Annotated in this window: 59 protein-coding genes (2 of these 59 running past the window's edge); 30 read left to right on the top strand and 29 right to left on the bottom strand. The window is 60.3% G+C overall.

The features are described from left to right. The 8 genes from F550_RS0113255 to F550_RS0113220 form a co-directional block, all read right to left on the bottom strand. Window positions 1-321, bottom strand: the 5' portion of a protein-coding gene (locus F550_RS0113255) for a YceI family protein (protein WP_018149056.1). It extends 312 nt beyond the left edge of the window; only the first 321 of its 633 coding nucleotides appear in the window; it begins with the start codon at window positions 319-321; its stop codon lies off the left edge, out of view. Between the two features lie 119 nt (window positions 322-440). Further along, window positions 441-959: a hypothetical protein gene (locus F550_RS0113250; protein ID WP_018149055.1), complete on the bottom strand. Its 519-nt coding sequence runs from the start codon at window positions 957-959 to the stop codon at window positions 441-443. Between the two features lie 76 nt (window positions 960-1,035). Beyond that, complete coding sequence (locus F550_RS0113245; RefSeq protein ID WP_018149054.1) at window positions 1,036-1,599, bottom strand: hypothetical protein; 564 nt, start codon at window positions 1,597-1,599, stop codon at window positions 1,036-1,038. A gap of 63 nt (window positions 1,600-1,662) precedes the next feature. Next, entirely contained in the window at window positions 1,663-1,896 is a 234-nt protein-coding gene (locus tag F550_RS0113240; protein ID WP_156807937.1) for a hypothetical protein, read from the bottom strand. 124 nt (window positions 1,897-2,020) lie between these two features. Beyond that, window positions 2,021-2,935, bottom strand: a complete 915-nt coding sequence (locus tag F550_RS0113235) for a tyrosine recombinase (RefSeq protein WP_018149052.1) — start codon at window positions 2,933-2,935, stop codon at window positions 2,021-2,023. 144 nt (window positions 2,936-3,079) lie between these two features. After that, on the bottom strand, window positions 3,080-4,831 hold the full coding sequence (locus F550_RS17880; RefSeq protein WP_018149051.1) for an alanine/glycine:cation symporter family protein: 1,752 nt from the start codon (window positions 4,829-4,831) through the stop codon (window positions 3,080-3,082). Between the two features lie 132 nt (window positions 4,832-4,963). Further along, a complete protein-coding gene (locus tag F550_RS0113225; protein ID WP_018149050.1) occupies window positions 4,964-5,422 on the bottom strand; it encodes a hypothetical protein in 459 nt (152 codons plus the stop codon). A gap of 119 nt (window positions 5,423-5,541) precedes the next feature. Continuing rightward, the gene (locus F550_RS0113220) at window positions 5,542-6,273 is read right to left on the bottom strand and encodes a glycosyltransferase family 2 protein (protein WP_018149049.1); all 732 of its coding nucleotides are present in this window, start codon (window positions 6,271-6,273) and stop codon (window positions 5,542-5,544) included. Window positions 6,274-6,404: 131 nt separating this feature from the next. Here F550_RS0113220 and hrpB point away from each other — a divergent pair, with 131 nt between their 5' ends. Continuing rightward, entirely contained in the window at window positions 6,405-8,852 is a 2,448-nt protein-coding gene (gene hrpB / locus F550_RS0113215) for an ATP-dependent helicase HrpB (protein ID WP_018149048.1), read from the top strand. Between the two features lie 104 nt (window positions 8,853-8,956). Here hrpB and F550_RS0113210 read toward each other — a convergent pair whose 3' ends face one another. The 4 genes from F550_RS0113210 to folE all read right to left on the bottom strand — a co-directional run bounded on the left by F550_RS0113210 (window position 8,957) and on the right by folE (window position 11,677). Further along, window positions 8,957-9,382 carry a hypothetical protein gene (locus F550_RS0113210; protein WP_018149047.1) on the bottom strand — a complete coding sequence of 142 codons (426 nt, stop codon included), beginning with the start codon at window positions 9,380-9,382 and terminating at the stop codon, window positions 8,957-8,959. Window positions 9,383-9,489: 107 nt separating this feature from the next. Then, on the bottom strand, window positions 9,490-10,581 hold the full coding sequence (locus tag F550_RS0113205) for a hypothetical protein (protein WP_018149046.1): 1,092 nt from the start codon (window positions 10,579-10,581) through the stop codon (window positions 9,490-9,492). 66 nt (window positions 10,582-10,647) lie between these two features. After that, the gene (locus F550_RS0113200) at window positions 10,648-11,001 is read right to left on the bottom strand and encodes a hypothetical protein (RefSeq protein ID WP_018149045.1); all 354 of its coding nucleotides are present in this window, start codon (window positions 10,999-11,001) and stop codon (window positions 10,648-10,650) included. Between the two features lie 61 nt (window positions 11,002-11,062). After that, entirely contained in the window at window positions 11,063-11,677 is a 615-nt protein-coding gene (gene folE / locus F550_RS0113195) for a GTP cyclohydrolase I FolE (RefSeq protein WP_018149044.1), read from the bottom strand. Window positions 11,678-12,074: 397 nt separating this feature from the next. Between folE and cysS the strand changes: the two genes are divergently transcribed. Then, window positions 12,075-13,460 carry a cysteine--tRNA ligase gene (cysS, locus tag F550_RS0113190; RefSeq protein ID WP_018149043.1) on the top strand — a complete coding sequence of 462 codons (1,386 nt, stop codon included), beginning with the start codon at window positions 12,075-12,077 and terminating at the stop codon, window positions 13,458-13,460. A gap of 14 nt (window positions 13,461-13,474) precedes the next feature. Continuing rightward, the gene (locus F550_RS18985; protein ID WP_018149042.1) at window positions 13,475-14,044 is read left to right on the top strand and encodes a phosphoglycerate mutase family protein; all 570 of its coding nucleotides are present in this window, start codon (window positions 13,475-13,477) and stop codon (window positions 14,042-14,044) included. A gap of 75 nt (window positions 14,045-14,119) precedes the next feature. On the opposite strand, the gene F550_RS0113180 is transcribed toward F550_RS18985, so the two are convergent. Then, the gene (locus F550_RS0113180) at window positions 14,120-14,602 is read right to left on the bottom strand and encodes a hypothetical protein (RefSeq protein WP_026180770.1); all 483 of its coding nucleotides are present in this window, start codon (window positions 14,600-14,602) and stop codon (window positions 14,120-14,122) included. A gap of 242 nt (window positions 14,603-14,844) precedes the next feature. Here F550_RS0113180 and F550_RS0113175 point away from each other — a divergent pair, with 242 nt between their 5' ends. The 6 genes from F550_RS0113175 (at window position 14,845) to F550_RS17870 (ending at window position 20,482) form a co-directional block, all read left to right on the top strand. Continuing rightward, window positions 14,845-15,417, top strand: coding sequence for an exopolysaccharide biosynthesis protein (locus F550_RS0113175; protein ID WP_233349031.1), 573 nt, complete (start codon window positions 14,845-14,847; stop codon window positions 15,415-15,417). Window positions 15,418-15,474: 57 nt separating this feature from the next. Continuing rightward, a complete protein-coding gene (locus F550_RS0113170) occupies window positions 15,475-15,924 on the top strand; it encodes an iron-sulfur cluster assembly scaffold protein (protein ID WP_018149039.1) in 450 nt (149 codons plus the stop codon). A gap of 124 nt (window positions 15,925-16,048) precedes the next feature. Further along, window positions 16,049-16,375, top strand: a complete 327-nt coding sequence (gene yidD / locus F550_RS0113165) for a membrane protein insertion efficiency factor YidD (protein ID WP_018149038.1) — start codon at window positions 16,049-16,051, stop codon at window positions 16,373-16,375. 12 nt (window positions 16,376-16,387) lie between these two features. Next, window positions 16,388-18,364 (top strand): threonine--tRNA ligase, encoded by a 1,977-nt coding sequence (gene thrS, locus F550_RS0113160; RefSeq protein ID WP_018149037.1) that lies wholly within the window; start codon window positions 16,388-16,390, stop codon window positions 18,362-18,364. Between the two features lies 1 nt (window position 18,365). After that, entirely contained in the window at window positions 18,366-19,655 is a 1,290-nt protein-coding gene (locus tag F550_RS0113155; RefSeq protein ID WP_018149036.1) for an O-antigen ligase family protein, read from the top strand. Next, window positions 19,652-20,482 carry a glycosyltransferase gene (locus F550_RS17870; protein ID WP_018149035.1) on the top strand — a complete coding sequence of 277 codons (831 nt, stop codon included), beginning with the start codon at window positions 19,652-19,654 and terminating at the stop codon, window positions 20,480-20,482. The genes F550_RS0113155 and F550_RS17870 overlap by 4 nt, the downstream gene beginning before the upstream one ends. Here the strand turns inward: F550_RS17870 and F550_RS0113145 are convergent. The 4 genes from F550_RS0113145 to F550_RS17865 are packed head-to-tail and all read right to left on the bottom strand — an operon-like array spanning window position 20,473 to window position 24,897. Next, window positions 20,473-21,534, bottom strand: coding sequence for a DUF4340 domain-containing protein (locus tag F550_RS0113145; protein ID WP_018149034.1), 1,062 nt, complete (start codon window positions 21,532-21,534; stop codon window positions 20,473-20,475). The genes F550_RS17870 and F550_RS0113145 overlap by 10 nt on opposite strands. After that, entirely contained in the window at window positions 21,531-23,411 is a 1,881-nt protein-coding gene (locus tag F550_RS0113140; protein WP_018149033.1) for a Gldg family protein, read from the bottom strand. Before F550_RS0113140 ends, F550_RS0113145 begins: the two co-directional genes overlap by 4 nt. Beyond that, window positions 23,408-24,172 (bottom strand): ABC transporter permease subunit, encoded by a 765-nt coding sequence (locus F550_RS0113135; RefSeq protein ID WP_018149032.1) that lies wholly within the window; start codon window positions 24,170-24,172, stop codon window positions 23,408-23,410. Before F550_RS0113135 ends, F550_RS0113140 begins: the two co-directional genes overlap by 4 nt. Next, window positions 24,172-24,897: an ABC transporter ATP-binding protein gene (locus F550_RS17865; protein ID WP_018149031.1), complete on the bottom strand. Its 726-nt coding sequence runs from the start codon at window positions 24,895-24,897 to the stop codon at window positions 24,172-24,174. The genes F550_RS0113135 and F550_RS17865 overlap by 1 nt, the downstream gene beginning before the upstream one ends. Window positions 24,898-25,226: 329 nt before the next feature. Here F550_RS17865 and F550_RS17860 point away from each other — a divergent pair, with 329 nt between their 5' ends. After that, the gene (locus tag F550_RS17860) at window positions 25,227-25,577 is read left to right on the top strand and encodes a DUF2794 domain-containing protein (RefSeq protein ID WP_051076836.1); all 351 of its coding nucleotides are present in this window, start codon (window positions 25,227-25,229) and stop codon (window positions 25,575-25,577) included. Between the two features lie 9 nt (window positions 25,578-25,586). Here the strand turns inward: F550_RS17860 and F550_RS18695 are convergent, their stop codons facing one another. Further along, window positions 25,587-26,261, bottom strand: a complete 675-nt coding sequence (locus F550_RS18695; protein ID WP_018149029.1) for a ChrR family anti-sigma-E factor — start codon at window positions 26,259-26,261, stop codon at window positions 25,587-25,589. Window positions 26,262-26,370: 109 nt separating this feature from the next. Beyond that, window positions 26,371-26,946, bottom strand: a complete 576-nt coding sequence (locus tag F550_RS0113115; protein WP_233349029.1) for a sigma-70 family RNA polymerase sigma factor — start codon at window positions 26,944-26,946, stop codon at window positions 26,371-26,373. 182 nt (window positions 26,947-27,128) lie between these two features. Here F550_RS0113115 and F550_RS0113110 point away from each other — a divergent pair, with 182 nt between their 5' ends. After that, a complete protein-coding gene (locus F550_RS0113110) occupies window positions 27,129-27,626 on the top strand; it encodes an invasion associated locus B family protein (RefSeq protein ID WP_018149027.1) in 498 nt (165 codons plus the stop codon). Between the two features lie 18 nt (window positions 27,627-27,644). Here F550_RS0113110 and F550_RS0113105 read toward each other — a convergent pair whose 3' ends face one another. After that, window positions 27,645-29,453, bottom strand: coding sequence for a flavin-containing monooxygenase (locus F550_RS0113105; protein ID WP_018149026.1), 1,809 nt, complete (start codon window positions 29,451-29,453; stop codon window positions 27,645-27,647). Between the two features lie 106 nt (window positions 29,454-29,559). On the opposite strand from F550_RS0113105, the gene rlmN reads away from it, so the two are divergent. Further along, window positions 29,560-30,723: a 23S rRNA (adenine(2503)-C(2))-methyltransferase RlmN gene (gene rlmN / locus F550_RS0113100; protein WP_018149025.1), complete on the top strand. Its 1,164-nt coding sequence runs from the start codon at window positions 29,560-29,562 to the stop codon at window positions 30,721-30,723. Window positions 30,724-30,736: 13 nt separating this feature from the next. On the opposite strand, the gene F550_RS0113095 is transcribed toward rlmN, so the two are convergent. Next, window positions 30,737-32,041 (bottom strand): TAXI family TRAP transporter solute-binding subunit, encoded by a 1,305-nt coding sequence (locus F550_RS0113095; protein ID WP_233349028.1) that lies wholly within the window; start codon window positions 32,039-32,041, stop codon window positions 30,737-30,739. A 206-nt stretch (window positions 32,042-32,247) separates the two neighbouring features. Between F550_RS0113095 and ftsH the strand changes: the two genes are divergently transcribed. From ftsH to F550_RS0113075, 4 genes are read left to right on the top strand one after another with little or no spacing between them, the layout of a single operon-like run. After that, window positions 32,248-34,149 (top strand): ATP-dependent zinc metalloprotease FtsH, encoded by a 1,902-nt coding sequence (gene ftsH / locus F550_RS0113090; protein ID WP_018149023.1) that lies wholly within the window; start codon window positions 32,248-32,250, stop codon window positions 34,147-34,149. Between the two features lie 52 nt (window positions 34,150-34,201). Beyond that, window positions 34,202-34,780 (top strand): hypothetical protein, encoded by a 579-nt coding sequence (locus F550_RS0113085; protein ID WP_040501102.1) that lies wholly within the window; start codon window positions 34,202-34,204, stop codon window positions 34,778-34,780. A gap of 57 nt (window positions 34,781-34,837) precedes the next feature. Beyond that, window positions 34,838-35,665 carry a bifunctional hydroxymethylpyrimidine kinase/phosphomethylpyrimidine kinase gene (thiD, locus tag F550_RS0113080; RefSeq protein ID WP_040501101.1) on the top strand — a complete coding sequence of 276 codons (828 nt, stop codon included), beginning with the start codon at window positions 34,838-34,840 and terminating at the stop codon, window positions 35,663-35,665. Beyond that, entirely contained in the window at window positions 35,655-36,353 is a 699-nt protein-coding gene (locus tag F550_RS0113075; protein ID WP_018149020.1) for a peptidoglycan DD-metalloendopeptidase family protein, read from the top strand. The genes thiD and F550_RS0113075 overlap by 11 nt, the downstream gene beginning before the upstream one ends. On the opposite strand, the gene F550_RS0113070 is transcribed toward F550_RS0113075, so the two are convergent. Next, the gene (locus tag F550_RS0113070; protein WP_018149019.1) at window positions 36,350-36,799 is read right to left on the bottom strand and encodes a DMT family transporter; all 450 of its coding nucleotides are present in this window, start codon (window positions 36,797-36,799) and stop codon (window positions 36,350-36,352) included. The genes F550_RS0113075 and F550_RS0113070 overlap by 4 nt on opposite strands. A 161-nt stretch (window positions 36,800-36,960) precedes the next feature. Between F550_RS0113070 and F550_RS0113065 the strand changes: the two genes are divergently transcribed. The 3 genes from F550_RS0113065 (at window position 36,961) to F550_RS17850 (ending at window position 39,308) form a co-directional block, all read left to right on the top strand. Next, complete coding sequence (locus F550_RS0113065; RefSeq protein ID WP_018149018.1) at window positions 36,961-37,758, top strand: phytanoyl-CoA dioxygenase family protein; 798 nt, start codon at window positions 36,961-36,963, stop codon at window positions 37,756-37,758. 105 nt (window positions 37,759-37,863) lie between these two features. Then, entirely contained in the window at window positions 37,864-38,694 is an 831-nt protein-coding gene (locus F550_RS0113060) for a PhzF family phenazine biosynthesis protein (protein ID WP_018149017.1), read from the top strand. A gap of 17 nt (window positions 38,695-38,711) precedes the next feature. Beyond that, the gene (locus F550_RS17850) at window positions 38,712-39,308 is read left to right on the top strand and encodes a DUF998 domain-containing protein (RefSeq protein ID WP_051076835.1); all 597 of its coding nucleotides are present in this window, start codon (window positions 38,712-38,714) and stop codon (window positions 39,306-39,308) included. On the opposite strand, the gene F550_RS0113050 is transcribed toward F550_RS17850, so the two are convergent. Further along, window positions 39,305-40,144 carry a TauD/TfdA dioxygenase family protein gene (locus tag F550_RS0113050; protein ID WP_018149015.1) on the bottom strand — a complete coding sequence of 280 codons (840 nt, stop codon included), beginning with the start codon at window positions 40,142-40,144 and terminating at the stop codon, window positions 39,305-39,307. The genes F550_RS17850 and F550_RS0113050 overlap by 4 nt on opposite strands. A gap of 72 nt (window positions 40,145-40,216) precedes the next feature. Continuing rightward, a complete protein-coding gene (locus F550_RS17845) occupies window positions 40,217-41,125 on the bottom strand; it encodes a DMT family transporter (RefSeq protein WP_018149014.1) in 909 nt (302 codons plus the stop codon). A 184-nt stretch (window positions 41,126-41,309) separates the two neighbouring features. On the opposite strand from F550_RS17845, the gene F550_RS0113040 reads away from it, so the two are divergent. From F550_RS0113040 to F550_RS0113015, 6 genes are all read left to right on the top strand, one after another. Then, on the top strand, window positions 41,310-42,482 hold the full coding sequence (locus F550_RS0113040; protein ID WP_018149013.1) for a phosphoserine transaminase: 1,173 nt from the start codon (window positions 41,310-41,312) through the stop codon (window positions 42,480-42,482). Between the two features lie 116 nt (window positions 42,483-42,598). Continuing rightward, window positions 42,599-44,194: a phosphoglycerate dehydrogenase gene (gene serA, locus F550_RS0113035; RefSeq protein ID WP_018149012.1), complete on the top strand. Its 1,596-nt coding sequence runs from the start codon at window positions 42,599-42,601 to the stop codon at window positions 44,192-44,194. Between the two features lie 104 nt (window positions 44,195-44,298). After that, window positions 44,299-44,889 carry a flavodoxin family protein gene (locus F550_RS0113030; RefSeq protein WP_018149011.1) on the top strand — a complete coding sequence of 197 codons (591 nt, stop codon included), beginning with the start codon at window positions 44,299-44,301 and terminating at the stop codon, window positions 44,887-44,889. Between the two features lie 97 nt (window positions 44,890-44,986). Next, window positions 44,987-45,565, top strand: coding sequence for an acyloxyacyl hydrolase (locus tag F550_RS0113025; RefSeq protein WP_018149010.1), 579 nt, complete (start codon window positions 44,987-44,989; stop codon window positions 45,563-45,565). A 90-nt stretch (window positions 45,566-45,655) separates the two neighbouring features. Further along, on the top strand, window positions 45,656-47,122 hold the full coding sequence (locus F550_RS0113020) for a flavin-containing monooxygenase (protein ID WP_018149009.1): 1,467 nt from the start codon (window positions 45,656-45,658) through the stop codon (window positions 47,120-47,122). Window positions 47,123-47,208: 86 nt separating this feature from the next. After that, a complete protein-coding gene (locus tag F550_RS0113015) occupies window positions 47,209-48,504 on the top strand; it encodes an adenylosuccinate synthase (RefSeq protein ID WP_018149008.1) in 1,296 nt (431 codons plus the stop codon). Window positions 48,505-48,517: 13 nt separating this feature from the next. Here the strand turns inward: F550_RS0113015 and F550_RS17840 are convergent, their stop codons facing one another. From F550_RS17840 to rpoH, 3 genes are all read right to left on the bottom strand, one after another. Then, complete coding sequence (locus F550_RS17840; RefSeq protein WP_169332270.1) at window positions 48,518-48,829, bottom strand: RcnB family protein; 312 nt, start codon at window positions 48,827-48,829, stop codon at window positions 48,518-48,520. A 97-nt stretch (window positions 48,830-48,926) separates the two neighbouring features. Next, window positions 48,927-49,724: a TrmH family RNA methyltransferase gene (locus tag F550_RS0113005; RefSeq protein ID WP_018149006.1), complete on the bottom strand. Its 798-nt coding sequence runs from the start codon at window positions 49,722-49,724 to the stop codon at window positions 48,927-48,929. A 76-nt stretch (window positions 49,725-49,800) separates the two neighbouring features. Further along, window positions 49,801-50,688: an RNA polymerase sigma factor RpoH gene (gene rpoH / locus F550_RS0113000; protein ID WP_018149005.1), complete on the bottom strand. Its 888-nt coding sequence runs from the start codon at window positions 50,686-50,688 to the stop codon at window positions 49,801-49,803. Between the two features lie 569 nt (window positions 50,689-51,257). Between rpoH and F550_RS0112990 the strand changes: the two genes are divergently transcribed. From F550_RS0112990 to F550_RS0112970, 5 genes are all read left to right on the top strand, one after another. Further along, entirely contained in the window at window positions 51,258-51,461 is a 204-nt protein-coding gene (locus F550_RS0112990) for a twin transmembrane helix small protein (protein WP_018149003.1), read from the top strand. A gap of 33 nt (window positions 51,462-51,494) precedes the next feature. Beyond that, a complete protein-coding gene (locus F550_RS0112985; protein ID WP_018149002.1) occupies window positions 51,495-52,067 on the top strand; it encodes a cob(I)yrinic acid a,c-diamide adenosyltransferase in 573 nt (190 codons plus the stop codon). Window positions 52,068-52,202: 135 nt separating this feature from the next. Further along, window positions 52,203-52,457 carry a DUF3297 family protein gene (locus F550_RS0112980; RefSeq protein WP_026180765.1) on the top strand — a complete coding sequence of 85 codons (255 nt, stop codon included), beginning with the start codon at window positions 52,203-52,205 and terminating at the stop codon, window positions 52,455-52,457. 156 nt (window positions 52,458-52,613) lie between these two features. Further along, window positions 52,614-53,360 (top strand): electron transfer flavoprotein subunit beta/FixA family protein, encoded by a 747-nt coding sequence (locus tag F550_RS0112975; protein ID WP_018149000.1) that lies wholly within the window; start codon window positions 52,614-52,616, stop codon window positions 53,358-53,360. After that, window positions 53,360-54,289: an electron transfer flavoprotein subunit alpha/FixB family protein gene (locus F550_RS0112970; protein WP_018148999.1), complete on the top strand. Its 930-nt coding sequence runs from the start codon at window positions 53,360-53,362 to the stop codon at window positions 54,287-54,289. The genes F550_RS0112975 and F550_RS0112970 overlap by 1 nt, the downstream gene beginning before the upstream one ends. 59 nt (window positions 54,290-54,348) lie before the next feature. Here the strand turns inward: F550_RS0112970 and F550_RS0112965 are convergent, their stop codons facing one another. Both F550_RS0112965 and F550_RS0112960 read right to left on the bottom strand, forming a co-directional pair. Continuing rightward, window positions 54,349-55,101 (bottom strand): SIR2 family NAD-dependent protein deacylase, encoded by a 753-nt coding sequence (locus tag F550_RS0112965; RefSeq protein WP_026180764.1) that lies wholly within the window; start codon window positions 55,099-55,101, stop codon window positions 54,349-54,351. A gap of 20 nt (window positions 55,102-55,121) precedes the next feature. Beyond that, window positions 55,122-55,651, bottom strand: partial view of a MauE/DoxX family redox-associated membrane protein gene (locus tag F550_RS0112960; protein ID WP_018148997.1) — the 3' portion only. Its footprint extends 262 nt past the window's final position; only the last 530 of its 792 coding nucleotides appear in the window; the start codon falls outside the window, past its right edge; it ends in the stop codon at window positions 55,122-55,124.

Raw genomic sequence — 55,651 nt, 5'->3', positions numbered from 1 at the left:
AAGATGGCCTTCGAACTTGTCGTCTTCCGGCGTGCCGACCCAGAAGCCGCCATCGGCCAGATTGAACGTGATTTCGATGGAAGAATTTTCCGGCGCGTCCATGTCCAGCATCAGCGTGCCGTCATAGTCGGTAAAATAGATCGATTGTTCGGAATAACCCTGATGGTTCCAGGTGGCGCTGATCGCCGTATGTGCCGTGTCGAACTCATAGGCCTCAGGCTCGGCCATCGCCGCCGGGGCCATGGCAATCGCGCCGGCAAGGCCAAGCGAGGCGACGGCTGTGAGTTTCGTTCTCGTGCGGGAAGCTTGCATCATTGTCATGGGCATTGGTCCTTTCTAGTGGCTGCAACGCCTGATTTAGGCCGGATAGCCACCACGAAAAGGAAAGGCGCCGGGTGGGGTCGCGCCTTCAGCCCTTCAAAATTTTCGGAAAGAGCAGCTTAATCTGGCGTCCCCGCCCGCTCGAATGCATAGGCATTGCGCCGAAATGCCGGCTCACCGTCCACGCTCACCATCTTCGTCATCTCGAAGACGTCAGGCGACAGGACATAGGTCATCTCGCAAGCGGCCTCCCGGCCATCATCCTCGCAGCCTGACTGGGTGACGAGGGTGATGCACTCGCCTGCCTGCTGGCGAGCCACCACGTTCTCACTGTTCAGTATCCGGCCATCTGCCGACGGTGTCAGCATGGAAGTATCATAGGCGGAAGGCTCGTCAGGGAAGTTGAGCTTCAGGCGAAGGCCCTCACCTTCTCGGTCCACTAGCAAGGTGGCAGGAATGGTGATGTCCTCATTCGGGGGGCTGTAATCTCGATAGATCAACGCGCCCGTCCACGCCCCTTCCAGCCTCGCAAGGTCTGACATATCGACGGTCGGCGCGGGCGCCGGCTCTGCAGCTTCGGGCATCTGGCTGCAGGCGGTTATCGCCCCGGCTGCGATGAGGCTCGTCACAAATCGCATACATGTCCCCTTTGGATGGTGGCTCTGTCTTCGCAGCGACGGGCAGGCCGTTTCGTGTCCGCACCGCGAGGATGCGCTAGCGTTCGAAACTATACTGGTGCCCGAAACGCTGTTCCTCCTCGCCAGCAATGCGGTAGGCTTTGGCAATCGAAAACGCGTTTTCGGAAATCTCGTAGAGGTATTCGCATGTCGCGATGTAACGGCCCTCGATGCACTCCTGACGGGTCAAGATGATCAGCCCGTCACCCTCGGGCTCGCGAACCAGAATACGCTCATCATTGATCCAGCTGCCATCTTCGGAGAATTCCAGCGGCGCGCTTCCATCGCCCTGTGGGGCACCGGGAAAAGAAAAATCGAGCGTCAGCGTCCGGTCATCGCGAGAGACCGAAAGGTCTGCAGGCGTCGTGCTCCGGCCGTCATCCCCATCAGGGTCTGCATAGACAAGCTGGCCTTGCCACCCATCACCCAATAACGGCTCGAAGTCATCGATGGAGACGCTCGGGGCGTCTGCAGCCGGTTCAACACGGGCAGGGCTTTCTTCAGGCGCAGGCGGTGCTGGCGGCGGCGGAAGCGTTCCGTCGTCATCGCCGCAGGCCACGAGAAGAATCGAGAGGCCAATCAGGCCAGGAGCATATTTCATCAGAGACGACCGTTACTTGCTTGGTGCCAATGCAGCGCCGCAAGACCGGCACGTCAATGGCGGCTAGCTGCGGCGTAGCTCCACAGTCTGGGCCTGACGCTCATATTTGAGGGCGCTCATGAAGAAGAGACCGCTCAGATAAAGCGCGACAATCGCTGTCACCGCCTCGACACCCCAGAAGATCACGCCGGTCACATGGAGCGCAAAAAGGATGAGCGCAGAGAGGCCCATCAGAAAGGCAGCCGAAATTTCAAACATGAAAATGCCTGCAACGGCGGCGCGTAAATATGCTGACACGAAGTTCACTCCCAGAAGACGCAACCACAACGGATCGTCCGTTCGCTGAATATGCGTCTATATTTTCTCGTTCACGAGTCTCTAAGCAAAATTTAATGCAGCAATCTGGCCGCGGCGCTGCCCCTTACCCATTCGACAAGGGATGGGACGTATCAAGCAGCTCCGCCAGCGCATCCGTCAGCACATGAGTATAGATTTCCGTTGTGGAAATATCGGCATGCCCCAGAAGCGTCTGCACGGAGCGAAGATCCGCCCCGCCCTGCAGGAGATGCGTGGCATAGGCATGGCGAAGCGCATGCGGATGCACCCGCGACGGCTTGATCCCTGCCTCGGCGCTCAGGCCATCCAATAACTGCCCCAGCCTCCGCCGAGTCAGATACCCTGCCTTGCCGCGTGAGGGGAAAAGATAGGCTGACGCTCCATTGGCCTTCAGGGTCTTCTTCGGCAGGCTGTCTTCGCGCACCTCCAGCCAGTCGGAGATCGCATTGAGCGCTGGCGTCCCCAGCGGACACAGCCGGTCCTTGCCGCCCTTGCCCCGCACGATGATGTCGCGCGTTTCCCATTGCCCGCCCTTGCGGCGTGGCAGATTGCCAAGCTTCAGGCTGACCAGCTCACTGACCCGCAAGCCCGCGCCGTAAAGCAGCTCCAGCAGGCAGCGAAGGCGCACATCTTCGCCGCAGGCATCGATCAGCTGCTCAACCTCTTCTCGGCTGAGAACGTCCGGAATATCGCGCCCGGCTTTTGGGCCTTCGAGTTTTGAGGTCGGGTCGTCCTTGCGGTCGCCCTCTTCAAAGAGAAACCGGAAAAACCGCCTGAGAGACGAGAGCTTCCGCGCCTGCGTCCGCGCCGCCAGACCCTGGGCGCCGAGCGAAGCCACATAGCGGGACACATCTTTTGCGTCCGCGCGCGTCAGCTTGCCGCGAAGGCCATCGGAGGCATCCCGCAGATCCCTGCCATAGGCATCGAGCGTATTGGGAGAGGCGCCACGCTCGGCGCTCATCATTTCGAGAAAGGCATCTATGCGGGCGGCGTCGCTCATGGATTTGAGTGTGCGCCTTCGATGCTTAACAGGGCGCTTAAACGCGAAAACGGGCGCCAGTTTGGCTGGCGCCCGTTCATCGCTTCAAAAACACCGTCCAGACACCGCCCAGACACCGTGGCGACACCGTGAAAAACGGGGTTTTTACTCGGCCGGCGTGTCGGAAGGTTCCGACTTGTCCACCACCGGATGGCCATGATCCGGGTCATCATTCAGCTTGTGCATCGCCACCACGACCCCCGAAAGCGCCAGGATGGCGATCAGGTTCGGGAAGGCCATCGACGCGTTCGCAATGTCCCCGAAAAGCCAGAGCGCATCGGTATTGGTAATGACCGCACCGCCAAAGACGACAATGACCCAGATGTAGCGAAATGGATGCGTTGCCCACTCGCCTACAAGGTAGGTGACCGCCTGCTCACCATAGTAGGACCAGCCGATAATGGTGGTGAAGGCGAAGACAAAAAGCGCAATGGTTACAATCCACTCGCCCCCGGGAAGCGCCGCGCCATAGGCCCGCGCCGTGATACCGGACGACTCTGCATCGGTCTCGTAGACATAGCGAACATCATTCAGAACGGCCGCATCGGTCGACGCCGCGAGCGCCTTGTCGAAATAGGCCTGCTCTGCGGCCGCCCCGGCATCGCTCGGAAGATCCGATGCCAGACTTAGGCCGTTGGTGCGGCACTGCTGAAGGAAGGCCGATGCCTCGTCGCCGCGCGCGGTGATGATCTCGCTTCTTCCCTCTGTATAGGCAGACGGGAAGAGGTCCTCCACACCGGTGCCCGCAGGCAAGGTATTATAACCTTCCTCCACACACTGATTGGCTGCGATCAGCGCCGGACTGCGGGTGAAGTCCCCCGTGACCGTCAGGATCACCAGCGCCGTCATCGTGCAGATCACGATTGTATCGATGAAGACACCGATCATGGCGATCTCACCCTGCTGGACGGGGTTCTTGGTCTGCGCGGCAGCATGCGCGATCGGGGCAGAGCCCTGACCCGCTTCGTTCGAGAAAAGGCCGCGCGCAATACCGAAGCGGACCGCCTGCATCATGCCATAGCCGGCGGCGCCGCCGACCACTTCCTGAAGGCCGAACGCCGACTTGAAGATCACTGCAAAGGCGTGCGGGATCTCAGATGCGTTAAGGATCAACACGACCAGCGCGCAGAGCACATAAGCCGCCGCCATTACAGGAACGACCTTGCCTGCAACGCTGCCGATCGACTTGATGCCACCAATAATGACCGCAAAGACCAGACCCGCAATCGTGACACCGATCAGCCAGGCCGGAATGGAGAAGCCGAAATTGCCCCGCGCCGTCTCAATGGCGGTCTGCGTGATCGAGTTGGACTGGATCATCGAGCCGGTGGCCGCAGCTGAAAACAGCGTACCAAGACAGAAGATAACGGCCAGCCAGGTCCATTTCTTTCCCAGCCCGTTCTTGATGTAATACATCGGGCCGCCATTGATGCGGCCATATTCGTCTGTTTCGCGGTACTTCACCGCAAGTGAGCTCTCGGCAAATGCCAGCGCCATCCCGAGAAGCGCGGTGATCCACATCCAGAAAATCGCGCCGGGCCCACCCATCGCGATGGCTGTCGCCACACCTGCAAGATTACCTGTGCCGACCTGGCCGGACAGCGCCGTTGAGAGGGCCTGCCAGGGTGTGATCGCGCCGTCATCGCCTTGTGACTTGCGACCCTGCCAAACCTCGGCGAGGGCTGGCACGAAGCGCCGAACGGGCCGCCCGCCCAAGCGCACCATAACAAAGAGACCGGTTCCCAGAAGGACGATGGCCAGTGGACCAATCTCACCCGGAATGACGACCGTTTCGCCCCATGTGCCGCCCCAGATAAATCCAGCGACATTCTCGATCAGCGTGACAAGCGATTCCATAGCCCCTCCGGCTCCCTCTCAACTCAGTGGTTCGCGACACTAGACGTGTTTTCTTCGCTGTGAAGCGCAAACGGGGCAGATTTTTCATCTACCCCGCTGCGATTGCACAAATCTTGTCTCGAGTGGCGGGTCTCAGGCAAAGCCTTCGCCGACACCAAAGTCACGGCGAGCCGAAACAATCGTCACGATGACGCCTGCGAGCACATCCAGCAGCGTCATGCTGGTGATAATGAAGAAGGTCGATGTCGCGAAATTCGGCAGAAGAAGGAACTCGACCAGGCAAACGATGAAAAGGATCATCGAGACAGCATGGTTAAGGATCGAAGAGGTCCCCGTGCTCGTCGATTTCACGATTTCGACAAAAAGAAGCGTGATCGCCACGAAGACAAGCATTTCGCCATTGGTGACCGCCCAGTTCACACCGGAGATCATGGGAAAGGTCACAAGTGAGCCCGACAAAAGCTCAATCAGAGGCGATACATTGCCGCCGGAATCGAACTGTACCGTGCTGCCTGTATAGGTCAGCGCGATGATATTGTAGATCGCCACAGGAATGATCAGGAGCGGGATAAAGCTGAATAGCGCACGCATCTGGAAGTCCCTTTTGTCTGCTGCCGCCGTCTTGTCGCGGCCTCGAACGACCCATGCCTAATGCGGCAGATGCGGGCTGTTAAGCGGAATCTCGGATGAGGCGAACCCGGCCTGTTGGCTCAGATCTCGTCTGCGCCGTCCGGGTTGCGCCGCCGCCTGATGAGCCAGGTCACGCCGCGCAGGTCCGAGAGGGCCGCCCAGAGACGCCCGAAATTGGTATAATTGGACGTCCCGGAGCCGCGCTCGCGGTGATTAACGTCCATATATTCAACCTCATAGCCCTCTGCCTGTACCAGCGCTGGCATATAGCGGTGCATGTGATCGAAATAGGGAAGCGAAAGATAGGCATCCCGCTTGATCACCTTGATGCCGCAGCCGCTATCGTCGCAATCGTCGCGCAACAGGCGCCGACGGATTGAGTTGGCGAACTTCGAGCCGAAGCGCTTCCAGGCGGTGTCCTTGCGGCTGCCGCGGCGGCCCATCACCATGGCCAGCTTCTCGGGGGCATCTGCGCGGGTCAGCGTGCGATAGAGATCCGGCAGATCGGCCGGGTCGTTCTGTCCGTCGCCATCGAGCGTGCCGACGATACGCCCCCGCGCCGCCCGTATGCCGGACCGGATTGCGCGGCTCTGGCCGGCATTCCTGCGATGGCTGAGGACGCGAAGTGTGGGGTAATCAGCCTTCAGGCCAGCAAGCACGGCGCGTGTGTCGTCGCCTGATGCATCGTCGACCATGATCATCTCATAGGCGCGCCCATCCAGCGCCGCCGCGATCTCACTGATGAGGCCTGCGGCGTTGCCGGATTCATTATGCATCGGAACGACGACTGAAAATTCGAGCGTTTCAGGCATGGCCCCTCGCCTTTTGCTGGAAACAATAGCCGCTTTCCTTAAGGCGTTCGGCGCATTTGCGAAACCATGGATGCGGGTAGCCACTGCGAGAGCCCGTGCCATGGCAAAGGCTTTGCGGTAGGAGGCGTCACATGACCGACCCGTCCGCCCTTCCGATTGAGGCCCTGCTCCGCGACATCTGCGCCGTGGTCAGGGACCGCAAGCGCCTCGTTCTGGCGGCGCCGCCGGGCGCGGGCAAGACAACGCGGGTACCGCTCGCGCTCGCCGGCCTGATCGACGGGTTCGACGCCCTGCCCGGCAAGGTGCTGGTGCTGGAACCGCGCAGGCTGGCCGCGCGCATGGCCGCCGACCGGATGGCATCGACCATCGGGGAGAAAACGGGTGGGCGCATTGGCCTTTCGACCCGGATCGAGCGCAAGGTTTCCAAACAGACTGTCGTCGAAGTGATGACGGATGGGCTGTTCACACGCCGCCTTCTGGCTGATCCGACGCTTGAAGGCGTCTCGGCGGTCATCTTTGACGAGATCCATGAGCGCAGCCTGAACGCCGACCTTGGCCTTGCGCTGGCACTTGAAGCCCAATCGGTCTTTCGAGACGACCTTCACCTGATTGCCATGTCTGCGACACTCGACACAGAGAAGATCGCCGCATCGCTCAATGCCCCGGTGATCGAGAGTGAGGGGCGCCAATACCCGGTTGAAACCAGGTATCTTGGCCGCACGCGCGACCGGATCGAGGATCAGATGACCGCCGCCATCGGCAAGGCGGTCAGGGCCGAGACGGGCTCCCTGCTCTGCTTCCTACCGGGGGCAGGCGAAATCAGGCGGACGGCAGAGCGGCTGACAGGCCTGCCAGACAATGTCAGTGTGCATCCCCTGTTCGGCGCGCTGTCGCCCGGTGAGCAGGACGAGGCGATCCGCCCTGCCCGCGATGGCCACCGAAAGATCGTGCTGGCAACCGATATCGCAGAAAGCGCGCTGACGATTGATGGCGTTCACATCGTTGTTGATTCCGGCCTGGCGCGCGTGCCGGAGTTTGAACCGGCGAGCGGGACGCAGGTGCTGCGTACGACCAGGGCAGCAAAGGCGAATGTGGACCAGCGGCGCGGGCGCGCAGGCCGCCTTGGACCCGGCGTCTGCTACAGGCTGTGGGACGAGGAAGAGACGCGCGGGTTGATCGCCGCGCCGGTCCCGGAAATCCTGAACGCTGATCTTTCCGGTCTGCTGCTGTCGCTGGCTGAGTGGGGCGAAGATGATCCTTACCGGCTGGCCTGGCTGGACGCGCCGCCACGCGGGAGGCTTGAAGCGGCCCGTGAAGCTCTCGCGGCGTATGGCGCGCTGGACGAGGCGGGGAAACTCACACCGCGCGGCAAGGAGATGGCGGCCCTGCCGCTCGACCCGAAATATGCAAGTCTGGTCGCGAGCGCGGCAAGCGATGGCGAACGCGCGCTGGCCGCAGAGATTGCCGCGCTGGCGAGCGAGGCTGGCATGGGTGGCCGCTCTGCCAGCCTCAGTGACCGGCTAAGCGGGTTCAAGCGCGACAATGGCCCACGGGCAAAGGCGCTAAAACGCCAGGCGGAGCGCTGGAGCAATGGGGGCCGGCCTTCGGGTGACCCGGCGCTTCTGCTGGCGAAGGCCTGGCCGGGCCAGATCGCGCGGCGCCGGGATGGGTCCGATACGAGCTATCTGCTCGCCAATGGCCGCGCCGGAGACCTGCCCGGCGATGCAGGGCTTGGCAATTCGCAGTGGATTGTCGTCGCGGACATGATCGGCGCGGCAGGCCGGGCGCGTATCACACTGGCCGCCCCGCTTGCCGAAACAGATGTCCTGAAACTCCTCCCGCCCGCGACCGAGGAGTGGGCGAGCTTTGATCCCGAAACACGCAGCTTTCGAGGGCGGCGGGTGAAGGCCATCGGCCAGATCGTGCTGTCTGAAACACCGACCCCGAAACCATCAGGCGAGGCCGCAAGAAGCGCATTCATCGACTTCGTCCATGAGAACGGGTTCGACGCCGCCGGAATTGGTGAACCCGTGGCTGTGTTCCTGGCCCGGCTAAAGCTGATCGCTCGTGCTTTCGAGGATTGGCCCGATCTGGATGATGAGAGCCTTCGCCTGTCTGTGGGCGATTGGCTTGCGCCTGCGCTCAGTGGCGGCGCTTTCCAGTTTCCCTCAGACGGCGCGGTGCTGAACGCGCTGAAGCAGTCGCTTGGCTGGCCAAAGGCGCAGGAGATCGACACGCTGACGCCCGCGGTGGTGCCGCTGCCCTCCGGCCGCAATGCGCCGGTCGACTATTTGAGCGACAACGCGCCCCTGGTCGAAGCAAAGGCGCAGGAGCTGTTTGGTATGACGCGCCAGCCCGCCATTGCCGATGGACGGGTGCCGGTGACGCTGCAGCTCATCTCACCTGCAGGGCGGCCGATTGCGGTGACGAAAGACCTTCCGGGCTTCTGGGCGGGCGGCTACCGCGACATGGCGAAGGATATGCGCGCGCAATACCCCAAGCATGACTGGCCGGATGATCCAGCGAGCGCAAAACCGCATGTCGGGATGACAAAGAAGCGGTTAGGATCGCAGAATTGACGGGAAGTGAAACGCCCTCATCCTGAGCGAAGTCGAAGGACGAGGGCGATGCGCGATATTTCCCGCCTCGTGGTTCGACTTCGCTCACCATGAGGCTGTGTTTGTTAGTGAGGGCGGCGCTCATCACCCCAGTCCATGCCCATCGTCTTCTTCATCCAGTCGGAGAAGGTGGCCGGCTTTTCGAGGTTCTTTGGGTCCAGCGTGCCGAAGGCGACGACAGGACCATCGGCCGTCTCAAGGCGGACGCCTGAAAGCTGCTGGTTCGGATTGCCCCAATTGCCATAGCTGGTCGACGGATCGAGAAGCAGCATGACCTTGGTGCCCCCACTGCCATCGAGCGCCTTCCCGAAGACGAGACCATAGCATTTTTCACGGGCGAACCCGCCAGAATGCGCCTGGCGCTTGCCGTTGAGCAGGACCTCATCCCAGAGCAGGTTGCGCCGCCATTGCAGCACGTGCATTTCGCCGTCATCGGAGACAATCTTGATATCGACCTGATGCAGGCCAACGCGGACCAGTTCTGCACGCATGGGAGGTGTCCTTCTTCTTATTATCGACTTTCGATAATAACAGCGCGCCCCGCCCGGTCAAGCAGGAAATTGGCCGGGTCCTCTGGTGTGGGGCCCGGCCGGTACGACTAGAACGCTTTCTGCCAGCCAAGCGTCAGCGTGTAGTCGGTCTCCAGCTGCGGGCCGTTGAGGTCGCGGTAGAGCGGGACGCCGAACTCCAGGGCGAGGCGGTGCCCTTTGCGCCAGTCGGTTGACCCGGCGAGGTTCACCCCGAACAGCGCCTCGACCGTTTCGCCGCCGTGATTGTCAGGATCAGCGGTCTGGACCGGAGCCATGATGGCTGGGTCGATCCCATCGACGGCGCCCTTGGTGCTGGCTTTAAGGCGACCCGAAATCGACAGCCATGGCTTGGGCTCGAAGGCCAGCCAGCCGGTGGCCTCGAACACATCGCCGAGCGAATAGCCTTCGTCATTGTCGCCGAGACGGATGACGGCCGAAGCCTGCGCCCCATAGCTCCACTGACCGGTCCGGCTGCGGGCGGTCAGCGCCGGTTTCAGGTCAAACGTGCCGGAGCCGAGCTGCATCGGATAGGGCAAACGCATCTGGGGGCGCATATTCATCGGCGTCAGGACGCGATCGCTCTCTGTGATCGAGCCTGTCGGGACAGACAGCATGAGGGTCGCGTTTACCTGCCGGTGCGGCTGGCTGCCATCATCAAGACCGACAATCGCGCCTAGACTGGCATCGCCCCAGCCAGAGACTTCGGTGGTGAAATTGCCCAGCACATTGGTGCCCATGCCGCCCTGGTAGGTGCGGTGATCCATCTGCTTGGTGTGATAGTTTACCATACCCATCAGCGTGATGCGGTCGGTCAGACCATACATGGCGCCGGCCATATGCATCTTCATCGGCATGTCGAGCGGAACGACGCGCAGGGTCGGCGGCATCATCGGCGCGCCGGCGAACCGGTTGGGCACGGTTGTGGCGATGGTGTCCGGGTCGATGCTGTTGGTGCCATCGCGGTTTCCGGCCATGTCCATGTACATGTAGCGATAGGAGAGCATCCACTCGCCTTTGTTATGGCGATGATCAGCCATGACGCCAATCGGGGCGTGGTCGCTGGCATAGGTGACATTTCCGCCATCGCCTTCATGGGCATGAGCTACGGGGACGAGTGCGGCATTAAGCGCTGCCACGGCGCAGAGTGTCTTCAGTTTCATCTGATGTCTCACGTGATTGAACGGGCCGCGCATGAAGGGCGGCCGGGAAGTCGTTTTCTGTTCAGATCAGGCGAGAGTGGGCGGGCCTTGCGGCGGGGCACCGGGCCAGAGCGGTGAGCGTGGATGAATATGGTATGGGGCCTGGACGAATGCGCGGGGACGCACCTCAATCAGGCGAACCGGTATGGACGGGGCCGAGACGGGGAGCGCCAGCGGGAGGAGACAGTCACCGCAGCAGGTGACGCCAGAGGTGTCCTCCGGCTCTCCGCCAAGTGAGATTTCGATCGTGCGGCTGAGCCCGTCACCGCAGATCGGGATGGCGATCGTCTCGCCCGCCGCCATCTGCAGATGCGCCTGCGCCCCGTTCGCGGCATAGGCAAAGAGGCCAAGCAGGGCCAGAAAATGAAAGAGCCGCCTCATGATGAGACGGCTCCTAAGTCATTTTGGCGGCACGAGAAATGCGGCCGATTGGCAGTATTGCCTACCGTCCCGCAAGACGCAGAAAGCGGTCGCGCATGTCCTTGTCCGTCTTGAAGACGCCCGTGAACTGGGTCGTGATCGTCGAGACGTTCGGATGGTGAACGCCGCGTGTCGTCATGCACTGGTGGACCGCATCGATAAGAACGGCCGTACCTGCTGGCGCGAGGCTGTCTGTGATGGCGTCGCAGATCTGCGCGGTCATGGTTTCCTGCGTCTGCAGGCGTTTGGCGAAAATCTCGACAACGCGCGCGATCTTGGAGATGCCGACAACCGCCTGGGTCGGCATGTAAGCGACATAGGCCGTGCCCAGGAAAGGCGCCATGTGGTGCTCACAATGGCTCTCAACATCGATCTCACGCAGCATGACCATATCGTCATACCCCTGCACATCATCAAAGGTACGCGAGAGGTATTTGACCGGGTCTTCCTCGTAGCCCTGGAACCACTCCTTATAGGCGTTCACGACGCGCTTGGGCGTGTCGAGCAGCCCCTCACGGCGCGGATCGTCGCCTGCCCAGGCAAGCAGCGTGCGCACAGCCTCTTCGGCTTCCTGCTGCGTAGGCCGTTTCACAGGATCCATCTGACCCCGGTTTTCGTCTTTCGTAATGGCGTCCATGGCCACATCATCCTATTTCTGAGGGACGGGGGTCGAGCCAGATGTTCTGTGGGTGCGCCCTATGCACCCCAATACCGGACTTAACGCCCGCCCAGATTTTTCCCTCAGGGCGTTTGCGAGGATATAACGGCTAGACGCCATTATTTCCAGCGGCGTCCTGAGTTGCCTTTGCGGAACTACATGGTCTGTACGCGATCCATACCGCACTGGATTGGTCTGACTGTACGAGACATCAGAGTTTTTGATCGTCGCGCTGGGACCGGCGCTCAGCTTCGCAGAAGGCATGGGCTGCGGAAGGCAGAAAACAGACTGAGTTGTTGCGTCGATTGATATAGAAGGTATCGAGCGCAGGCAGCCCGTTTCGATCTATTTACTTTCCTGACAGTAGAAAACACTCATGACCATCAAACTCTACAATACGCTCGGCCGAAAGAAGCAGGTCTTCGAACCGCAGGATGCGAGCCGCGTGACGCTCTATGTGTGTGGACCGACGGTCTACAATTATTCGCATATCGGTAATGCGCGCCCGCAGGTCGTCTTCGATATCCTGTTCCGGCTGCTTCGGCGCACCTATGGTGAGGCGTCTGTCGTCTATGCGCGCAACATCACCGATGTCGAAGACAAGATCATCGCCCGCTCGATCGAGGAAGGCACCCCGATTTCGGACATTACCCAGAAATATGGGGCGATCTACAATGCCGACATGGTCGCGCTGAATGTCCTGCCCCCGACCATTGAGCCTTGGGCGACCAGACACATTGACGGGATGGTCCGCCTGACCGAGCAGCTGGTCAGCAAAGGTTATGCCTACAAATCGGCGTCCGGCGTCTTTTTCGACGTCAGCCAGATGGAAGACTACGGCAAGCTCTCTGGTCGCAATATCGAGGACAATGAGGCTGGCGCTCGCGTTGCGGTGTCTGACGAAAAGCGCAACCCGGCAGACTTTGCGCTCTGGAAACTCGCCAAGGACGGCGAGCCAGAGGAGGCGATCTGGGACAGCCCCTGGGGGCCCGGCCGACCAGGCTGGCATATTGAATGCTCTGCGATGATTGCAGCGCATCTTGGCAAGACAATCGACATTCATGCGGGCGGCATCGATCTCCAGTTTCCTCATCATGAGAACGAAATTGCCCAGTCCGAATGCGCCCATGGCGAGCCCATGGCGCGCTACTGGCTGCACAATGGTTTTCTCGACATGGACGGCGAGAAGATGTCGAAATCGCTCGGAAATGTGAAGCTGATCCACGACCTGCTGGAGGACTGGCCGGGCGAAGTGCTGCGCTTTGCGCTGCTGTCTGGCCACTATCGGGCCCCACTCGACTGGACACGCGATCTGCTGGAACAGGCAAAGACAACACTTGGCCGCATCTACGGCGCCCTGCGCCGCGTCTGGGACGCCGAAGGCGGGACCGCCACGGACAGGAGCATCGACAAGGCGCTTAGCGACGACCTCAATACGCCCGTCGCGCTGGCGGAGCTGTCGCGTCTCGCCACCGAAGCCAATCAGGCTGCCGATGCCAGCGACACCGCGATGATGGCCAAGGCACGCGCCGAACTTCTCGCCGCAGGTGAGAGGCTGGGCCTCCTGACCCTGACCCCGGCAGAATGGGAACAAGGCGGCAGCGAGGATGACAAGTCCCGTATCGATGCCCTGGTGCAAGCGCGTATCGATGCTCGCGCCAGCAAGGACTGGGCAGAAGCCGACCGCATTCGCGATCAGCTAGCCGCAGAAGGCATTGAGGTCATGGACGGCGCAGGTGGGTCCACCTGGCGCCGGGTTTAGGTAGGGTGGCGGCCATGACGGGATTTGCTCTGCCGATCCTGCCAGTTCTGTTGGCAAGTGCTCTCATCGCCGCCTCCTGTTCGTCAACCGAAGCGGCGCCCCATGCCGGCGTCACGGGGGCAGCACCCGAGGCGGCGACCGTCTACCTCGTCCGCCACGCCGAGAAACAGGGCGGGGACGATCCCGCCCTGACCGAAGCTGGTGTCGTCCGCGCCGAGGCCCTCGCCGACCGGCTCGACAATGCGGGTATCGAGGCCGTCTGGTCGACGGACTATCACCGCACGATGCAAACAGCAGAACCCCTCGCGGATCGGCTCGATCTCGATGTGCAGGTTTACGATCCGAGCGACCTCGCCGGTTTTGCAGACCAGCTAGAGGCAGAAGGCGAAACGGCGCTCGTCGTCGGCCACTCGAATACGACGCCGCAGCTCGCAGGCCTTCTCCGCGGCGATCCGGGACCGGACATCGTCGAGGCAAGCGAGTATGACCGTCTCTACGTCATTAACGGACTGGGAACCGGACGCCCCCGAAGCGAGATCCAGCGATACGGTGTGGCGTCGAGCACAGATCTGTCTGCCAACTAAGGTCGCTGCAGAATGCAACGAGGTCATGGACGGTGCCGGCTCGCCGCCCTGGCGCCGCCCGTGACCCCTACCGTTCTATTCTTCTGTGGCTTCAAGCTCGGAGATGATCAGCGTCGCATCCTGGAGCGAGCCGCTATCATAGGTCCCAACCCAGATGTCATAAAGACCGTCCCGGCCCGGATCGAAGCGGATGGATGGGTTATCGCCAGGACCGCTGTCATCGTCGCAGATCCAGTCGCCATTTGGCGTGTTGATCACCAGCGTGGTGTCATAATACGAGCGGACCGTGATGATAAGCGGCAAAGAACCGGAGCCGCTATCGTACAAAAGGTCATAATCAGGCGCATCTGCGACCGTGCCGGCGCAGCCAGCGCCCAATGTATCGGCGACATCAATGCTGCCGCCCGCGCGCAGATCAACTTCGTGCGGATCAGGCTGGAAGCCTGCGCTAAGGCTGATCGTGCCATAGGTTGGCTCTTTGGAATAATCCTGCGCGGACGCCGTGCCCGCGAATATAATGCCCGACGCCATCAAGGCTGCGATCGTTACGTTTCTCATAGTGTCCCCCACTTCATGAATTGCAGAAGTTAGTCCGTAGCACTCAAACGGTCATAAGCAAGTCAGCCGTATCGGAATACTTCAAATACCTGTGGGATGAAATCTGCCTGAACGACCTCAGGCTTTTTTCGACCCGGTGGGATCGTTTGCCTGTGTCCAGGCGCTACACTAAGCAACCGGCGTAGAGATCACGTCAGTATCGGGTACCCAGTATGAGCCAGGTCAACAATTTATGCTCGCTCATGAGGTCGCTGAAAGACCGCACGGAGGGCGAGACCGTGACGATCGCGGACCTCCTCAATGCTGTTGGCAGGCGGTCCTACGGCCCGGTGCTGCTCCTGCTCGGGTTCATTTCGATCAGCCCGCTCTCCATCGTGCCTGGCGCAAACTGGCTCGTTGCGCTCGTCACGCTGATTTTTGCGCTGCAGATCGTCATCGGCCTGAAATTTCCATGGCTGCCAAGGCGCGCCCTGAATGTGAGCTTCCCGCGCAAATACCTTATCAACGGTCTCAATACGCTGGAAAAGCACGCCTATACGGTCGATCAGGTTCTCAAACCGCGGCTGACCTTCCTGACGCAAGTGCCCTTCATCAATATTGTCGCATTGGTCTGTGTGGCGGCAGCGTTGATTACGTTTCCGCTGGGCCTGGTTCCCTTCGGCCCCTTCCTGCCCGGGCTGACGGTGCTTCTTTTCGGGCTTGCCCTGACCGCAAGAGATGGCGTGCTTCTCCTGATCGCCGCCGCCAGCCTTGCAGGGGCCGGGCTGCTGCTCATCCGCATCTTGCCAAGGGTGATGAATTTTCTCGGCATTTAGGAACGGGCCGCACCGGGCCGACTTGATCTTCAGCGCTATCGGGGCGATCTAGGGCCTATGAGCGCAGAGCTTTATCATAATCGCGTGCTGGAACTGGCCGCCAATATCCCGCATGTCGGGACGCTCGACGGGGCCGATGCATCCGTTGAGAAAGTCTCGCGCGTCTGCGGCTCTGTGGTCCGGGTTGATATCCGCCTCAGCGAAGATGGTGAGACGGTCGACGCGATCGCTGTCGATCCGAAAGCCTGCGCACTTGGGCAAGCCGCGACATCTGTGCTGGCCGAGAATATTGTGGGCGCGCGCGTTGAAGACGTTGTTGCCGCGCGAGACGCGTTGAAAGCGATGCTGAAAGACGGCGCGGAACCGCCGACTGGCCCCTTCGCAGAGCTGCGCCACCTTGCCGGTGTTGCAGACTATCCGCCGCGTCACACCTCCACCATGCTTGCTTTCGATGCCGCTTGCGAGGCGATCGAAACCGCACGAACTAAGCGGGCTGCGGCGGCCTGAACGCGACCGCCGTAGCCGACAGCTCGCCTTTCATGCAAGAACTCGCAGTCTTAGCGGGTTGAGGGCTGACCCCCACGCGTCTAGAACCGCTTTCAACGAAGCATCAAACGGGCCTTGAAGCCTCATGTCCGCAATTCGCAGGAAGACCGCAAATGCGGTCCTCAGAACGTACAAGATGACGCTGTCTCCCGCCTTTCAGGTGTTTGGAGCGCAGTGCCGCCATGTGCCAAGCTGCAGCGAGTATTGCGCTGAATGCGTCTCCCGCCACGGCGTCTGGACCGGCGGCTGGATGACGCTGGCCCGGTTGTCGCGGTGCCGCCCCGGTGGCTCACGCGGCTATGACCCCGTTCCCGAGAAAGCAGATCCAACACCTGTCTGGGCGCCCTGGCGCGCCGGAGACTGGGCCAGAACAGAGCGGCCCTTCCCGGATGCGCAGCCTGAGACGAACTGAAAAGTAAAACAGATGATCAATGTAACACTGCCTGATGGATCGAAACGCGAATATGAGGACGGGGCAAGCCCGTTCGATGTCGCTGAATCCATTTCGAAAAGCCTCGCCAAAGCGGCCCTCGCCGCCAAGGTCAACGGTGAGCTATACGACCTGAACCGGCCAATCGATGGCGACGCAGAGGTGTCCATCGTGACGGCGCGTGACGCCGAGGGTCTTGAGCTTATCCGCCACGATGCGGCGCACGTCCTCGCCCAGGCTGTCCAGGAGCTCTATCCGGACACGCAGGTCACAATCGGTCCGGTGATCGATGATGGCTTCTATTATGACTTTGCGCGCGAGACGCCCTTCTCGACGGAGGATTTCGAGCGCATCGAGAAGAAGATGGAAGAGATCGTCGACAAGGACTACCCGATCGTGCGGGAAGTCTGGTCGAAGGAAGACGCCATCGAGACGTTCAAAAAGCTCGGCGAAGACTATAAAGCCCAGATCATCGACGACATTATTCCGCCCGGCGACCCGATCACGGTCTACAAGCAGGGCGACTGGTTCGACCTTTGCCGTGGCCCGCACCTGCCTTCGACGGGCAAGCTGCCCAAGGCGTTCAAGCTGATGAAGCTGGCCGGTGCCTATTGGCGCGGCGACAGCAAGAACGAGATGCTGCAACGCATGTACGGCACGGCCTGGGCCAATGAGAAAGACCTCAAGGCCCATCTGGTTCGTCTCGAAGAAGCAGAGAAACGCGACCACCGGAAACTCGGCCGGGAGCTGGACCTTTTTCACCTTCAGCCAGAGGCGCAAGGCTCTGTCTTCTGGCACCCGAAGGGCTTCATGATCTGGCGTCAGCTGGAAGCTTATATTCGCCGCCAGCAGGATGCCGACGGCTATCTGGAAGTGAAGACGCCGCAGCTGCTCAATTCGGTTTTCTGGCAGCAGTCGGGCCACTGGGACAAGTTCCGCGAGAACATGTTCGTCGTTCCTGACGAAGTGCCATCGACTGACGATGAGGGGCCTGTCCTCTCTGGTGAAGGTGAGCTCATGGCGCTGAAGCCCATGAACTGCCCCGCGCACGTCCAGATCTTCAAGAACGCTCAGCGCTCCTATCGCGACCTGCCGATCCGCATGGCGGAGTTTGGCTGTTGCCACCGTAACGAGGCGCATGGCGCGCTTCATGGTCTCATGCGCGTGCGCCAGATGACGCAGGATGATGCGCACATCTTCTGCCGCGAAGACCAGATCGGCGATGAGACGCTCCGCTTCCTGAAATTGTTCGAGCGCGTCTACAGCGATTTCGGCCTGACAGAGATCTCCTACAAGCTGGCCACGCGCCCGGAGGTCAGGGGCGGGACAGACGAGAACTGGGACCGCGCCGAGAAGGCACTGGCCGATGCACTGACAAAGGCGGGCCTCGATTTCGTCTATGCCGAGGGCGAAGGCGCTTTTTATGGGCCGAAGCTCGAATTCCACCTCACCGATGCGATCGGACGGACGTGGCAGTGCGGGACATTCCAGCTCGACTATGTGCTGCCTGACCGTCTTGATGCCGAGTATACAGGCTCTGATGGTGCCAAACACCGCCCCGTCATGCTTCACCGCGCCGTCTATGGAACGTTCGAGCGTTTCATGGGCATCCTGATCGAGAACTATTCGGGCGCTTTCCCGATGTGGCTTGCGCCAACGCAGGTTGTCGTGGCGTCGATCACGTCCGAGGCGAATGAGTATGCCGAAAAGGCTGCAGAACAGCTTCGCAAGGCCGGTCTTCGGGTCGAAGTCGACCTGCGCAATGAGAAGATCAACTACAAGGTTCGCGAACACTCGCTGCAGAAAGTGCCGGTGATCGCGGTCGTTGGTCAGAGAGAAGCAGATGAGGGCACGCTGGCGCTTCGGCGCTTTGGGTCTAAAGGTCAGACCATTCTCAGCCTTGAGGAAACGGCATCGACGCTGGCTGATGAGGCCACCCCGCCGGACTTGAAACGATCGGGAGCATACTGACATGACGCAGGCGCGCGCGGGAGGCTATGCCATTGTGCTGGCTGCGGCATTTGTTCTCTGGGTGCCGGTCGCCCTTTTCGGTGCGCAGGGGTACACCGCACTTGTCGGCCTCACCGCCATCGCTGCTGCTTTTTACGCGCCGCTCAAGCGGACCAACCTCATGGTGCTGTCCGTTCTGGCGCTGGCAGTGTGGTCGGCGGCAAGCAGCGTATGGTCACCCGAAACCGGGGCCATCATGGCTGGCACGCTCTCTGATGGTAACTGGACGATCGATGCGGCTGGCATCCGTATGGTGCTCACCGTTATCGCCGGGGCGCTGACACTCGCGGCCGCGGCGCGCATCCCGTTTGATGCGGGCCGCAAGGCCCTCCTGGTGGTGGGCGCGATGCTGTCCATTCACGGCCTTCTCACGCTTGCCATGGGCCTGATACCCGAGCTGACCCTCGATGCGTATGCGCCGCTCAGCAACCGGGTAACGGAAGCGCCGCAAAACATCCTGCGCAGCGCCAACGCGTTCGTCCTCGGCCTGCCAATCCTACTTGGGCTCGCGGCGGCCTTTACGGGCAAGTCGCGCGTGCCGGTATGTGTCGGCCTGCTTGCTGTTGCCTTTGTCGCCTTCCTGCTGATCGGCTCGGATGTTGCCCTGCTGGGTGTCATCGCGATGGCCGTGGCCATCGGCGTGGTGATGATCTTCGTGCACATGGGTTACCGTATCCTGGTCGCGGCAATTTCCGTCCTGATCCTGATTTCGCCTATTCTGCTCGGTGTGGGCGCTGCGGCGGTCGCAAAGACAGACGCGCCCCTGCCCTGCTCAGTGCAATCGCGGGTCTGGGCCTGGCAGCTGACGGCTGAGAAAATCGCCGAGCGGCCCGTTACCGGACACGGCATCGAAGCCTCGAAGGAATGGCGCGATACGTTCGGCGACCGGCCCGAACTCCTGCGCGAAGTCGACCAGAAATGCCGAACAGGTAATGCAGACTGGGAAGTCTATCGGATCCTGCCAGGCCATCCCCACAATATGGGGCTACAGCTCTGGGGCGAAACGGGACTTATTGGCGTATCGCTTGCGATTGCGTCCCTGCTCATCATCGGATGGCGCCTCCCGCGCCCGGGTGACCTCAACATCCCGACGCGCATCGCTGTTGCCAGCCTCATCGGCGGCTCGTTTGCGCTGTTCAGCCTCTCCTACAGCATCTGGAATGAGGCGTTCTGGGCAACCGTCGCCATCGCCGCGGCCGGCGTTATCCTTCTCGACAGGGTGACGCGGTCTTCGGACAAGCTCGATTTATGACAGCAACGACTACGGCGATCGTCGTCAGCTATCACACAGGGCCACGCCTGAAGGAATGTCTTTACGCGCTCGATAGCGACCCTGCGGTACGGTCCATCCGGATCGTCGATAATGGCAATCCGCCGGAGATGCGGTCATGGCTTGAAGGCTTCTCGGAGAAACGCGCTGACGTCCACGTGCTTGATGCTGGCGGAAATGTCGGTTTTGGCGCTGCGGTAAATTTCGGCGCGGCCGGCGTCGCAGACGGGCACTTGCTGGTTATCAATCCCGATGCCGTCCTTAAACGCGGCAGCGTTGAAGCAATGATCGACGCGCTGGCCGGACAGCCCTCACCCTGCATTGTTGGCGGTAAGGTCTTTGATCTCGCCGGGCTTGAGGTGCGGGGACCAAGACGGCGCAAGCTTACGCTGCTGCGGGCGCTGACAACCTTTTCGGGCTGGAACACCTGGACGCTTGAGGGGACGCCGCCGCCGGATGGTCCACGACCAATGGGTGCCGTGTCCGGGGCGCTGATGCTCGCAACTGTGCAGGATTTCCGGTCCCTCGGCGGCTTCGACGAGGAGTTTTTCATGCATGTCGAGGATGTCGACATCTGCAGGCGCGCCTCGGAAGCCGGCGGCCAGACAGTGTACACGCCGCTTGCCAGCGCGCTCCATTATGGCGCGACGTCAGAGGCACCAGCCAAGCGCGTGGCGGGATACAAAGCCGACAGCCTGATCTATTATTTCAACAAGCATGCGTCCGGGCCGGTTGAGCGCGCGGTGATTGGGGTGATCGCGCCGCTGCTTCGCGCGGCAATTGTCGGCCGTGCCCGCGATCAGGGCTGAAAGTCCGAGGGAGGCGGCGGGGCTGATGTTTCTGCCTCGGGCTTGCGGACAAGCTCTGTGATGGCGGGCGTGAATTCGCGCCAGTCGTATTCCGTCAGTTTGAACGCATAGGGTTCTGCACGGTCATTTATCGTCCGGGCCCGCCTCGCACCTTCTCCCGCCTCGATGGCACGCAGCGTGACCCAGTACCCATCGGCCTGGCTCCAGGCGCGCAGGTCTACTTCAAGCCCATCGAAGGTCTGGCTGATATGCCGGGAAACGGCCCGGCCGGTCAGCTCATCTGCGGACTTCACATCGATCGGTGCCAGCCGGGTGACGGCGAGCGCTGTGGCTGAGACGGCCAACGGGCTTCTGATCTCATAATCCTGATAGGGGGGCGCAGGCCTGAAACTTCGCGCATCACTGCCGGGGTCGCGGTTGAGATATATCGAATTTCCAGCCCTGTCGGTCAGGCGCACGGCCGAGATCGCCGATGGCTCAATGTCGACGATATCGAGATCGAGCCATGCCTCGCGCGTGCGGAGCGGGGGAAGGTCCCCGCGCGTGCGAAAGGCGATCGTGTCCTCGGGGTCGCGGGCATAGGTAAATTCATTGCGGCGACCGGTAATCATTCTGGCAGTTCTGGCGCCGTCGCGCGAGAAGACTTCGACCAGCGTGCCATTCCCGCCTTCGGCGGGGTCCGACAAGGCCAAGAAGGACAGCCTGTCTGGATTTGACGTGCGCCGCTCGCCCCAGCTCAGTGTCTCCAGTCCGCTCAGGAGCGCGTCTATCCTGTCGGTCCGGACAGGATAATTTCCAGACTCTGCGAGGACCCACTCACCGCCCCGCTCCACAAGCGTGTAGGCGCCATCAGCCTGCGTGATCCGTATACGGGCAATTTCGCCCTTGATCGCAGCGAAGTTTGTGAGAACGGGGTTCCCGGTCCTTGGGCTGGAGGTCGCGCCGCCCGCATTGAACAGAGCCAGTAACACATAGAGGATCCACAGTGCTGCGGCCGCGATTGAGAGCCGCTGAATATAGACGGAGCGCTGTCGGTCGAGACGCCGGCTCATGAGGTCACAGTCCGTCGTCTGCGCCACCAGACAAAAATGCCTATGCCGCCGATGATGATGGCCCCGGCAAATATGTTGATGAACTTCAACCAGGCTTCGAGGGAGTCGATCTCCCGCCTGAAGTCGCGCTCGATGGAGCGGAGCCGCGCGCGGGTCTCCATGACATCAAGGCGTAGCGCCGACAGCTCCTCCTGCTGGTCCGGTGAGAGATTAGCGCCCGCCGCCCGATCAAGAACGCTTTCGTCAGCGCTGTCAGCCTGAAGCAATTCAGCCAGGCGTGCCTCAGCTTCCGAAAGACGTGTTTCAAGCTGGGCCTGTTCATCAAAGAAGCGGGTTTGTGCCTCGTCCCGCATCGCCTCGACCCGCGTCATGGTCCGGCGACTGGAGGCGCGCGCGCGCAGCCCGAGCAGATTGGCGTCGCCTGACATCATGTCGAGGGCGTTCATGATGAGCGCGCCATTGTCGGCGAAGGCGCTCTGGCGATGCATGTCAACATAGAGCCCATCATCGACGAGGTCGGCGTCGGAGAGGATGAGGATTTCAGCGTCGCGCTCGCTCGATCCAATATGAGGCTTCGCCTCGGCAATGGCGGCCGCCGCGAACTCTGCCATGACCGGATCTTCAGGGAGGACCGGGTCTGGCTGTCCATCCGGAAACGCTGAGACAAGTGTGCCGTGGACGCGAACGGCCAATGCCTTCGGGCCTTCTGTCGGTTCGTAAAGCGCGAGTGTGTCCTCAACACTGATATCTGTGACAGCCGTTTCCGCATCGATCCAGGACGGCGCGGTGCCCGTCTCGATCAGAACCTCTTTGGTGATCGGCGAGCCCTCTTCCAGCTGAAGCGCGCCTGCGGACGCGAAATTCACCGCACGCGACAGGTGAGCCGTCAGGATGCTGCCTTCCGACATCATGCCAGGGGGTGTCGACAGGAAAAGTGGATGGCGAACAATGCCAGAGCGGCCGCCGCCGGTTGGTGCCTGGATAGGAAGCGCTGTTTCCGTGTCCGCAACGGCCTCGTCTGAAAGCGTAACCCCCCAGACCGGACCAAACCTTCCAAGGTCCGAGCGAATGCGGCGCTCTGAACGGCGGGTCAGCCCTTCGGGCGCTGTTTTTGTGGCCGGGTCGACCAGCATGACGACGCGGCCCGTGCGCAGAACAAACTGGTCGATGAGCCAGCTCTGCCAGTCCGAAAGCTCTGGCGAGTGGATCATGATGAGCGCGTCCATCCCATCTGGCAGAGAGAAGAAGTCTTCGTTGACCTGAACGACATCGAAGGTGCGGTCCATCTCTCGCAAGAGCGTGTAACCGCCCTCTTCCTGCATCCCCGGAAGCGTCGTCAGCACGCCGACCATCGGCGGGTCCGGACGATCAAGCCGGGCAATGAGGCGGGTCAGGTCATATTCCAGCGTCTCTTCCTGATCGGGCGACAGGAAGGCGAGGACGCGTTGCTCATCAACCGTATTGCGGCCGATGATCCCGAAATAAAGTGGGTCATCGCCCTCGGAATCGACGGCCTGTATGCCTGCTGCCAGCGCCTCATCCTCGGCCTGCGAGAAGGGCTGCGGGTCAATTTCCTCTATGCGGAGCGCGCTGCCCGCTACGGCCTGGTAGGTGTCCAGCAATTCGCGGACGCGGGACGCATAGGCGCGCACCTGCGGGTAATCCTGACCGACCTGTCTTGTATAGACAAAGGTAAGCTCAACCGGTTCGCGCAGCTCGTCGAGGACGGTCTTCGTTTCCGACGACAGCGAGAAGAGCTGGTTCTGCGTGAAGTCGATACGGACCGGCCGGGTCAGCGGATAGATGATCAGCGTTGCGGCAACGAATACCGCAAGGATCAGCGCCGTGGCGGCAGGCAGGAAAGCGCGTGGGGTCATGGGGCCACCGCCCGCTTGTTTGCCACCCAGATCGTGTTGAGCGCCAGCCAGACCAGAATAACGCCGGCAAAATAGAGCAATGCCCGCAGCTCCAGCACACCGCGCTGCGCGGTTTCGAAATAGGTGAGGAACGAGAATTGCGCGAAGAGGTCACCGGCCGCCGGACCCAGCACGCCGGAGATCGCGCCGACCAGCATTGGCCAGCCCGCTGCGGTGAAAACAAACGCGACTACTATACCGGCAATGTAGGCCAGCACCTGACTGGAGAAGAGCGAGGACATCGCCGCGCCAATCGACAGGAAGGCCCCCGCCATAAGCAGGCTCGTCAGATAGGTGATTGCGATGGCGCCATTATCGGGCGTGCCGAGATAATTGACGGTGATCCACATCGGGAAGGTCAGAGCGAGCGAAAGCCCTGCGACGGTCCAGGCTGCCAGCAGTTTGCCGGACGCAAGGCCGAACAGGCTGACTGGCAGAGAGAGCAGGAGCTCTGAGGTGCCGAACGCCGTTTCATCCGCCCAGAGCCGCATGGAAAGAGCTGGCAGGAAGATCATGTAGAGCCAGGGATGCCAGTAAAAGAACGGCTGGAGATCGGCGAGGCCGGTATCGAAGAAGCGCGATGCCTCCCATGTGAAGACGCCGACCAGCATCAGGAAGATTGCAATGAAAACGTAGGCGAGCGGCGTCGCGAAATAGGCGCGCAGCTCTCGCATATAGCTCGCCCGCAGGCTGGTCAGGATATCGCGCACAAGCCCCCCCATCAGGCGTTTGTCTCCTGGCGTGCGACAAGATCGATGAAGGTCTGCTCAAGCCCGTCTTTTGATCGCGCGGCAAGCTCGGTGGGCGTGCCATCGGCAATGATCTGCCCACGGTCGATAACAACGGCGCGGGTGCACATCGCAGGCACTTCCTCAAGCGTATGGGTTGAGATCAGGATCGCCTTGTCCTTTGCCATGCGCGAGATCAGCGCGCGCACAGCCTGTTTCTGGATCGGATCGAGGCCATCGGTTGGCTCATCGAGAACAAGGACATCTGGATTATGCAGGAGAGCCCCAGCAAGCCCGACCCGGCGGCGATAGCCCTTTGAGAGCGCCGAAATACGCTTCGACATAACGTCGCTGATCCTGGCATCGGCGATAACGCGTTCGATCGCGGTCTTGCAATCCTTGCGGCCAATCCTGTGAGCTGCGCAGAGAAAGTTCAGAAAATCGCGCGGTGTCATGTCAGGATAAAGCGGTGCGCCTTCAGGCAGGAAGCCGAGGTGGCGTTGTGCCTCGCGGCGGTCTGAAATGATCGAATGGCCTGCAATAAGCACGTCGCCGCGGTCCGGCTCTATTACGCCGGCGACGATCCGCATCGTGGTTGACTTGCCCGCGCCGTTCTGGCCGAGAAAGCCGAGAACTTCACCCTTCTCAAGGCTGAAGCTGACAGCATTGACCGCTGTCTGGCCTGAAAAGGATTTCGAAAGCTGCTTCAGTTCGAGCATGTCAGGACCCGTAGCGGTTCACCGCGTGTCTGACTAGCGGCCCGAACAGGCGCTGACCAGAGGCGAAAAAGCAGAAGCCTGCCACGCATAAGCGCGCTCGGATCGATTGGCTGATTGTAAAGGGGAAGTTGTCGGACAACGGTAACAGGAAGCCCGGGGGGCTGGGGGGGCTGATGGGTCCGGGAAACCTGCTGGACACCGTCATCCGACAATTGCAAACTGGCTTCAATCGTTGGCTGCGACAAGGCCAGAATACGGCTAAAACCTGTCTTTCTCATTACAAATGAGTCAGATTGGACAGGTTGAGCAAGGGAGACGTTTCAGCATCCATGGGTAGCGTAACACCGCTTCGTTCAGCGAGATCACCGAAAACCGCGTTTCACCGCACAGAGATGTCGGCCATCCTCGACGTATACGGAAAGATGGTCATGGCGGGACAGGCACGCGATTATGCCATCGGGATGTTCGAGGACTATGCCGTCTTTGCAATCTTCCGGCGCCACGCCGAGGCACCGACCTGGCGGATCGAGAAAGTTCCCGCCCTCCGAAACCAGCAAGGGGCCTATGTCGTCTATGGCAGCCAGGATCAGGTGCTGAAACGCGGGCACGAGATCAAGACCGTACTCAAGGTCTTTGAAACCCGAAAATTCGAGATCATCAGCAGCAACAAGTCTTCCTGAGGCAGCCTCCTAAGAGGGACGGCGCGCGAAGACCTTCTGCAGGATGCCGAGCATGCCTTTGAACTGCATGCCGCCTTCGCTGACGGCGAGGGCAATGCAGACACCATCATCATCGCCAACGGGTGAGTGCGTATCTTCCGGCGTCTTGCAGGAAATATCGCCAGGACCATAACTGCCCGTTTCATCACTGAAGCCGCCTTGAAGGACGAGGGTCAGCTCATTGCCATAGTGAGAATGGCTTGGAACGGTGGCGCCCGGGCTGATGCGGTAAAGATGAATGTGACTTGAGGCAGACTCAGCGATATCGAGACGCTTCACACCGCTCGTCATCCGCTTCCAGCCGCCGCGCAGACAGGACTCCAGCGCCTTCTCGCGAAGGGGTTCTGGCAGGTCGAGGATTTCAGAAAGGCGCTCATTGGCAAGGTGCGCTGCTTGTGCGCTGTCTGTCTCGTCCTCGAGCACATCGATGGCGCGCAACGTCTTTTCGAATGCATTGGGCGCGAGCGCTTCTGGCTGCTCGCGCTCCAGAAAGATGCCGGAGAGGAGTTCGGACTCTCGCAGATCCTGCCTGATATCAGGTCGGATCGCCGCCTGTGTTTCGACGAGCAGCTTGAATGACGGGCTAAGCGTTCCGGCAGCATAGGCTGCATAAAGCTCTGAAAGTTGGGGCGTATGCTCCTGCAAACCGCGACTGCCTCTTAGAAATCCATAACATGTTCGTTCTAGGGACCCGATATTGGGCACCCGTCAAGAAGGTCAAGAAAATGCAGGCAGGACGTGTGTAGACTGCAGATTATTCCCGTCTGATGACACCACGCAATTTGTCAAAGGCGAGACGGATACGTGATTTAACTGTCCCAAGCGGCAGATTGAATTCGGCGGCAATTTCGGCGTGGGACATGCCATCATAGAACGCAGCCTTCAGAAGCTCCAGCTGCTCGGCTGGAAGCACGGTCAGCTTGTCGCGGACATGGGCCTCGAGCTGGGCCTGCGACAATGTATCGAACGGCGCCTGCTCGGGCGCAGGTTGCAACATCGGCTCATCGGGGGAAAGCTCCGGTTTCGACGATCTTCGGAAGAGATCGATCTGCCGGTTGCGGGCGATACGGAAAATCCATGTCGAGACGGACGCCTGGTCAGGGTCGAACTGACCCGCCTTTCGCCAGACCGTCAGCATGACATCCTGTACGATCTCTTCGGCCTGAGCATCGCGCGCGCCCATGCGCATCAGATATGTTTTCAGACGCGGCCCGAAAAATTCAAACAGAATGCCGAAGGCGCGCCGGTCGCCAAAATCGGATATTCGGCGCATACAGTCTGCATGCAGCGCGCGCGCGTCCTGTACCTGATCAATTCGAGCAACAGACAATCGGCTATCCATAGTTGGCGGCACACCTATTATCTGTACGCATCACCGCTTATGCAACCTTTGATAAGGCTGCTCTCGATTCCGTGATCGGTTGCCCGTCAAAATTCCGCCTTAACCTTTAGTCAGTCTGGGCCACTTACAGTCACGTACACTCATTCCAATAATTCTGGACAGACCCGAACATGATCCGTCTCGCCGCCACCGCCGCCATTACTGGCGCTCTTCTTATTCCCCTCGCACAGGCTGCCCCCACCGCGATCGGGCGCTATGATGACTGGACCGTGTTCACCGAGAATGTTGGCGGTGAAACGCTCTGCTATGCAGCAACCGAAGCGACCGACAAAGCGCCGCAAGCGGCCAATCATGGCGATGTCTGGTTCTTCGTGTCGAACTGGAAGTCGGGTCAGGCCCGTAGCCAGCCCAGCCTGAAGGTTGGATATGAGCTGCGCGCCGACCTGCCAGGCCGGGCAACGGTCGGGCGCTCCGGCTGGACCATGTACGGGGTTGGCCGCGAGGCCTTTGCGCAAGACCGCGATGATACGCAAATCGTGGACGCGCTGCGGCGCGGCACCGAACTGCATGTCGAAGCGGTGTCGTCCCGCAATACGCAGGTCTCTTACCACTTCTCACTGTCAGGATCGGCCGACGCTATCGAAAAAGCATCGTCGCTCTGTCGCTAGAGCCGCACTCCGGCGCTTCTAGCTTTCCCGCTCAACTTCAAGACCCGCAAGATCGCCGGCTTCGCGCCAGTCCTTGAGGATGGAGAAATATTCCATCGACCCTCCGCCATAGAATGAGTTCTGGCGGGCGCGCGCGGCGATCTGGCCTTCATTATTGTAATAGCCGGGCGTGCATTCAGCGAGAAACTTCTCGCGCATCTGCGCCTTGGAGATGATCGTTTCCACCCATTCCGACTGGGCCTTCTCCTCTGGTTCGATCTGCACAAGACCCTCATCGAAAGCGCGCGACAGGATATAGCCAAGGTGCACCGCCTGCTCATCAAGCTGGTGCGGATAATTGGCCGTAAAAGCTGCCTGCGCGCCGCCCATGACGAAGACGTTCGGAAAATCGCGCACGAACATGCCATGAAGGCTGCCGACGCCGCTTTCCCACGTGTCCGAAAGTGACTTGCCGCCCCGGCCGTAAAGCTCATAGCCCGACCGGCGCGTATAGCTGGTACCGACCTCAAACCCGGTCGCGTAGATCAGACAGTCGAGTTCATACTCCTTGCCAGCGACGACGACGCCTTTTTCGGTGATCCGGTCGACGCCCTTGCCGTCCGTGTCGACGAGGTGAACGCTCTCGCGATTGAACGTCGCCAGGTAATCATCGTGGAAGCACGGGCGCTTGCAGAACTGGCGATACCAGGGTTTCAGCGCTTCAGCTGTCTCCTCGTCGGCCACAATCTCGTCCACACGGGCACGGATCGCTTCCATTTTCTTGAAGTCGGCAAGCTCGCCGATCTCTTCAAGCTCAGCGGCCGTTAGCTGTTTGCCGTCCTGCTTGCTGGCAATGTAGAGCAGGTTCCGGATGATGTCGGTCCATCCATCCTGAACGAGGTCTTCAGGCTGATAGCCGCCGGAGACTAGGATGTTGAAATTGTCCATCCGCTTCTTCTGCCAGCCTGGCTCCAGCGATTTTTCCCAGTCCGGGTCCGTCGCCCTGTTATCTCGCACATCAATTGAGCTTGGCGTGCGCTGGAACACGAAAAGCTCCTTGGCGCCCGCACCAAGGTGAGGGACGCATTGTACCGATGTCGCGCCGGTGCCGATAATGCCGATCCGCCTGTCGGAGATCCGGTCGAGACCGCCATCCGGGGCGCCGCCCGTATAGTCATAATCCCAGCGGCTGGTGTGGAAGGTGTGCCCCTTGAAGTCCTGAATTCCGGGAATGCCCGGAAGCTTTGGACGATGAAGGGGGCCATTGGACATGATGACGAAACGGGCCTTCATCGCATCGCCGCGATTGGTCTCAATCCGCCAGCGTCTGGCATCCTCTTCCCAGTGCATACCCGTCACTTCGGTCTGGAAGAGCACATCGTCATAGAGATCATAGTGCCGCGCGATCCGCGCACTGTGCTCGAGGATTTCGCGGGCCGGCGTGTATTTCTCTTTCGGCATGAAGCCGGTTTCTTCGAGAAGCGGCAGATAGATATAGCTCTCGATATCGCAGGCCGCGCCCGGATACCGGTTCCAGTACCAGGTGCCCCCGAAATTGCCGCCCTTTTCGATCATGCGAATATTCTTGATGCCCGCTTCGCGAAGACGCGCGCCGGCGAGCAGCCCGCCGAAGCCACCGCCAATGACGACGACATCGATGTCGTCGCTCAACGGGTCGCGGTCGATCTTCCTGTCGATGTAGGGGTCTTCGACATAGCCCGCATATTCGCCGGTAATCTCGACATATTGCTCATTGGCATCGTCGCGCAGGCGTTTGTCGCGCTCCTCGCGATAGCGCTCGCGCAGCTTTTCAGCGTCAAAATCGATTCCGGGTGTCCCGTCGGCCATATTTTCCTCCCTGAGGAGCCTTTGCGGCTCTCTATCGTTTCGCAGTGCAGCACATCTGTCCCGAAATTCTTAGAAATTTGACCAGGACGTGCTATGTGCAGCCGCCATGAAACAAGCTCTGGACCTTTCACGCGGCGTCAATGCAAGCGCTTCTTCACCGAAGTCGCTGGCAGGCCTGTCCATCCCCGCCCTCAAGGCAGAGATGGAGACGCTTGGTCTCGATCCGAAGAAGGCCGGGATGCGCGCCAAGCAGCTCCGCCGCTGGATGCATCATTTCGGCGTTCAGGACTTTGCCAGCATGACCGATATTGCGAAGGAATTACGCGCAGAACTCGCCGAGAAATACATCCTGACGCGGCCTGAAATTGCCGAACACAGGGTGTCGGTCGATGGCACGCAGAAATGGCTGACCCGTTTTCAGCCAGGCGTGGAAGGCGAAAGCGTCTACATTCCGGACGTTGGCCGCTCTGGCGCGCTGTGCGTTTCCAGCCAGGTCGGCTGCACACTGAATTGCACCTTCTGCCATACCGGCACGCAGAAACTCGTGCGAAATCTTACCGCGCAGGAGATCGTCAATCAGATCCTCATCGCGCGTGACGAGCTCGCCGAATGGCCCTCTTCCATGGAGAACCGCAAGCTCACCAATATTGTCTTCATGGGCATGGGTGAGCCGCTCTACAATCTGGATAATGTCGCCGAGGCGATCGACACGATTACAGACGGCGACGGCATCGCGCTGGGCCGGCGCCGCATAACCGTGTCGACCGCTGGCGTTGCGCCAAAGATCCCGGAACTTGGTGAACGCACGGGCGCGATGCTGGCCATCTCGCTTCATGCTGTGCGCGACGATCTTCGCGATGAGATCGTCCCGATCAACAGGAAGTATGATCTTCAGACGCTGTTCGATGCCATCCGCGCCTATCCGGATATTGGCAACTCCAGGCGTGTTACATTCGAATATGTCATGCTGAAGGGCGTGAACGACTCGCTGGCAGAGGCACGCGACCTTGTCCGGCTGTTGCGCGGCGTGCCTGCCAAGATCAATCTCATCCCGTTCAACCCGTGGCCGAACAGCCCGTATGAATGTTCTGACTGGGAAACGATTGAAGCCTTCGCGGAAATAGTGAACCGGGCGGGCTATGCCTCTCCGATCCGTACACCGCGCGGCCGGGACATCTTCGCTGCCTGCGGCCAGCTTCGCTCAGAAAGCGTGAAGAAATCCGCTGCCGACAAGCGCCGCGAGGCTCTGGCGAACGCCGAGGCCAGCTGATCGGCGCTGGTGTTCAAGCGGTGTTGGCAGGGTGCTCACCAGCATCGCGTGCGTAGAGGCCTTTCACGAGGTCGCGCACAAAGGCGATGTGACTGCGCAGATGATAGACTTCCTCGGTGTAGGAGAGCGGCACATCAAGCTCACCGACCTCTTTCTGCAAACTCGACAGATCATTCAGAACGGTGTCCCTTTCGCTGTCGCTTGCCGCTTCGCGCCCCCGGGTTTCAAGTTCGCGCAGGTCCGAATACCAGACATAGATCTTGCGCCTGACACGCCAGCGATAGATCGGCGGCGCGACCCGGATCAACGGGATAAGGAGCGTGACGAGCGGGATAAGAAAGACCCAGGCCCGCTCAAGGAAATTGGCAATCTGGAACGAGAAATAATTGCGCAGGAAAGACGGTCCGTTCTTCCAGTAGCGCTCGGCCTCGTTCGAGAGAGGCATGTCGACCAGTTGAGGGGCGGGAAACTCCCCGGCATTCGCGAACGCGCTGTTACCTGCATGGATGTCTTCGGACGCCTCCAGCAATAGCGACTGAATGGCCGGGTGCAGGTCCCCATCGATTGCAAGCTGTGCAACTGATGCGATGAGCTGAACATCGCCCGCAGGTTTGTCCGCTTCGAGGTCGATGATGCCGCGGTAGAGGACGACCGGGTCCAGTGCGCGCGTCCGGCGGGCGAGCGCCGGGGCGCGGTCGAATGCGAGCAGGCTGATCTCACGCGCATCTATCAGGCGCTGCACATAGGGTGCATTGATCGACGCTGAGAAGGCAACTGCATCGACATCGCCGGCCTCGATCGCGCTTGCGGCGGCCTGACCGCTTTCGATCCCCCGGGACGCTGCTGGCCAGTCACCGCCCCATTCGTCTTGTAACTGAACCGCCAGGGCACGTGTGCCGGAGCCTTCCGGGCCAATGGAGAAGCGTACATTCCGTAGCTCGCTGAAACCCGTGACACCCACGTCTTCGCGCACGAACACCCATAGTGGTTCATGGAACATACCCGCCAGGGAGTTGAGGGCTTCGCGATCCGCTGCGGTAGCAAGGCCGCCCTGAACGAAGGCGATGTCCGCCTTGCCAGAGCGCAGGAGTTCAATGTTCTCAAGCGATCCGCGCGTTTCCAGCACTTCGACTTCGACGTCACTTTCGGCGAGGCGTTCGCGATACTGCTGCGCAAGGGCATAGTAAGCGCCGCCGGAATTGCCGGACGCGAATGTCACCCGGGAGGGCGGCGCAGGATCGATCAGCGCAAGGGCGACCCAGACGCTTATCGCTACCAGGACGGCAAGCGGGACATAAACCTTGAGTATATCTTTCATTCGCTTGTCCATTCAGCCTCCCATGGATGGAGACTAGTTCGGGCCGTCGCATGCGTCGAGATGTCCGTTCCCCGCCAATATGCCCGTTATCACGGCGTGCAGGGGCAACAAATTGCAGACACCTTACCGCTAATTGAGTCGTTTTTGGGAGACGTCATGACTATGTTATGCTCACGAGAACTGAACAGAACCGACGGGACCAAATTATGAACATGCGTAATCTCGCTGTCTGGGGGCTGATCGCTGCGCTGGTCGTGGCCATGATGATCGCCATGCAAGGCTCATCTGTGGCGGCGAACGCCGAGAAAGTGCCGATCTCCGAACTTCGTCAGATGGCAACAGATGGCCAGCTCGCTGAAGTCACCGTGACCAATGATCGAATCACGGCAGAGGCGACAGGCGGGGCGACCTATTACGCTGAAAAGCTTCCAACGAATATAGAGGTCTCGACCTGGTTTGCCGATCAGGGCGTGACCGTGAACGAGGACGCCGAAAGCGGGTTCAGCTTTGGCGGTCTTCTTCTCAATCTTCTGCCACTGGTTCTTATCCTCGGTCTCTTCCTCTTCCTGATGCGTCAGATGCAGGGCGGCGGCGGTGGTCGCGGCGCGATGAGCTTCGGCAAGTCGCGGGCCCGTATGCTGACCGAAAAGCATGGCCGCGTGACGTTCGACGATGTCGCCGGTGTCGATGAAGCCAAGGAAGAGCTTGAGGAAGTGGTCGAGTTCCTGCGTGATCCGTCCAAGTTCCAGCGGCTGGGTGGCAAGATCCCCAAGGGTGCGCTTCTTATTGGCCCTCCAGGTACGGGTAAGACGCTTATCGCCCGCGCCGTTGCAGGTGAAGCTGGCGTGCCCTTCTTCACGATTTCCGGTTCTGACTTTGTCGAAATGTTCGTTGGCGTCGGTGCAAGCCGCGTGCGCGACATGTTCGAGCAGGCCAAGCGCAATGCCCCCTGCATCATCTTCATCGACGAAATCGATGCCGTTGGCCGCTCGCGCGGTGCTGGCATTGGCGGCGGCAATGACGAGCGTGAGCAGACGCTGAACCAGCTTCTGGTCGAGATGGACGGGTTTGAAGCCAATGAAGGCATCATCATCATCGCCGCGACCAACCGCCCTGACGTTCTGGATCCGGCGCTTCTGCGTCCAGGCCGCTTTGACCGGCAGGTCACGGTCGGCAATCCGGACATTCTCGGCCGCGAGCGCATCCTGAAAGTCCACATGCGCAATGTGCCGCTGGCAAAAGATGTAAACCCGAAGGTTATCGCGCGCGGCACACCCGGTTTTTCTGGTGCCGACCTGGCCAATCTCGTGAATGAGGCAGCTCTGCTTGCGGCGCGCCGAAACAAACGGGTTGTCTCCATGGTCGAGTTCGAAGACGCCAAGGACAAGGTCCTGATGGGGCCTGAAAAGCGCTCCATGGTCATGTCGGACAAGGAAAAACGCCTGACGGCCTATCACGAGGCTGGCCATGCCATCGTCGGCATCAAGATGCCGTCCACTGACCCTGTCCATAAAGCGACGATCATTCCGCGCGGCCGTGCGCTCGGCATGGTCATGCAACTGCCGGAGGACGACAAGTACTCGCAGACCCGTCAGGAAATGACGTCCCGTCTGGCAATTCTGATGGGCGGCCGCGTCGCCGAAGAGCTTGCCTTTGGCGAAGACCAAGTCACATCCGGAGCCTCCTCGGATATCCAGATGGCAACCCGGATCGCACGGGCCATGGTAACGAGCTTTGGGCTTTCCGACGAAATCGGCCCGGTCGATTATTCAGACAATAGCGACCCTTATTCGCGTCCGACCCATGTCTCCGAAGAGACATCGAAGCGGATCGAGGAAGAAGTTCGCAAGCTGATCCAGACCGGCAAGGATGAAGCAGCGCGCATCATGACGGAGCACCGCGATCAGTGGGTCGCGATTGCCGAAGCCCTGCTTGAGTATGAGACGCTGACGGGCGACGAGATCACCGACCTCCTCAACGGCAAGCCGCCAACACGCCCGGAAGAACCCGATGAGCCACAGGGCCCCGCCTCTGCGGTCCCGGTGACCGGCAAGCGCCGGAAGAATCTCGGTGGTGACGAAGCAGGCGGCGAACCGGAACCTGCCTGATCCGTTCAAAATTTCGTTTGCCATGGGGCGCGGTCTGATTAGGCTGCGCCCCATGCTTTTAAGATCTGCACTTCTCGTTTCCGCGCTTGTTCTTTCTGCCTGTCAGCCGTCGTCGCCAGACGTCGAGGGCGCGGAATTCATGGCACAACTCAGCCCTTATTGCGGACAGGCCTATGAGGGCCGCGTTGTCAGCGATGATCCGCTGGATGATGACTGGAAAACAGAAACCATCATCGCGAACTTCGATTTCTGCAGTGATACGGGCGTTCGTATCCCGGTGTATGTTGGCGAGGACCAGTCGCGCGAATGGCTTCTGGCGCTTGGCGATGACGGGCTGATCGCCCTTCGTCATCAGCACACGCACGAAGACGGCACACCAGACGCGGTCACCATGTACGGCGGCAAGTCGGCCGCCGGCTCAAACGCAACCCGTCAGGAATTTCCTGCGGACGACCGCACGAAGACGCTTTTCGACGAGCAGGAAATTCCGGAATCGAAACCAAATGTCTGGGCGATGGAAATCCACCCCGATGATGACATGTTTGCTTACGAGCTGAAGCGGCCGGAACGGTTTTTCCGGCTTGAGTTCGACCTGTCGACGCCTGTCGAACCGCCAACCGACACCCAGTAACGCACGCGCGGTGAAACGCCGCTTTTCGAGGCGGTGCTGAATGTCTATCTCATTGCCATGACATCAGAAAACAACGACCCGGCGGGCCGCGTCCTCGTCATCGCGGGTTCGGACTCCGGTGGCGGCGCTGGCATCCAGGCAGACATCAAGGCCATCATGGCCATGGGCGGCTATGCCATGACCGCCGTCACGGCGATCACGGTTCAGGACACGACCGGTGTACATGATGTGCACCCCGTTCCGATCGAGACCGTCATCTCCCAAATGAAAGTCTGCCTGAGTGACATTGGCGCAGACGCGATCAAGACAGGCATGCTCGGGCGCGCTGACCTCGTCGAGCATGTCGCCGAGACGCTGGACGATATGGCAAAGACGATCCCGCGCATCATCGACCCCGTCATGGTCGCAACATCCGGCGACCGGTTGATCGACAGGCGCGCCGTCGAAAGCATTTCTTCGCTGCTCATTCCAAACGCCGTTCTCATCACGCCCAATGCGCCAGAGGCGGAAATCCTGACCGGCAAATCCGTGGACGGCGTGAACGGCCAGAGGCGCGCCGCAGAAGCGCTGCTCAAGCGCGGCGCCAAGAGCGCACTCGTCAAGGGCGGCCACATTCCCGGCTCCCCGGTCATTGACGTGTTGCAGACCGAACAGGGCGAATGGATATTTGAAAGCGAACGAATCCAGACCGACTCCACCCATGGCACTGGCTGCACGCTGGCCAGCGCCATCGCTGCGCGGATTGCGCTGGGCAACACGCCAGACGCATCGGTCGAGACAGCCCGCGATTATCTTCACCGCGCGATCAATGAGGCCAAGGGATTTGGCCGCGGCCACGGGCCCGTCCATCATGGCTGGCAGCTGGACGAAATTGATGAGCGTTAGGGCGGAATTTCCAGCGGACCTTGCCGATCTTCGCGCCGGCTATGACCGCTGGCTCGCTTCAGCCGGCCATGGCGGTCGGCCGCTGATCGACGGCCTGCGACAGGACGCGACAATCGAGCTGGACGCGCCTGGGCTGGCGATGCGCGGGTGGGAGGACTTGCCGGTCGACTGGGTACCGCCTGAGGGAGAGGTCCTGCATGGCGGCTATGGAGAGGACCGGGCGATCTACGATACGCCTATTTTCAACTCGCCCGCCCAGGAAGCCCGCACGATCCATCTGGGCCTCGATGTCTTTGCACCGGCTGGCACGCCCGTTCGCGCGCCGCTTGATGGCCGTGTTCACAGCCTGCAGCTAAATGACAATGCCAAGGATTACGGCCCGACCCTGATCCTTGAGCACAGGCCGGAAGCGGGGCTGGCTTTCTATACGCTCTACGGCCATCTCGCCCTTCCGGTTCTCGATCAGCTGAAACCTGGCGAAACCATCCGCTCTGGAGACCTGCTCGCGACCCTCGGCGCGAAGAAGGTGAATGGCGGCTGGGCCCCACATCTTCACTTTCAGGTCATCCTCGACCTGATGGAGCGCAACGGCGACTTTCCGGGTGTCTGCGCCAAGTCTGATGCAGCCCACTGGCTGACCCTCTGCCCTGATCCGCGCCCGTTACTAGGATTGGTGCCTGACGCCTAGAAACGGCGGACCAGATACACGCCGAGCACGAGAAAGCCGATGCCCAGAAGCCGCAGCGGCGTAGCGGGACGGACGGCCTGCCCGAACGCGCCGAACTGGTCGTAGAGGACAGCGGCAGCGAGCTGACCGGCAATGAAAGCGGCGACCCATGCCGCGACACCGACCCTGGGAACCGCCAAGGCAGCCGACCCAACGCCGATCGCGCCAAGCAGGCCGCCCACCCACACCCACCAGGGCAGGGTCACCGCTTCGCCCCCTAGCGAGAAGCGGTTGCCCATAGCGACATTGGCCGCGAGCAGGACAAGCGTACCGACAGCAAAGGAAATGAGCGCCGCCTGCACCGGCCCACCGACCCCGGTGGCAAGGCGTCCATTGATCGCGCCTTGAGCTGCCATCAATGCGCCGCAGATTACGCCGAGCCCGACAAGCGCCTGTCCCCAGCTCATCTTTCAGTCCTTTCGCCGTAACCGCCCTTATAGTGACGGCTTCGCTTTCTCATGACCAGCCCGCCCGACGCGACGGCAGGGTTTTCGCAGCGTCCGCAATAAGAGAGACTGATATTTATCAGAAGGGGCGGCCAACGAGCGGGCCCGGACGGGAGGACAGTATGCTCATTTCGGAAACCCAGCGCCGCGCCTTTCAGACCGATGGCGTCACGTTGCTGCCGGGCTTTCTAAATCAGGATGAAGTGGCAGCCGCCCTGAAACTGTTTGAGTGGTCCTTGGACAATCCCGGCCCGGCTGCTGGTGACCTGCTGCCTGGCCGCGACGGCGCAAAGCAGGATCTGGTGAACCCCAAGGCGCCTGCTGTCTATGAGGATTTCCTGCGCGCGGCCCCATTCTCGAAGGCGTGCAAGGCGCTCTGGGACGCCCAGAATTGCTGGTTCATGTATGAGCAGGTCTTTCGCAAGGACGGTGCAAACGGGGTTGGCCGGACGCCATGGCATCAGGACCTGCCCTATCTCGCCATAGAAGGCGACGACATCGCCGTGTTCTGGATTTCATTTGAAGCCATCCCTGCCGATCGGTCTCTCGAATTTATCCGCGGCTCTCACAAGGGGACGCTCTACAATGGGTCTGCCTTCGATCCGGACGATGAGACGAAGCCGCTCTATCCGAGCGCGGACCTGCCGCGTATCCCGCCTTATGAGGCCGAGCGGGAGCGCCATGAGATTGTCTCCTTCGGCGTTGAGCCCGGGGATGTCGTCGTCTTTCACCCGGCCATCATGCATGGCGGCGCCCCCACGCCAGCAGGCACGGTCCGCAGGACGCTGTCCCTGCGCTTTTTTGGCGACGATGCCGTCTTTGCGAGACGGCCCTTTGGCGGCGGGGTGATCGTGCCCGCAATGAAGTCACTTTCCCCCGGTGACCCGTTTCGCCATGACAGCTTTCTTGAACTCGCCTGACCGGCTGGCGCAGGCCTCCTCAACCACACCTTAGAAAGTCTGGTTTGTCGGACCGCGCCACACGCTTTACGTCGTGCTGAAAGCCTCGCGCATCAGGAGCGACACATGACGGTCATACCTTTCTATCAGATCGACGCTTTTGCGACCCAGCCATTCGAAGGCAATCAGGCCTGCATCATGCCGCTCGAGGCGTTTCTGCCCGACGAGACGCTTCAGGCGATCGCCGCTGAGAACAATGTGGCAGAGACCGCTTTCATCATCGAGAAATCGCCCGGAACCTTTGCCCTGCGCTGGTTTACGCCGATGGTCGAGGTCCCGCTCTGCGGACATGCGACGCTCGCCTCGGCGCATGCGATCTACCAGCATATGGGCTTTGACGGCGAAGAGATTACCTTCGAGACGGTTCAGTCGGGAAAGCTGATGGTCAAACAGACAGCGCCCGGTCGTTACGAAATGGATTTCCCGGCCCCTGGCGTCAGCCAGATCGAAATTACCGAAGAGGTCGCCGCCGCCCTTGGGGCCTGGCCGCTTGAGGCTTGGGGCGGGCCTTTCTACGGCGCCGTCTTTGCAACCCCAGAGGATATCGAGGCGCTTGAACCAGACCTTGCCGAACTCAAGCAACTCGGCGTTGGCGGTAGCTGGGAGCGCGGCAATTTTGGCTGCGTTGCGCCCGGTGGCGCTGGTGATGTCGATCTGACCAGCCGGTTTTTTGCGCCCGGCAGCGGCATTGACGAGGATCCGGCAACAGGCAGCTGGCACTGCATGATTGCCGCCATCATGGGGCCGCGCCTCAAACGCCCGCTTGATTGCTATCAGGCCTATCCGGGCCGGGGGGCGCGCATCCAGATTGAGCTTGCGGGTGATCGCGTCAAACTGCGCGGCGCGGCCGTTACCGTCATCGAGGGCAGCTTTACCCTACCGCAGCAGGAGGCCTGAAGGCCCACGCCCCAATCATGAGAATTCCTGTGTCCAGCCGCCTCATCCACATCTACGCGATTGTGGCCTGCTTCATTTCTGTCGCGACAGATCTCATCATGGCGGTTTTCCTCAACAAGCAGAGCCTCTTGACCTCAACCATCAGCGATCTTGCGGCAGGCGACTTTGATCTTGCGCAGGACATCGGCCTCTGTCTGGTGGCGCTGGCCATCGCTCTGACAGGTCTCAATGTCTGGCGGACCGAGACCCACAATTGGCAGAACGGTGTCGCCGCGGGCCTGCTCGCCCTGGCAGGACCCCTGATCGTCCTGATCTCACTCTACGAAGCGTATTCCGAGTCCAACCCGGACGGTCCGCTCATTCACTATTGGGTGGTTGGCGCGATAGGCTTTTCAATATCCATAGCGCTTGCATTGCTTGCCTGGACGCATGGTCGGGACAAACCATTTTTCAGGTGGGCGACGGCGCTGGCGGCGTTCATCTTCCTTGCCGCAGGGGCTGCAACATTCGGGGTCTCGAATGAGATTATAGGTCTCGTGGAGCGGCTAGCCGCGGTCAGTCTTGTAGCCTGGCTCCTCGGATTTCACGGCACACGTCTTCTAACTGACAGCTAGAATGGCCTGTTTCCATCGACAGTAACCCGGCGCATATGGCGGCGATGGCCAGCATAATCGTTCAGTGCGAAATGCCAGGTCGAGCGATTATCCCAGAAAGCAACGGATCCAGCCTCCCAGCGGAACCGGCAGGTGAACTGCTCCTGGCGCGCATGATCGAACAGATAATTGAGCAGCGGACGGCTCTCGCGGCGGGTCCAGCCTTTGAAGCGAAGCGTAAAGGCGGGGTTCACATAGAGACCCTTGCGGCCGGTCTCAGGATGGGTGCGCACGACAGGATGCTCAAACTCAGGCGCGTCATCTGCCTGCTTTGTGTTCATGGATTTACGGTTCAGCGCCGACTGGCCTTTTGGGCCATATTCGCGCCCGGCCGAATGGATCGCGGTCAGCCCCTGCAGTGTCTGTTTTAGCCCGTCAGACAGCGCGTCATACGCCATATGCTGGTTCGCCCAGAGCGTGTCGCCGCCGTAGGGCGGGACTTCTATTGCATGCAGGATGGAGCCGAGCGCCGGCTCCTCCAGGAATGACATATCCGTATGCCAGCCGCCGCCGAAATTCGTTTTCTCGTCCGGCTCCTTGATGATTTCGAGGATTTCGGGATGGCCCTCCATACCTTTTACATAGGGGTGAACGTTCAGCGTCCCGAAGCGGCGGCCAAAAGCCTTGTGTCGTTCTGGCGTAAGGCTCTGCTGATCCCTGAAGAATATGACATGATGATCGAGGAAGGCCTGATGGACCTTGTCGAACGCTTCATTGGAAAGGTCGCCTGAAAGATCGACGCCAGCGATCTCTGCGCCAAGCGCACCGGATATGGGTCTGACTTCGATACTGGACATCTGGCTTCCTCCTGAGAGCGGTCTTGGGCCGCTTTACGGCGAAACTAGCAGAGACTGGCCCACCCCGGAAGATCAGGCAGTAACGCCTGCGCGTCGGCGTCTCTGGCGCTGCGAGAACCAGACGCCCGCAAGGATGAGGATGAAAGCCATGATGGCGGTCCAGCTTTGCGTTTCCCTGAAGAGAAGATAGCCGAGCACCGCAGACATGATCGGGATCACGTATCCGGTCAGCGCAATGAAAGTCGCACTGGTACGAGCAACGAGATGCATGAGGATGATCCCCGCCAGCCCGGTCGACACCGCCCCAAGCCCGAGGATGCAGAGAAGGCTCGCCGTATCTGGTTCGACGCTTTGCCAGTCTGTCCAGATCAGCATCGGGAGGGACGCAATCGACGCGACCGTCAAAAAACCAACAGGCAGCACGATCGGAGGCAGGCGCGGGGACTGGCGCGCGATGATGCTATTGACCGCATAGCAGAACGCGCCGCCGAGAACGAGCAGTTGGGCGACGAGATCGACGTTGCCAAGGCCGTCCATGGCATCGGGGCCGAGAAGTACGGCGACGCCGGCGAACCCTGTCACCAGGCCCACAATCTTGAAAGGCGTGAACCGCTCATCCTGAAAATAGAAGTGCGCCAGAACCGCCGTGAACAAGGGCGCGCCGGAAATAAGAAGGGCGGCCAGCGAGGAGTCGATCGTCTTCTGGCCTATGGTAATCAGATAGAAGGGCAGGGCTGTGCCGACCGTCCCCATCCCGATAATGGCAAGCCACGACGAGCGGTCTGAGAAGGGGGGCAGCCGTTCGCCGCGCATCAGCATGACAATCCATAGAAGCAGGGCAGCCGTAATGAGCCGGCCCGGAATGATCACGCTCGCCGGAAGCGTGCCCACAACAATCTTTGTCATCGCAAAGGCACTGGCCCAGCAGGCCGAGAGGAGGAGAAAAAGCCCCCAGTCTCCAAGGGTGCGTCTGGTTTGCATGGAAGCGGGCCCGGTCAATGATGCCCTACCGCACTTGCACTCCTGCGCCAGCGCGGCAAGCCTCCGGGTCACGTCATTATCACAAATGCGGGCCTATGCGGCAGCGCACAAGTCTGCCATAAGGGCTGCGGGCCAGCCTTCCCCAACGAGGGCCAGCCTATCTGTGAGGATAGGAGTAAAACAGATGACCACTACCCCCAAACCGGAGGTCCGTCCGGACTGCCCGCATTTTTCGTCGGGCCCAACGGCCAAACGTCCCGGATTTTCCCTTTCACAACTTGAAGACGCTGCCTTTGGCCGCTCGCACCGATCCAAGGATGCGAAGGCAAAGCTGAAAGAAGCGATCGACCGAACCAAGGCGATCCTGAAGCTTCCAGATGACTACCGCGTCGCCATCGTTCCTGCGTCTGACACGGGCGCGGTCGAGATGTGCATGTGGTCGATGCTCGGCCGCCGGCCGGTCGATATCTTCGCCTGGGAAAGCTTCGGCAAGGACTGGGTCACGGATGCGCAGAAGCAGCTGAAGCTGGATGACTGCAAAATCCATGTCGGCGATTACGGCGTCCTGCCCGACTTCGACAAAGCCCGCGATGACGCCGATATCGTTTTCACCTGGAACGGCACGACATCTGGCGTTCGTGTCGATGACCATAGCTGGATCAAGCCGAACGCTGACCGTGTCGTCATCTGCGACGCCACATCTGCGGTCTTCGCGCAGGACATCCCGTTCGAGAAGCTCGATGTCATCACCTATAGCTGGCAGAAAGTGCTCGGCGGCGAGGCGGCTCACGGGATGCTGATCCTCAGCCCCAACGCTGTGAAGCGTCTCGAGAACTACACGCCAGACCGCCCGCTGCCGAAGGTTTTCCGCATGACGAGCGGCGGCAAGCTCAATGAGGCGCTTTTCGAAGGCGCGACGATCAACACCCCGTCCATGCTCTGTGTCGAAGACTATCTCGCTGCCCTCGACTGGGCCGAGAACGAAGGCGGGCTGTCTGGCCTCAAGGCGCGCTCGGACAAGAGCCTCAAGATTCTCGAAGACTGGACGGCAAAGACCGACTGGATCGAATTCCTGTGCGCCGATCCGGAAGTACGCTCGAATACGGGCGTGACCTTCCGTATCGCCGATCCGCGCGTGGCGAAGCTCGATACGGCAGGTCAGGAAGCGTTCGTCAAAAAGCTTGTTACCCTGCTTGAGAAAGAAGGCGTGGCTTTCGACTTCAACGCCTACAACAAGGCGCCTCCCGGACTTCGAATCTGGGTCGGCTCGACCGTAGAGCCCTCGGATGTCGAAAAGCTTCTGCCCTGGCTCGACTGGGCGTTCGCAACCGTCGCTGAAGAGCTTCACGACGCCTGAGTCTTAAAGCCGATCTCCCCCGCGAAGACGGGGGTCTCGTGCAACTCGCTTTTTCCCTATTTGCCTCGGATCCCTGCCTTCGCGGGGATGACCGGGCTCACACCAGGATCAAACCCATGCCTAAAGTCCTAATTGCTGATGATCTCAGCCAGGCCGCCGTCGATATCTTCACCAATCGCGGCATCGAGACCGACATCAAGGTCGGCCTCTCCAAAGACGAGCTGATTGCCATTGTCGATCAGTATGACGGCCTTGCCGTGCGCTCTGCCTGCAAGCCGGATGCAGACGTCATTGCCGCCGCCAGCAACCTCAAAGTCATTGGCCGGGCCGGGATCGGGGTCGACAATATCGACATCAAGGCCGCGACCGCCAAGGGCGTCGTCGTCATGAATACGCCTTTCGGCAACGCTGTGACCACCGCCGAGCACGCCATTGCCATGATGTTCGCCGCGGCCCGCCAGATCCCGGCTGCCGATGCGGGCACGCAGGTGGGCAAGTGGCCGAAGAAGAACTTCGTCGGCGTCGAGCTCTCCTACAAGACGCTGGGCCTCATCGGATCCGGCAATATCGGCTCACGCGTCGCGGAGCGCGCCAAGGGCCTTCTTATGAAAGTCGTTGCGTACGACCCGTTCCTTACCGAGGAGCGCGCGATAGAACTGGGCGTGGAGAAGGTCGACCTCGACACTCTCCTCGCGCGCGCCGACGTCATCACCCTGCACACGCCGCTGACCGACCAGACGCGCAATATCCTGTCGCGCGAAGCACTGGAGAAGACCAAGCCGGGCCTCATCCTCGTCAATTGCGCGCGGGGCGGCCTTGTCGACGAAGCGGCGACCAAAGACCTGCTCGAAAGCGGGCATATCTATGCTGCCGCCTTCGACGTTTTCGCCGAAGAGCCAGCCAAGGAAAACCCGCTCTTTGGAACGAAGAACTTCGTCGCAACGCCCCACCTTGGCGCCGCCACGGTCGAGGCGCAGGAAAACGTCGCGCTTCAGGTTGCCGAACAGATGAGCGATTACCTTCTCACCGGCGCGGTGACCAATGCCCTCAACATGCCGTCTGTTACCGCCGACGAGGCCCCGCGCCTCAAGCCCTTCGTCGCGCTGGCGGAGAAACTCGGCCAGTTCGCCGGGCAGATCTCCGATCATGGATTTGAGGAAGTCATCATCGAGTATGAGGGCGACGTCGCAGAGCTCAACCGCAAGCCAATTACGGCCGCGGCCCTCGCAGGCTTGCTGCGCGCCTCTCGCGGCGATGTGAACATGGTGTCCGCTCCGGCGATCCTCGCTGAATCCGGCATCAAATACTCCGAGACCAAGACTGAGGACAGCCCGGTCTATGACAGCCTGATCCGCATCAAAGTGAAGGTGCCGAAGACGGCCAATTCCGATGAGAGCGGCTGGCGCTCGCTCGCCGGGACGGTCTCTGCAGGCCGTCCGCGCGTGGTTGAGGTGAAAGGCATGCCGCTTGAGGGCGCATTCTCTCCCATCACGCTCTACGTCAACAATCTGGACAAGCCAGGCTTCATCGGTGCCCTTGGCGCGATGCTTGGCGAAGCGAACATCAACATCGCGACTTTCCACCTTGGCCGCCAGGAAGACGGCGGCGAGGCTATTGCCCTCATCGGTATTGACAGTGAACCGTCTAAGGAAATGACCGACAAGCTCGATGCCCTTCCCCATGTGCGCTACGCGAAGGTACTTCACTTCTAGGGGTTCGCGAGCGCCATAAGTCCTATGCCTGTCCCGAAGATGGAATTCGGGACAGGCCCCCTATCTCTGCTATCGTAATCATGAGACGAAAACGGAGATACGAGATGACCAAACTCGCCATTGTCTATCATTCTGGCTACGGCCACACGGCAAAGGTTGCGGACCATGTCGCCAAAGGTGCGCGCAGCGTCGCCGGCGTTGAAGTCGATGTCCTGAAAGCGGACGACCTCGCCAACACTGAGAGCGGCCCATGGGACACACTGACTGCGGCTGACGGCATCATCTTCGGATCGCCGACCTATATGGGCTCCAGCTCTGCCGTCTTTAAGAAGTTCTCAGAAGCCTCCTCAAAGATCTGGATGAATGGCGGCTGGCGCGACAAGATCGCGGCCGGGTTCACCAATTCCGGCTCACTCGCTGGCGACAAGCTCAACACCCTGCAGGAATTCATGATCCTGGCCGGGCAGCACGGCATGATCTGGGCCAATTACGGCGCTTTTCCCGGCTTCAACACGAGCAAGAGCGACTATGCGGGCGCCTGGAACCGCGCCGGTCACATGATCGGTCTTGGGACGCAGTCGCTGACCGATCTGCCGGCCGAAGAAACCCCTGACGCCGCAGATCTCCAGACGTCAGAAGACTTCGGCAAACGGATTGCCGAGATCACGCGGCGCTGGGTTGCAGGGAAGTCATAGGACGAGCCACTTCGACACCCCAATCCTCGAAATAGCTTGACCTCATGCCTGCCCGGCACTTTCTGGGCAGGCATATTCTTTTGAAGGGGACCTGCCCATGAAACGCCTGATAGCCCTCGCGCTTGGCACGACCGCGCTCGCCGCACCAGCAAGCGCCCAGTTTATCGAAGAAGCCCGCATCGGCGTGATGCAGCACAATGTCTGTATTTCTGACTGCAAGAATGCCGACAAGGAAGATGGGCCGAATATCGAGGGTGAACTCGTCTTCGCAGGTCCGGACATCTTCCGCTACATCGCTAGCCCGCGCCCCTACATCGTCGCCTCCTACAACACGGCTGGAAACACGAATTTCGGCGGCTTCGGCCTGCTCTGGAACTGGGATTTCGCGACGGGGTGGTCGCTGGAGCCAAGCCTTGGCTATGTGATCCATGACGGCGCGAACGAGAGCCCGTTCCCGCAAGGCGATCCACGCAGTGATGCCTTTGCGCAGAACAATATCTACTTCGGATCTGACGATCTTTTCCGCACCGGCCTCGCCCTCAACCGTGATATTGGCGAAAACTGGGGCGTTCAGTTTCAGTACGAGCACCTCTCCCACGGCCAGATTCTGGGCGACGGACGTAATCAGGGCGTCGACAATATTGGCGTGCGTGGCTACTGGCGCTTCGGCCAATAGACCCTTTGGCGGGTTACCCGTCGTCAGCCTTGCAATAGCGCCAGATAAGGCGAATCCTCCCCGGAAGAACAGCATTCCAGGGAGGATTGCATGGCCAAGAAACATGCCATCATTATCGGTTCGGGCCTTGGCGGGCTGACCGCAGCTATCAAGCTTCAGGAAGACGGGCACACCTTCGACCTGATCGACCGCAACCCCAAGGTCGGTGGCACCTGGTACGAAAACTCCTATCCAGGTTGCGCCTGCGACGTGCCTGTCGCCCTCTATCAGCTATCCTTCGCGCAAAGCATCAACTGGACGCGAACCTTTCCGCAGGGCCCTGAGATTCAGGCCTATGCCGAGGAAATCGCAGAACGCTACCAGCTTGGCCCCAGCATGCATCTCGGCGATGAGGCGATCAGCGCCGTCTGGGATGAGACTGCCAGGAACTGGACGGTAAAAACCGAAAGCGGCACGACCTTTACAGGTGACATACTGGTGGGCGCGCTCGGTCAGCTGAACCGGCCGAACTGGCCCGATATTGATGGCCTCGACAAATTCGAAGGCGCCATGATGCATTCGGCGCGCTGGGACCATTCGGTGTCCTTCGAAGGCAAGCGAGTTGGCGTCATCGGCTCTGCCGCGAGCGCCGTACAGATCATTCCGGAAATCGCCAAGACCGCAGGCCACCTCACCGTCTTCCAGCGTACACCGAACTGGGTTGTCCCCCGCCGTGATGTCCCGGTGACGCCTGAGGAACAGGCGCTCATGTTTACCCAGCCAGAAACGGCCATGGACCTTGGCGCGCGCGGCCGTCAGCTCATGTATGACAACGCCGATCATTTCTTCTGGCAGGTGTTTGAGTGGACCGAGGCGGGGCGCGCAGCATATACCGCCATTGCGACGAACCACCTGAATGCGCAGGTCCCCGACCCTGACCTCAGAAAAAAGCTGACCCCTGACTATCCAGTTGGCTGTCGGCGGATTTTGATCTCAGATGATTATTTCCCGGCCTTGCAGCGAGATAATGTCGAGCTTGTCACGGAGGCGCCGACCAGCATCGACGCAAGTGGGGTCACGACACCAGATGGCACCCATCGCGATTTCCATGTCCTGATCTTCGCGACCGGTTTTGAGACGACCGAGTGGAAATGGACTGTCGATGTTGAGGGCGTCGAAGACAAACGCCTCAACGATGTCTGGGCCGAACGTCCATCTGCCTATGCCGGTGTCACCGTATCAGGCTTTCCGAACCTCTTTGTGCTCTACGGCCCGAACACAAATCTCGGACATAACTCGATCACCTTCATGCTGGAGCGTCAGGTCGAGTATATGATGAAAGCCATCGAGACGATGGATGCCCGGTCCGTGAGCGCCATGATGCCCAAGAAATCTGCGCAGGATGCCTGGAACAAGCGCATCCAGGCAGACCTTCAGAAAACGGTCTGGGCCGATCCAGCCTGTAATTCCTGGTACAAGACCGAAGACGGTCTCATCACCCAGAACTGGTCTTCCCATACGCGCGACTACGCCAGGGAAGTCGAAGAGGTAAAGGTCGAGGATTACGATCTCGTCTGACCTTTTTGAGGACACGGCACCTCCACACTTGAAATCCGGTCTCAAAACCTTTCAGTGGCGAGCGGATCAATCAGGAGCTTCCGGACATGGCAGGTGTGGTGGTCGTCGGTGCCCAGTGGGGCGATGAAGGCAAGGGCAAGATCGTGGACTGGCTTTCGAGCCGGGCCGATACGGTTGTGCGTTTCCAGGGTGGTCATAATGCTGGCCATACGCTGGTTATCAGCGACAAGACGTTCAAACTTGCGCTCCTGCCCTCGGGCCTCGTCCGCGGCGGCAAGCTCTCGGTCATCGGCAATGGCGTCGTGGTCGACCCCTGGCACATGCTGGAAGAGATCAAGGGCATCCGTGAGCAGGGCGTCGAGGTGACGCCGGAAACGCTGGTTCTGGCAGACAATGCCTCCCTCATCCTGCCGTGGCACAAAGACATCGATGCGGCCCGCGAAGGCGCGCTCGGCGCGGCCCAGATTGGCACCACGAAGCGCGGCATCGGCCCTGCCTATGAAGACCGTGTCGGTCGCCGGGCGATCCGCGTGGCCGATCTAGCCGATCCTGCGGCGCTCGACCTCAAGATCGAGCGGCTTCTGGCGCATCACCGGCCGCTGCGTGCTGGCGTAGGCCTGCCAGAACCGGACGGCGCCGCGCTCAAGGCAGAGCTTCTCAAAATCGCGCCGGAGATCCTGTCCTATGCCCAGCCCGTCTGGAAAGTGCTGGACGAACAGGTGCGCGCCGACAAACGCATTCTTTTCGAAGGCGCACAGGGCGTCATGCTCGACGTAGACCACGGCACCTATCCGTTTGTGACGTCATCAAATGTCGTCGCAGGAAATGCGTCAGCTGGCTCAGGCGTCGGCCCGGGCGCCATTTCCTACGTTCTCGGGCTTGCAAAAGCCTACACGACCCGCGTCGGGTCTGGCCCATTTCCCACCGAACAGGACAATGAAATCGGCGAGCGTCTCGGCACAATTGGCCGCGAGATCGGCGTTAATACGGGGCGTACGCGGCGCTGCGGCTGGTTTGACAGCGTTATGGTGCGCCAGGCCTGCGCGACCTCCGGCGTCAATGGCCTTGCCCTGACCAAGCTCGATGTTCTCGACGGATTTGATGAAATCAAGGTGTGTGTCGCTTACAAGCTCAATGGCGAGACAATCGATCACTACCCTGCCGGGATGACCGACCAGGCCGCCGTCGAACCTGTTTATGAGAGCATGCCCGGGTGGAAGGAAACCACCAAGGGCGCGCGAAGCTGGAGCGACCTGCCAGCCGAAGCAGTCAAATATGTCCGCCGACTGGAAGAACTCGTGGGCAAACCCTGCGCGCTTGTTTCGACCTCACCTGAACGCGAGGATGTGATCCTGATGCGCGATCCGTTCGAGCGCGTCTAGCGACCAGGAACACTCAGTCTGGCAAGCTCGCCGTGTCTTTTATAAAGCCACTGGTGAGGTTGATCAGATAGGCCCGGTCATTGACGCGAACCCATTCGAACTCTTCTTCGGGTTCGTTCAGGCCAGCGTCTTCCCAGTTCTTGAGTATGTCACCGCGATACTCCACGGGCAGATACTCGCCCCCGTCAAAGCTGGCCGGTTGCGTGTCGCCACCGGTCGAGGACTCGCGAAAGGCTTCAGGGTCATCATACGATGCAGGTGGACCTGCCTGGCCTGTTGCGGCCAGCCCAAGCACCATGCCTGTGAGCAGTGTCGTTTTCAGCATCTGTGACTCCATTTCGAATCAAGAACGGCTTGCCCCATCAAGCAGTTCCGGCGCGCCCACAGGCCCGGTGACTAGTCACGACATCTACTGGACGGGCTCAGCTCTTGCTGGAATGCAGATGAGCGAGCGCGATGGCGCCCGCGGTCGCCACATTGATGCTGTCGAAGCCATCGCTCATCGCAATCCGGACGGGTCGCGCGCTGTCGATGAGACCGGCCTCAAGGCCTGGCCCTTCGGGACCCAGAAGGATGGCCGTCTTGCATCCTGGCACGAGATTGTGGAGGATTTCTGCATCGTCGCGCGGCGTCATCGCCCAGACATCGAACCCGGCTTGTGTGAGCATCGAGAGGTGATCCTCGCCGCATTCTTCATGAAGGAAAGGTAGCCAGAGCGCCGCCCCCGCTGAGACGCGTATCGATTTTCTGTAGAGCGGGTCGCAGCTGCCCTCATCGAGGAGGACACCGCCCGCACCGAAAGCCGCTGCGTTCCTGAACGCCGCGCCCACATTGTCGTGATTGGAAACGCCATTGAGGACGAGCAGCGTGTCCGCCTGGAGCAGCTGGTCCATGCGCACCGGATCGCCCTTGCGCGCGCAGGCAAGCACGCCGCGATGGATCGGAAAACCTGCCACCTCATCCATAATCATCTGAGGCGCGACATAGACCGGTACATCATCGGGTACGCGCGCGAGCATATCGCTCAGTGGCTCCAGCCGGGATTCGCCAATGAAAACACTTTCGATCACGAAGCGGGAGCGCGACAGAAGAATGTCCAGCGTCACTTTTCCCTCGACAATAAACCGCCCATCGCCGCGCCCTGTGAGGTCGCGCTCCCTGATTGAGGTGTAGGGCGCGATACGCAGGTCATCGGCGTCGCTTATGGGAACAAGGGTCATGAGCGCCTGTCTCCCACAAACGAAAACGCCCGGCCAGCCCAACCAGCCGGGCGCCTAAAATTCTAATGGGAGCATGTCAGGCGCCTGCGGGCAGGCCCTGTTCTTTCGCCATACGTTTCATCGCCTTCTGAATCTTCTCGAAGGCGCGGACCTCGATCTGGCGGATACGCTCACGGGAGACGTTGTAGACTTCTGAAAGCTGCTCCAGCGTCTTAGGATCATCAGTCAGGCGGCGCTCCTGCAGAATGTGCTGCTCGCGCTCGGAGAGATCCCCCATGGCTTCCTGAAGAAGCTCCATGCGGCTATCGAACTCCTGACGGTTGGCGTAGTTATCTGCCTGCCCCGGCTCATCATCTGTGAGCCAGTCCTGCCACTCCATGTCGCCTTCCTGGCCCATCGGCGCGTTGAGCGAGGCATCAGAGCCGCTCATGCGGCCATTCATGCTGCGCACATCTTTTTCGGGCACGTTCAGCCGTTCAGCGATGACGCGAACCTGATCGGGATTTAGATCGCCGCTATCGAGCGCGCTGATCTCACCTTTGATCCGGCGAAGATTGAAGAAGAGCTTTTTTTGGGCAGCCGTGGTGCCAAGCTTCACAAGGCTCCAGCTGCGCAGGATGTATTCCTGAATGGCAGCGCGAATCCACCACATGGCGTAGGTGGCAAGGCGGAAGCCCTTGTCAGGGTCAAATTTCTTGACCGCCTGCATAAGGCCGACATTCCCTTCGGAAATCACCTCCGCCATGGGCAGGCCATACCCGCGGTAGCCCATAGCGATTTTCGCGACCAGGCGCAGGTGGGACGTCACCATTTGCTCGGCAGCATCAGTGTCTTCATGCGCCTGCCAGCGTTTGGCGAGCATGAATTCCTGCTGCTTCTCCAGCATGGGAAATTTGCGAATTTCGGTAAGATAGCGGCTCAGACCCTGTTCAGGGCTCAGCGCAATCGATGTTTTAGCAGCCATCTGCCTTTTCTCCGTGTCTACAGGTACTGACCCTTGAGTGCGGCATCAGTTCCGTATCGGTTCTGGAGAAAGCTTGTAGCCCCGACTTGCGGCAGCGTCTCTCCCCCTCAAGCGCATTTGCGTTATCGCGCTACAGCATAAATGGGGAGTAAGGCTGAAATTTGGAAGAGCAAAAAGAGCCCGGGACAACTTAAAAGACCCGGATGCGGTGGCGGCATCCGGGTCTCGATAGCGGTCAGAGACCGGCCTATTTCGCCTTTGGCTTGCCCGGTGCGGCAGGCTTGCTTGGCTTGCCAGCTGGTTTGGCGCCTGGCTTTTGTCCTGGTTTGGAATTTTGCGAGGTCATCGCGCGTGGCTTTCAAAACTGGGCAATTGATTTGTGCCCACAAACACCGGGACGAAATGTCTCGGTAATTATGAAGATGCGCCTCGGCCGAGTTGTCGGCAATATCCCGGCAAGGTGAAATTATTTTCATCCTGCCAATTCCGGCTGCGTCGAGGCAGCGCATCCATGCGGGCATGACTTTACGTCCCTGCGCGCCTAGATACTCAGGCAGAAGGGAAGTTCGATGACAAATATCCTGATGGTCGCTTTCTATATCACCATCGCCGCCCTGGTGGTGGTGCTGGTGCTAGGTATCACCAATCTCGCCCGGTCCGATAATGGGCAGGCGAGCCGGTCCAACAAGCTGATGCGGCTGCGCGTGCTGGTGCAAGCCATCGCAATTGCACTCCTCTGTGCCGTGGCGCTTGCGGCAGGTGTATTCAGCTAGGCTTACCTAAATTTGGCAGGGAGACGGCTAATCATGGTGAAACTGGACAAGATCTACACCCGCACAGGCGATGGCGGCACAACACGCCTTGCGACCGGTGAGCCTGTTGAAAAGTGGAACGCGCGTGTCACCGCCTATGGCAGTGTCGATGAAGTCAATGCCGCGCTTGGGGTCGCGGTCCTTCACGCAGATGATGCCATGGCAAACCGGCTTCGCAGGATACAGAATGACCTGTTCGATCTTGGCGCAGATCTCGCCACACCGGAACGCGACAAACCTCTCGGCTGGGAGCCTTTGCGGGTCGTCGCCGCGCAGACGACCCGTCTTGAGACGGAAATCGACGAGATGAATGCGAACATCGCTCCGCTTGATAGCTTCGTCCTGCCGGGCGGGAGCGCTCTGTCAGCGCATCTCCATGTCTGCCGGACGATTTGCCGGCGCGCCGAACGTGATGTTGCCCGTGTCGCAAGCGACGAGAGCGAAAAAGTGAGCCCGGACGCGCTCGCCTTCATAAACAGGTTATCAGATTGGCTTTTCGTCGCCTCGCGGGCCGCAAATGAAAACGGCAAGAGCGACATCAAATGGAAGCCGGGCGAGAACCGCTAGCCGGGACACCCTGTTTTTCTTCATTGCATATCGATCGCGGCTTGTCCTGGCTGGCAATCGGGAGGCCCCCGGGAGAAACGGCTGCTTGCATTTCACGGGTTGAGCTTGATCCCGTTCGAAGGCATTGAAACCTCCATGACATATACACCGCCAGACAGGCTGAGCCTGAACCCTCGCAGCCGCTATTATGACGCAGACCTCATCCAGCGCGGCATTGGCGTGCGCTTCAAGGATCAGGAGCGGACGAACGTCGTAGAATACTGCCTCTCGGAAGGCTGGATCAAAGTCGCCGCCGGCAAATCACTCGACCGTAAGGGCAATCCCTTGACGCTGACGCTCAAAGGACCTGTCGAGGTTTGGTTCGAGGACACCGAAAAGACGCAAGAATAGCCGGGCCTGATCGCCGGGCCTTTCTTGTCACTGAATGCCGCCGCAACAATTGCTTGCAGCGGCGAAATGACCTTGACGCGGGAGCCGCGCTTGATTGTTGCACCTGCCTTCTCTAGGTCATCACGAGTTTAACAGGCATAAAACAGGAGCCAGCCGATGAAGGTGCTCGTACCCGTAAAGCGGGTCATCGACTACAATGTGAAGGTCCGCGTAAAGTCTGACCAGAGCGGCGTTGACCTTGCCAACGTGAAAATGTCCATGAACCCGTTCGACGAGATTTCCGTCGAAGAGGCCGTTCGCCTGAAAGAAAAAGGCGTGGTCGAGGAGGTCGTCGTGGTTTCCGTAGGGCCCCAGCAGGCCCAGGAAACCCTGCGCACGGCGCTCGCCATGGGCGCTGATCGCGGCATCCTGGTGAAGACCGACGACATGGTTGAGCCGCTCGCCGTCGCCAAGATCCTTCAGAAGATCGTCGGCGAAGAGAGCCCTGACCTTGTCATTCTCGGCAAGCAGGCAATCGACGACGACTCCAATCAGACCGGTCAGATGCTCGGCGCTCTGCTCGACTGGCCGCAAGGCACGTTCGCCTCCGAGGTCGTGATCGAAGACGGCAAGATCACGGTCACCCGTGAGGTCGATGGCGGTCTTCAGACGCTCGCGCTGCAGACCCCGGCAATCGTCACGACCGATCTGCGGCTCAACGAGCCACGTTACGCCTCTTTGCCAAACATCATGAAGGCGAAGAAGAAGCCGATCGATGAGAAGACACCGGCAGACTATGGTGTCGACACAGCGGCCCGTCTCAGCGTCGTGAAAGTCACCGAGCCGCCAGAGCGTGAAGCCGGTGAGAAGGTTGAGGACGTTGCTGAACTCGTCTCCAAACTGAAATCGAAAGGAGCGGTGTAATGGCTGTTCTTGTACTCGCTGATCACGATAATGAGACGCTCTCCGACGCCACGCACAAGACGGTTACGGCCGCCAAGGCGATGGGCGGGGACATCGACATTCTGGTTGCCGGCAAGGGCGCCGGCGGCATCGCCGAAGCGGCCAGCAAGATTGATGGTGTCCGCAAGGTTCTCCATGTCGATGGCGACGCTTTCGAAAAGCAGCTGGCTGAAGCAATGGAAGCCCTGATCGTTCCGCTTATGGATGGATATGACGCATTCTTCGCGCCTGCCACGACCATGGGCAAGAACTGCACCCCGCGCGTCGCAGCAAAGCTCGACGTGATGCAGATTTCCGACATCTCCGGCGTGATCGACGCCGACACGTTCGAACGTCCGATCTATGCGGGCAACGCAATGATGACGGTCAAATCGTCTGACGCAAAGAAGGTCGTCACCGTTCGCGGTACGTCGTTCGATGCGGCTGGTGAAGGCGGCTCCGCCTCGGTTGAGACCGTTGACGCGCCAGCTGGCCCGTTCAAGTCGGCCTTTGTCGAAGAGCGTATCGTCCAGTCCGACCGTCCGGAGCTCACCTCCGCCAAGACGATCGTGTCCGGCGGCCGCGCACTTGGCTCGAAGGAAGAGTTCGACCGGCTGATGATCCCGCTGGCTGACAAGCTCGGTGCCGGTATCGGCGCCTCCCGCGCCGCTGTCGATGCAGGCTATGCGCCGAACGACTATCAGGTCGGCCAGACCGGCAAGATCGTCGCGCCTGAGCTCTACATCGCCGTCGGTATCTCTGGCGCCATCCAGCACCTTGCTGGCATGAAGGACTCCAAGATCATCGTTGCGATCAACAAGGATGAAGAGGCCCCGATCTTCCAGGTTGCCGATTACGGCCTGGTCGCCGACCTCTTCACCGCCGTCCCTGAACTCACGGACGCGCTCTAGGTCGCAAGACGAGCAGACAAAAATGAAGAGCCCCGGGCGTTTTGCGTCCGGGGCTTTTTCTATGCGGTTTCAAGTTCCTGCATGACCTCATCCATCAACGCACCGATCTCGGTGTTGAGGACGAGGCTGGCATAGGGGTCAAGGTCGGTCGGCTCCCGGTTGACGATGACGAGACGGGCCCCTGCCCGTGCCGCCATTACCGGAATGCCTGACGCCGGATAGACCACCAGCGAAGACCCAAGCACGATACAGAGGTCGCAGGATTCTGCCTCTGCTATCGCGCGCGCCATCTTGTCTTCAGGCATAGCCTGCCCGAACGAGATTGTCGCCGTCTTCAGAAGCCCCGCGCAGGACGCGCAGACAAGCTCTTCATCAGTTTCCCAAGGTGCGCGCAGCTCATCGAATTCATGGCGCATCCCGCATTCAAGGCATTTGGCGTAGGAGGCATTCCCGTGGATCTCGATCACCTTGTCGTCGGGCACGCCTGAATCCTGATGCAGATTATCTACATTCTGGGTAACGACGGCGCTCACCTTGCCCTGCTTTACCAGTTCGGCGATCGCGAGGTGCCCCGTGTTCGGGCTCGCGCCGACCCAGCCTGCCGTGCGGTTGAAGACGCGGTTCCAGGCTTCGCGCCGCGCATCACGGTCAGACACGAAGTCCTGATAATAGATAGGCTTCATTTTCGACCAGACACCGCCCGGGCTTCTGAAGTCGGGGATGCCACTTTCTGTCGAGATACCTGCGCCTGTAAAGACAAGGACGCGGTCGGCGGCGCGGATCATCTCCGCGAGGGATTTAGCTGTGCTCATGAGGTGATCTTAGCGCAGCGCTAGAACAGCATCCAGAGGCCCATGGCGATCATCATCAGGTTCTCCGTCAGGGAGACAAACCCAAGCGGGACATTCGAGTTGCCGCCAACACAGGCGCATTTCAGCTCGCGCTTGTCGATATAGACCGCCTTGGCCACAGAAACGGCCCCGATCGTCCCGATAAAGATCGCGACCGGCGCCGCCAGCCAGATAAGCGCGCCTGCAATCATCAGTATGCCCGCAAAGGCCTCGGCGAACGGATAGACGAAGGCATAGCGCACATGGCGTTGGGCAAGCAGGTCATAGCCGAGGAACTGGTTCTGGAAAGCGGTTAGATCCTGCAGCTTCTGGATCGCGAGCACACACATGGCAATCGCGATGAAGAGCTCAATGGCGCGGAAGGTGAAGATCGTCCCTGACGCAAAATAGCTGACCGCCAGCGCCATCAGGAAGGATGTCGCAAAAATCGCAACGACCGGCGTGTAGCTAGTCTCGCCTTCCCTGTCGGCCGCGGTAGATTTTCCGAAATGGCGGCGCAGCTCATCATGAC

It is taken from the genome of Henriciella marina DSM 19595 (genome assembly GCF_000376805.1).
GTDB lineage: Bacteria > Pseudomonadota > Alphaproteobacteria > Caulobacterales > Hyphomonadaceae > Henriciella > Henriciella marina.
The sequence above is the reverse complement of the archived record's forward strand: the minus strand, read 5'-3'. Positions and strand labels throughout refer to the sequence as shown.

Bases quoted from the DNA above. Each gene is read 5' to 3' on its own strand.
- F550_RS0113250 (WP_018149055.1), bottom strand. From the start codon at position 959: ATGCGATTTGTGACGAGCCTCATCGCAGCCGGGGCGATAACCGCCTGC.
- F550_RS0113245 (WP_018149054.1), bottom strand. From the start codon at position 1,599: ATGAAATATGCTCCTGGCCTGATTGGCCTCTCGATTCTTCTCGTGGCC.
- F550_RS0113235 (WP_018149052.1), bottom strand. From the start codon at position 2,935: ATGAGCGACGCCGCCCGCATAGATGCCTTTCTCGAAATGATGAGCGCC.
- F550_RS17880 (WP_018149051.1), bottom strand. From the start codon at position 4,831: ATGGAATCGCTTGTCACGCTGATCGAGAATGTCGCTGGATTTATCTGG.
- F550_RS0113225 (WP_018149050.1), bottom strand. From the start codon at position 5,422: ATGCGTGCGCTATTCAGCTTTATCCCGCTCCTGATCATTCCTGTGGCG.
- F550_RS0113220 (WP_018149049.1), bottom strand. From the start codon at position 6,273: ATGCCTGAAACGCTCGAATTTTCAGTCGTCGTTCCGATGCATAATGAA.
- hrpB (WP_018149048.1), top strand. From the start codon at position 6,405: ATGACCGACCCGTCCGCCCTTCCGATTGAGGCCCTGCTCCGCGACATC.
- F550_RS0113210 (WP_018149047.1), bottom strand. From the start codon at position 9,382: ATGCGTGCAGAACTGGTCCGCGTTGGCCTGCATCAGGTCGATATCAAG.
- F550_RS0113205 (WP_018149046.1), bottom strand. From the start codon at position 10,581: ATGAAACTGAAGACACTCTGCGCCGTGGCAGCGCTTAATGCCGCACTC.
- F550_RS0113200 (WP_018149045.1), bottom strand. From the start codon at position 11,001: ATGAGGCGGCTCTTTCATTTTCTGGCCCTGCTTGGCCTCTTTGCCTAT.
- folE (WP_018149044.1), bottom strand. From the start codon at position 11,677: ATGGACGCCATTACGAAAGACGAAAACCGGGGTCAGATGGATCCTGTG.
- cysS (WP_018149043.1), top strand. From the start codon at position 12,075: ATGACCATCAAACTCTACAATACGCTCGGCCGAAAGAAGCAGGTCTTC.
- F550_RS18985 (WP_018149042.1), top strand. From the start codon at position 13,475: ATGACGGGATTTGCTCTGCCGATCCTGCCAGTTCTGTTGGCAAGTGCT.
- F550_RS0113180 (WP_026180770.1), bottom strand. From the start codon at position 14,602: ATGAGAAACGTAACGATCGCAGCCTTGATGGCGTCGGGCATTATATTC.
- F550_RS0113175 (WP_233349031.1), top strand. From the start codon at position 14,845: ATGAGGTCGCTGAAAGACCGCACGGAGGGCGAGACCGTGACGATCGCG.
- F550_RS0113170 (WP_018149039.1), top strand. From the start codon at position 15,475: ATGAGCGCAGAGCTTTATCATAATCGCGTGCTGGAACTGGCCGCCAAT.
- yidD (WP_018149038.1), top strand. From the start codon at position 16,049: ATGTCCGCAATTCGCAGGAAGACCGCAAATGCGGTCCTCAGAACGTAC.
- thrS (WP_018149037.1), top strand. From the start codon at position 16,388: ATGATCAATGTAACACTGCCTGATGGATCGAAACGCGAATATGAGGAC.
- F550_RS0113155 (WP_018149036.1), top strand. From the start codon at position 18,366: ATGACGCAGGCGCGCGCGGGAGGCTATGCCATTGTGCTGGCTGCGGCA.
- F550_RS17870 (WP_018149035.1), top strand. From the start codon at position 19,652: ATGACAGCAACGACTACGGCGATCGTCGTCAGCTATCACACAGGGCCA.
- F550_RS0113145 (WP_018149034.1), bottom strand. From the start codon at position 21,534: ATGAGCCGGCGTCTCGACCGACAGCGCTCCGTCTATATTCAGCGGCTC.
- F550_RS0113140 (WP_018149033.1), bottom strand. From the start codon at position 23,411: ATGACCCCACGCGCTTTCCTGCCTGCCGCCACGGCGCTGATCCTTGCG.
- F550_RS0113135 (WP_018149032.1), bottom strand. From the start codon at position 24,172: ATGGGGGGGCTTGTGCGCGATATCCTGACCAGCCTGCGGGCGAGCTAT.
- F550_RS17865 (WP_018149031.1), bottom strand. From the start codon at position 24,897: ATGCTCGAACTGAAGCAGCTTTCGAAATCCTTTTCAGGCCAGACAGCG.
- F550_RS17860 (WP_051076836.1), top strand. From the start codon at position 25,227: ATGGGTAGCGTAACACCGCTTCGTTCAGCGAGATCACCGAAAACCGCG.
- F550_RS0113110 (WP_018149027.1), top strand. From the start codon at position 27,129: ATGATCCGTCTCGCCGCCACCGCCGCCATTACTGGCGCTCTTCTTATT.
- F550_RS0113105 (WP_018149026.1), bottom strand. From the start codon at position 29,453: ATGGCCGACGGGACACCCGGAATCGATTTTGACGCTGAAAAGCTGCGC.
- rlmN (WP_018149025.1), top strand. From the start codon at position 29,560: ATGAAACAAGCTCTGGACCTTTCACGCGGCGTCAATGCAAGCGCTTCT.
- F550_RS0113095 (WP_233349028.1), bottom strand. From the start codon at position 32,041: ATGAAAGATATACTCAAGGTTTATGTCCCGCTTGCCGTCCTGGTAGCG.
- ftsH (WP_018149023.1), top strand. From the start codon at position 32,248: ATGAACATGCGTAATCTCGCTGTCTGGGGGCTGATCGCTGCGCTGGTC.
- F550_RS0113085 (WP_040501102.1), top strand. From the start codon at position 34,202: ATGCTTTTAAGATCTGCACTTCTCGTTTCCGCGCTTGTTCTTTCTGCC.
- thiD (WP_040501101.1), top strand. From the start codon at position 34,838: ATGACATCAGAAAACAACGACCCGGCGGGCCGCGTCCTCGTCATCGCG.
- F550_RS0113075 (WP_018149020.1), top strand. From the start codon at position 35,655: ATGAGCGTTAGGGCGGAATTTCCAGCGGACCTTGCCGATCTTCGCGCC.
- F550_RS0113070 (WP_018149019.1), bottom strand. From the start codon at position 36,799: ATGAGCTGGGGACAGGCGCTTGTCGGGCTCGGCGTAATCTGCGGCGCA.
- F550_RS0113065 (WP_018149018.1), top strand. From the start codon at position 36,961: ATGCTCATTTCGGAAACCCAGCGCCGCGCCTTTCAGACCGATGGCGTC.
- F550_RS0113060 (WP_018149017.1), top strand. From the start codon at position 37,864: ATGACGGTCATACCTTTCTATCAGATCGACGCTTTTGCGACCCAGCCA.
- F550_RS17850 (WP_051076835.1), top strand. From the start codon at position 38,712: ATGAGAATTCCTGTGTCCAGCCGCCTCATCCACATCTACGCGATTGTG.
- F550_RS0113050 (WP_018149015.1), bottom strand. From the start codon at position 40,144: ATGTCCAGTATCGAAGTCAGACCCATATCCGGTGCGCTTGGCGCAGAG.
- F550_RS17845 (WP_018149014.1), bottom strand. From the start codon at position 41,125: ATGCAAACCAGACGCACCCTTGGAGACTGGGGGCTTTTTCTCCTCCTC.
- F550_RS0113040 (WP_018149013.1), top strand. From the start codon at position 41,310: ATGACCACTACCCCCAAACCGGAGGTCCGTCCGGACTGCCCGCATTTT.
- serA (WP_018149012.1), top strand. From the start codon at position 42,599: ATGCCTAAAGTCCTAATTGCTGATGATCTCAGCCAGGCCGCCGTCGAT.
- F550_RS0113030 (WP_018149011.1), top strand. From the start codon at position 44,299: ATGACCAAACTCGCCATTGTCTATCATTCTGGCTACGGCCACACGGCA.
- F550_RS0113025 (WP_018149010.1), top strand. From the start codon at position 44,987: ATGAAACGCCTGATAGCCCTCGCGCTTGGCACGACCGCGCTCGCCGCA.
- F550_RS0113020 (WP_018149009.1), top strand. From the start codon at position 45,656: ATGGCCAAGAAACATGCCATCATTATCGGTTCGGGCCTTGGCGGGCTG.
- F550_RS0113015 (WP_018149008.1), top strand. From the start codon at position 47,209: ATGGCAGGTGTGGTGGTCGTCGGTGCCCAGTGGGGCGATGAAGGCAAG.
- F550_RS17840 (WP_169332270.1), bottom strand. From the start codon at position 48,829: ATGCTGAAAACGACACTGCTCACAGGCATGGTGCTTGGGCTGGCCGCA.
- F550_RS0113005 (WP_018149006.1), bottom strand. From the start codon at position 49,724: ATGACCCTTGTTCCCATAAGCGACGCCGATGACCTGCGTATCGCGCCC.
- rpoH (WP_018149005.1), bottom strand. From the start codon at position 50,688: ATGGCTGCTAAAACATCGATTGCGCTGAGCCCTGAACAGGGTCTGAGC.
- F550_RS0112990 (WP_018149003.1), top strand. From the start codon at position 51,258: ATGACAAATATCCTGATGGTCGCTTTCTATATCACCATCGCCGCCCTG.
- F550_RS0112985 (WP_018149002.1), top strand. From the start codon at position 51,495: ATGGTGAAACTGGACAAGATCTACACCCGCACAGGCGATGGCGGCACA.
- F550_RS0112980 (WP_026180765.1), top strand. From the start codon at position 52,203: ATGACATATACACCGCCAGACAGGCTGAGCCTGAACCCTCGCAGCCGC.
- F550_RS0112975 (WP_018149000.1), top strand. From the start codon at position 52,614: ATGAAGGTGCTCGTACCCGTAAAGCGGGTCATCGACTACAATGTGAAG.
- F550_RS0112970 (WP_018148999.1), top strand. From the start codon at position 53,360: ATGGCTGTTCTTGTACTCGCTGATCACGATAATGAGACGCTCTCCGAC.
- F550_RS0112965 (WP_026180764.1), bottom strand. From the start codon at position 55,101: ATGAGCACAGCTAAATCCCTCGCGGAGATGATCCGCGCCGCCGACCGC.